Here is a 57,011-nt window from a genome sequence, read left to right as displayed (position 1 = left end):
ATCGTGGCGAGGCGTGCATAGGCATCGGGCCGGTGCGTCCTGGTCCACGGCAGCTTGGAGGCGGTGTAACCGGCCAGGATCGGGTTGCCCGCCAGCGCGATGGTGCGCGCCGCGCCGCCAACCGCGTCCATGATCTGCATGCACTCGGCCGAGGTGCTGGTGTCGCACCACAGCTTGGCCGGTGCCAGCACCTCGCCTGCCGCATCGACCGGGACGAAGCCGTGCTGCTGGCCCGACACCGCCAGCGCGGCGAGGCGCGAGCGCAGCGCAGGATCGATCGCCTGAAAGCAGGCCTGCAGGGCCGCGACCCAGTCGGCCGGCCACTGTTCGCGGCTGCCGTCGGCGGCGGCATCCAGGCTCAGCGGCGCGCTGCTGCTGGTCACGACACTGCGCCCGACCGGGTCGTAGACCACGACCTTCAGGCTCTGCGTCCCCGCATCGATTCCGGCCACCAGCTCCCTTTCTTCCACGTCGTCTCCGCCTTCTAGTTAGCGCTATCATTTTTGAGCGACAGCAATGTGCTGCTACGCCAGGGAAACGCTCCGCTGCCAGACGTCGGGCGCCGCCTTGCAATAGCGCTCGATGAACTCCGCCTGCGATGGCATCGCCGCACTCGCCTGCTGCAGCGGCTGGCGGATCCGCAGCAACAGCGTGCGCAGGTCCGCGTCGTCGATGGCGGCGGCCAGCGGGTGCGGCGGTCCCGGCTGGATGCCCTGCCCCAGCAATACGCTGGTCCACGAATCCACGCGGAACAGTTCGCCGGGGTCCTGCCAGGCGTGCGCCCGTTCGCGCCAGGCGCGCAGCCGTAGCGCGAGCGACTCGGGCAGTGCCATCTCACGGCAGGCCTTCCACATCGGCTCGTCGCGCTGGGTGGCGTGGTAGTGCAGGATGATGAAATCGCGTACGTGCTCCATCTCCTGGCGGCTGACCGTGTTGTACAGCTCCACCAGCGTCGGGCCGATGCCCTCGTGTGGGAACAACTGGATCAGGCGCACCACGGCGCTGATGGTCAGGTGGATGCTGGTCGATTCCAGCGGCTCGATGAAGCCGCTGGCCAGACCCAGCGCCACCACATTCTTGTTCCACGCCTGCAACCGCCGCCCGCTGCGGAACGGCACCAGCCAGGGATCGCGCAGCGGCGGGCCGTCGACATCGCGCAGCAACTTGGCGTGCGCCTCGTCGTCGGACATGTGGCGGCTGGAGAACACCAGCCCGCAGCCGACCCGGTGCTGCAGCGCGATATGCCAGCGCCACCCGGCCTCGTGCGCGATGGCGCGGGTATACGGCACCGGCGGCGCGACCGCCTCGGTCTGCACCGCGACGGCGCGATCGCTGGGCAACCATTCGTGCCAGTCCTCGTAGCCGGTGTGCAGGGTCTGCTCGGTCAGCAGACCACGGAACCCGGTGCAGTCGATGAACAGATCGCCTTCGATGACTTGCCCGTCTTCCAGCAGCAGCGACGCGACGGAGCCGTCGTGCGCGTGCTGCCGCACTTCGCGAATCTGGCCTTCCACTCGGCGCAGGCCGTGCGCTTCGGCCTTCTTGCGCAGGAATTTCGCGTAGAGCGCGGCATCGAAGTGGTAGGCGTAGTTGACCTGCGGCTGGGTGTCCAGCGAGAACCGGTCCGCACGCGAGGCGACGCTTTCCAGGCAGAAATCGCCCAGGTCCGACGGCATGCCCCGGCGCAGGCTGTCCAGCCAGAAGTGATGGAACGGCGTGGCCCAGGTGCCCTGCCCGATCGAGCCGAACGGATGGATGAAGCGATCGCCGGGGCGGCGCCAATGCTCGAACGAGATCGACAGCTTGAACGTGCCGGCCACGGCGCGCAGGAACTCCTGCTCGTCGATCTGCAGGAAGCGGTGGAAGGTGCGGATCGGCGGCACCGTCGACTCGCCGACGCCCACCGTGCCGATCTGCTCGGACTCCACCAGGGTGATGTCCAGGCGATCGCGGAACTGGTGGGCCAGCGCGCAGCCGGCGAGCCAGCCTGCGGTGCCGCCGCCGGCGATGACGACCTTGCGGATGCGTCCGTCCGTTGTGGTGGCGAGGTTCAAGACGATGCTCCCATCAGCGGTTGAGCCGCGCCAGCAACTGCGCGCGCGTGCGGCGCGCCCGTGCCTCGTCAAACGGCGCCAGCTCGCCCCGGGCGGCCTCGGGCAGGTGCTGGCCTGCACGTTCGCCGGGACCGAACACGTAGTAGTCGAAGAGCTTCGCCCAGGCCTGCTTCTCGCGCGCCGGCAGATCGCGCAGCGCCCACATCGCGTGCTGCAGCGCCGTCAGCGGCGAAGGCAGGAAGGCCGGCGCACTGCGCCACCAGTAGTTCACCAGCACGTTGAACGGCGCCAGGCTACGCACGTGGTGCCACCACATGCTCGGGATGAACAGCGCATCGCCCGGCTCCAACTCGACGTGCTGCGCGCTGGCGAGGGCATCGCGGAAGCGCGGATAACGCGCGAAGTCGGGGCGATCAACATCCACCACGCTGACCACCTGGCCGCCCGGCGTCGGTTCCAGCGGACCCGGATACAGGTTGTCGATCTGCTCCGGCGGAAACAGGGTGAAGCGACGCCGGCCCACGGCACAGCAGGCCAGGTTGTCCGGCGTGTCGAAATGGCAGGAGGCGGTGACCCGGTTGCCGATCCAGATGCTCGCCGGCGCATCGATGCCCTGCCCGGCCAGGCCGGCGTCGTTGGCCTGCGCGAACCCCGGCAGCGCCCGATCGATCGGCAACGACGCGACATAGTAGGTGGGCGGCCGCGGATCCTCGAGGGTATCCGCGATCGCATCCAGCACCTGCGTCAGCGGTCCGCGCCGGACCTCGAAATTCAACTGGGTGAAATCGGCGTTGTAGAACGGGCGTCCCTCGATCTCGGGTTCGCCGAAGGAATACGGAACGGGCACGCCCGCATCGAAACCGCGCAGGTAGGCCAGTGCGTCCTCCGTGGAGCGCAAGCCGGCCTGGACCAGTCCCCAGTCGCGCGCGATGCCGCGCAACACCACCGGCTCCCCCGCCGCTGCCAGCGCCTGCAATGGCAGGGCCGTGGGCTGCACGCCCTCCAGTGTCCGCATGGCCCCGCCGTCCGCCACGCTCAGTTCCTGCCCGCCGCGCCGGCGGCATCCTGCAAGCGCAGGCGTCGCTGTTTCTCGGCGATCAGGCGGCGCATGTTGTGCAGCGAAGCCAGCATCAGGTACGCGCCTTCCAGGTAGCCGGCGCGGTTGAGCGCGGCCAGGTCGGACCCGTCCAGCCCGGCCAGGCGGTCGCGATCGATCGCATGCAGGCCGTTGACGCCGACCCGATGCTGCGCATCGAGCTGCACGTCGAGCGCGACGGGCTGGATCAACCCCTGTGCATCGAGCGCGGCGAACATGTCCGCGCCGAACGCATGGCCCTCGTGGATGCCGCGCAGCACCCCGGCGATGTGGTCGAGATAGGGCGTGTTGCCGCCCTGCGGCAGGAACACCGGCTCGCCCTGCATCGCGGTCACCCGCGGATGCTCCATGTCCACGTGCAGGACCGCTTCCTGGCTGAGCACGCCATCGATCCGCTGCTCCTGGAACCCGATGAGGAACGGCCCCTTGGCCGCCGCCCCGGGCAGATAGGACGCCGTCCAGCGCCGCTCGTGCAGGAACAGATTCTCGTGCTGTTCGAACCCCAGCAGCGCCACGGACTGCCATGCGCCGGTCGCCGGGTCCTTGCGCAGGAAGATCGGATACTCGCGCTGCAACTCGGCGAACTCGCTCGGGTAGGCCGGCAGCATGCCCACCGCGTCGCCGAACTCGGGGCCGAAGTCGGTGGCCACGCGCAGGTCGCGGTGGGCGATGTTGTTGAGCATTTCGTAACGCGGCATGGTAGTTGCGCACTCCCGGTGAAGCCTTGCACGGGACACCGCCGCAATCGCGGCGGCGCCCGTGACGACATGCGAAGAGATCCTCTCCGCCTTCTTCAGAACTTGTAGCGCACCCCCAGCATATACCGCGGACTCTGGTCGGCCAGCTTCACGATCATCTGCGAGGTCCGCGAACGCCAGCGCACGTCCTCGCCGGTCAGGTTGATCGCTTCCAGGCCGAACGACCAGTTGTCGTTCAACGTGTAGTTCACGCTGAGGTCCCACTGCTCGTACGGTTCCACATAGTACGGATTGCGGCTGGTGCCCTGGTTGGCCAGGATCAGGTACTGGTCGCGCCAGTTCCAGGCCAGGCGCACCGACCAGCCGTATTTTTCGTACATCAGCACCGCATTGGCGGTATCGCTCAGGCCGGTGAGCGCGAACTGGTCGATGCTCGGGTCGCCGCCATTGTCGTAACCGACGTCGCCTTTGACGATGGTGTAGTTGGCGAGGATGCCGAACCCGGTGTCGCCGAGGAAGTACTGGCCACCGAGCTCCCAGCCATGCAGCTTGGCCTGGTTCTGGTTGATCGGGCGGTTGACGTTGAACTCGTACAACGGATCGTCGGCCTCGCCGTAGAGATCGTAGGCCGCTTCGGTCGCCAGCACCTGCGCGCCGGTGCCGTTGTAGGCGGCCAGGCCGGCCGGGTTGTTGCGCAGCAGGGCAAGCGCAGTGAACAGCGACGTATCGTTGGCCGAGCAGGCCGCCGCGTTGGCCGGGCCGACTTGGGCGAGGCAGGCACCACTGGTGAGGAAGGCCAGGGCCGACCTCGCGTCCGGACCCGAGGTCGGATCGCGCAGGCCGTACAGCGTCTCCTGTACGACGGTATTGCCGACGAAGTTGTTGACGGACTTGTTCCAGTACGTCACCGACAGATAGCTCGCATCGGCGAAGTACCACTCCAGCGCCAGGTCGAGATTGTCGGACTCCAACGGCTTCAACGAGGGGTTCTGCGCGGTGCCGCTGGCCCGCGAGGACGGATCGATCAGCACCGAACCGAATGGCTGCTGTGCCCCGGGACCGGCATAGAGGTTGCCGATCGGCGCGCGCGCGATGCTCTTGCCGAACGAGACGCGCCCCTTCAGCGTCTCGCTGAGATCGATGCTGAAGTCGAGGTTGGGCAGGATGTAGCTGTAGCTGGTCTTTTCGCTGAACGGTTGCTGCGCGTTGGACAGCACCACGCGGAAGTCGTTGTTGGACTGCCACTCGATCGCTTCGGGCGTGGCGATGACCGAGGTCGACACCACGTCGGTGGTTTCGTAGCGCACGCCCAGCCGGGTATTGGTGCGCATGCCGGCCAGCTCGCCATCCAGTTCGACCTGGAAATACGCCGAGCGGGTCTTCTCTTCCACGAAGTTGTCGGCGGCGCGCTGCGGGCTGACGCCCAGGCCGACGCCGTACTGGCTGGCCGCCCATTCCGCGAGCCGGCCCGCGTCGCCCCGCCATGCGGGCCAGCTGCTGCCGCCGTAGTCATGGAACAGGCCGATGATGTTGACCGGCTGCATCAGGTTCATCAGGCCGCCGGCGGTATCCCGGTCGACATTGGCCACGCCCCAGTCGCCCAGGGTGGAATACGCCTCGGCCGCCTGGATGCGATGGGTGGTGGACTTGTTGCTGTCCACACCGAACTGGAAGCGGCCCTGGTCGAAGCTCCACTCGCCATCCACGCGGGCCTGCTTGATCTGGCTGATCTGGCTCTGCGAGTTGACCCGCAGCACCTGCGAACCGATCTCGCCCGGCACGAAGCCCGGGTTGACCATGCCATTGGCCTTGGCCGCGGCGGCGGCGTCGCTCGGATACCAGACCTGGGTGCCGATCGGCAGGCCGTTGTTGAAGTTCAGTTCCTGCACCCAGGAGCCGCCACAGTGCGGACCGGTGGTGCAGTTGTTGGTGCCGGCGATGCTCATGAAGATGGAACCGCCGCCGGTCAGCGGATCGTTCGGGCGGCTCTCGTTCTTCGAGTCGTGCGCGTCGAAACTGAGCTTGAGCCGGTCGGTCACGTTCCACACCGCGTTCAGACCGAGCGAGCCGAGCTTGTACTTCTGCATGCTGCGCTGCTGCTCGAGGCCGAAATCCTTGGTGCCGGCGATTTCGCGGATGTAGGTCGGCACGGCCACCGCACCGCTGGTATCGAAGGTGACGTCGGTGTAGTTGCTGTTCTGCAGCCACATGCCCTGCTCGCCACGATTCTCGGTGATCTCGTTGGTCGAATAGGTGTAGTCCAGGGTCAGGGTCAGGCTGTCGGTGGGCGCGAACTGCAGCACCGCCTGGCCGTTGACGCGCTCGCGTTCGAACTCGGAGAACGCATAGCGCAGGTCGTTCGGGCGGGCGTACAGCGCACCGACCTGCGGCGCATTGACCACGGTCGGGTTGCCGGGCATCGAGCCGGTCCACGGCTGCACGTTCCAGTAGTTCTCGGTGGCCTGCACCGAGCCGCCCTTGCGCTTCTGGTAGCTCGCGCTCACGCCGACGCCGAAGGTCTTGTCCGGATTGCTGTAGCTGAAGATGCCCGACAGTTCCGGGGTGATGTCGTTATCGAACGGCTGGCTGCGGTCGGAGACCGCCTTGGCGCCGGCACTGGCGACGATGCCCTGATGGTCGAACGGGCGCGCGGTCAGGATGTTGATGGTGGCGCCGATGCCACCGCTGGGCATGTTGGCCTGGCTGGTCTTGTAGACCTCGATGCCGTTGATCGCCTCGGCCGCAAGTTGGGCGAAGTTGAAGGCGCGGGTACCGCCGTCGACGCCGCCGATGGCGACCTGCCCGGCGGCACCGAACGCATCGGCGCCCGGCATCTGCCGTCCGTTGAGCGTCACCATGTTGAACTGCGGGCCAAAGCCGCGCGCGGTGACCTGCGCGCCTTCGCCATCGCGCCGCTCGATGGAGATACCGGTGATGCGCTGCAGCGACTCGGCCAGGTTGGTGTCGGGGAACTTGCCGATGTCCTCGGCACTGATGGCATCCACCACGCCCGCGGCGTCGCGCTTGATGTCCATCGCCTGGCTCAGGCTGTTGCGCAGGCCAGTGACCTGGACGGTGTCCAGTTGCGTCGGGCTGCTCTGGGCCTGCTGCTGCGCGGCAGGCGCCGGCGTCGACGCGTCCTGTGCGAAGGCGGGATTGATGACCAGGACGCCACCGACGAAGGTGAACATGGCCGTGGATTTGAACTTCGCCAGTGCGCGGCTCATGGACGAGCCCTCAGGTCTGGCGTGCGACGAAACATAGAAGCACTCATGACTCTCCCCTCTGACATGCGATCGATGGATGTACCGCCCCTCCCCCAAGAGGCACGCACGGGCGATGCCCGTCTTCCACGCCGAACATCGCAGCGCGCTGAGCGTTCGCTGCGATTCAAAACTCCGTTTCAGGATTGCCAGACGACGCGCGATAAAGGCTCCCCCCGAGCCCGACTGCCGCTGATTGATAGCGCTATCATCGCGTCGACCGCAGACTACGCACCTGGGATATCGCTTGTCATCATGCGTCGCAACAAAGGACCGCATTCCTTGAAGAGCACCTCCAAAACGATGCGTCGAAGAGGGAACGCCATCACCATCGACGACGTCGCGGCGCATGCGGGCGTCTCGCCCATGACCGTCTCGCGCGTCACCCATGGTCACGCCGGCGTGCGCGAAAGCACCCGCGAGCGGGTGATGCGCAGCGTGCGCGCACTGGATTACCGGCCCAACCCGGCCGCCAGCGCGCTCGCCGCAGCGCAGCACACCTGCATTGCGTTGATCTACACCAATCCCAGCTCCAGTTATCTGCGCGAACTGCTGGTCGGCGCGCTGCGCGGGTCCACGCGCGTGGCCGCGCAACTGGTGATCGCCACCTGGGATGGACTGGGTCCGCGGGCGCGTCGCGCCGCCGCGCGCACGCTTTGCAACAGCGTGGCGGGGGTGATCCTGCCGGCGCCGTTGTGCGAATCGAAGGCGATCGTCGCGGTGTTCGTCGACGCCGGGATTCCCGTCGTCTCGATCGCGTCCGGTCGGTTCAGCGACAGGATCTCCTGCGTGCGCATCGACGACCGCCGTGCCAGCCATGACATGGTGTCGCACCTGATCGCGCACGGGCACACCCGCATCGGCTACATCACCGGCGACCCGAACCAGACGGCCAGTGCGCACCGCTGGCAGGGCTACCGGGATGCGCTGGCCGAGGCAGGCATCGGCTACGACGCCGCGCTGGTGCAGCCGGGCGACTTCACCTATCGCGCCGGACTGGAGGCGGCCGAACGGTTGTTGGCGCTGCAGCAGCGCCCCAGCGCGATCTTCGCGAGCAACGACGACATGGCCTCGGCGGTGGTGTCGGTGGCGCATCGCCGTCGTCTGAAGGTGCCGGAGGATCTGTCGGTGGTGGGATTCGACGACACGTCGGCGTCGACGATGGTGTGGCCGGAGCTGACCACGATCCATCAACCGGTGGCGGACATGACCGACACGGCCATCGATCTGCTGCTGCGGGAGATCCGGCAGGCCGCTGGCGCGGCGCGCGTCAGCGTCAATCACGTGGTGCCGCACCGCTTGGTCACGCGCGACTCCGTCTCGCGGCCGCTGGTGGTTCGCGCGCCATAGGGCGAACCATGAGGCCGGCACACTTGCGGCGCTATCGGTGTGGTTGCAGGTGTCGCTTTGGCTTTGGCTTTGGCTATTGCTTTGGCTTTGGCTTTGGCTTTGGCTATTGCTGTGGCTGTGGCTATTGCTGTGGCTGTGGCTGTTGCTGTGGCTGTGGCTGTTGCCGTTGCTCTGGCTTTTGACTTACCGGGTTCCCTTCCGAAGCGGCGAACCAGGCGGGAAAAACCCGAAGGGCGGCGCACATGGATGTGCGCCGTCCGCGGCAGGGGCAGGATGCCCCTTCCGCGGATCCCGTCTGGTTCGCGGACCCGGAGCGCGCAGCGCGGAGGGCGCGTAGGCAGGGCGCGCTTTCTTTTGGTTACCTTTTCTTTGCGCGAGCAAAGAAAAGTAACTCGCCCGAAAGGGCGAAAGCCTTTGCTGTTGCTTCAAGCTTGAGTGTCAGACGAGAAGAGTTGTAGGAGCGGCTTCAGCCGCGACAGACACGGCTGATCGCCTCGGTCGCGGCTGAAGCCGCTCCTACAATTCAGCAATGGCGGCAGCATCTTCAAGAGCAAAGCTTTCGCCTTGCGGCGAGTTACTTTTCTTTGCTTGTGCAAAGAAAAGTAACCAAAAGAAAGCACACCCTGCCTCGCGCCCTCCGCGCTAACGCGCTCCGGGTCCGCGTCCACCCCGGGGATTCGCGGAAGGGGCATCCTGCCCCTGCCGCGAACGGCGCACATCCATGTGCGCCGCCCCTTCGGGGTTTTTCCCCGGGCCGGCCGCCGCTTCGGAAGGGAACCCGGTAAGTCAAAAGCCAAAACCACGGCAAAAGCACGAGCAACAGCAACAGCAACAGCAGCGGCAGCGGCAGCGGCAGCGGCAAGGATCAGCTTGCGTGAGTTCCGAACAAGCACCCACGACACAACACCCATACCGCCGCCCACACGTCACCAGCGCATACACAGCCCATCATCCACAGCATCAGCCGAGTTGCCGGCAAGCGAGCCGCATCAGCCCGCGCCATCCACCTCGCAACTGCGCTACCGTTCACCCACGGCGCGTCGATTGCGCCATGCCGCCCCCGGAGATCCCCATGCCCCTGCTCCATCGGTCCCCTGCCACGCCGCTGCATGCCGGCCGCCGTCGCACCTGGCGCATCGGCCTAGCCATGCTGTGCGCCCTGATCGCCGCGCCCGGGATGGCCGCCGACACCGGTGCCGTGCCCGCGGTGCAGCGCGCGCAACAGCTGATCCTGGTGCTGGCGCCGGATTGGGACAGCCCGCAGGGCACGTTGCAGGCGTTCGAGCGCGACGCGCAAGGCTGGCGCGCGCATGGCAAGGCCTTCGACGTGAGCCTCGGCCGCCATGGCAGCGCCTGGGGCCTGGGCCTGCATCCGGCGCAGGAGGACGGCCCGCAGAAGCGCGAAGGCGATGGCCGCAGCCCGGCCGGGGTGTTCACCATCGGCGAGGCCTTCGGCTATGCACCGCGCATCGACAGCGCCATGCCCTATCAGGCGATGCAGCAGAGCAACTACTGCATCGATGTGCCGGACTCGCCGCTGTACAACCGCATCGTCGATGCCAAGGACGTCGGCAGCGCCGCGGTGGCCGGGTCCACCGAACCCATGCGCCTCGACTTGCAACACGAAGGCGACCAGCGCTACCGCGAAGGCTTCGTGATCCAGCACAACGCGCAGGCCACACCGGGTGCCGGCAGCTGCATCTTCGCCCACCTGTGGCGCGCGCCCGGCGCACCCACCGCCGGCTGCACCGCGATGCAGCAGGCCGACATGCAGCGGCTGCTGGCCTGGCTGCGGCCGTCGGCCGCGCCGCTGTTCGTGCTGCTGCCGCGCAGTGACTACAAACGCCTGCAAGCCGACTGGGCATTGCCGGCCGTGGAGCCGGCACCGTGAGCGAGGCGCCGCAACCCGGGCTGGTGCGTGCGGTCAGCCGCTGGCAGATCGTCGGGCTGTCGATCAACGACGTGATCGGCAGCGGCATCTATCTGCTGCCCGCGGCCACCGCCGCCCTGCTCGGGCCGCTGAGCCTGTGGGCAGTGCTGCTGGCCGGTGTGGCGGTGGCGCTGCTGGTGCTGTGCTACGCGCAGGCGGCCAGCTACTTCGACGAACCCGGCGGCAGCTATCTCTACGCGCGCGAGGCGTTCGGCCGCTTCGCCGGCTTCGAGATCGGCTGGATGATCTGGCTGACCCGGATCAGTTCGGCGGCGGCGCTGAGCAACGGCCTGGCAGATGCGGTGGTGCGCTTCTGGCCGGCCGCGTCCGGAGGCGGCGCGCGCCTGGGCATCGTGGTCGGCTCGCTCGGCCTGCTCACTGCGATCAACGTGATCGGGGTGAAGTCGGCCGCGCGCACCGGCGTGGCGCTGGTGATCGGCAAGCTGGTGCCGCTGCTGCTGTTCGTGGCCATCGGCGTGTTCTACGTGGACTGGTCGTGGGCATTCTCCGGCAAGACCCCTGACCCACGCGATGTCGGCAACCTCGGCGAGGCGGCGTTGCTGCTGCTGTTCGCCTACGCCGGCTTCGAGAACATCCCGGCCGCCGCCGGCGAATACCGCAATCCGCGCCGCGACGTGCCGTTCGCGCTGATCACCATGATCGTCACCGTCACCCTGATCTATGCCGCGGTGCAGGTGGTGGCGCAGGGCACCCTGCCCAACGTGGCGCAATCGGCGACGCCGCTGGCCGATGCCGCCAGCGGCTTCGGCGGCGAGGCGCTGGCGCTGATCCTCACCGTGGGCGCCACCATCTCCATCCTCGGCACCACCAGCAACACGGTGATGCTGGGGCCGCGCTTCCTGTTCGCGCTGGCCAAGGACGGCTATGGCCCGGCGTTTCTGGCACGGGTGCATCCGCGCTTCCGCACGCCGGCCGCGGCGATCCTGCTGCAGGGCGTGCTGTCGCTGGCGTTGGCGCTGTCCGGCTCGTTCGTGCAACTGGCGCTGCTGTCGATGGTCACCCGCCTGTTCGCCTACATCGGCACCGCCGCCGCGGTGCTGGTGCTGGCACGGCGCTACCGCGACCGTCCCGGCGCGCTGCGGCTGCCGGGCGGGCCGCTGATTCCGTTGGCGGCACTGTTGCTGGCGTTGGCGCTGCTGCTCAGCGCCAGTTGGCAGAACCTGGCCGCCGCGGGCGTGGCGTTGCTGGTCGGCGCGCTGTTCTATCGGTTCCCGCGCAAGGACGCGGCATGAACGCCTTCACGCCGCCTTGCGCGCAGGTCACGCGCGGATAACCGCGGCGCCCGGACGCTGGATGCCCGCCAGCAAGGGTCGCCCGCCATGAAACGACGCCGCGTCTACAGCGCTCCGGATCTGCCCACCGCCACCCGTGCGCTGCAGGCCGCGCGCAGCGCCGGCCTCGACAACGACGACCTGTCGCTGGTTGCGCGCGGCGACATCGAGCTGGAGGCCATCCCCGACGACCGCAAGGAAGGCAAGACCGATACCGTGCCGGCCGCCGCACGTGGTGCCTTGGGCGGCGGCGCGGCCGGGCTGCTGGCCGGGCTGGCGGCGATCGCGGTGCCGCCGCTCGGCATTACCCTGGCCGGTGCCGGGGTGATGGCGATCGCCGGGGCATTGGTCGGCAGTTGGTCCTCGGCCCTGGTCGGGTCCACCGTGCCGGATCCGGTGCGGCGCAATTTCGAAGAGGAAATCGAAGCCGGCCGCATCCTGGTAGTGATCGAAGGCGAACCCGAACAGTTGGACGCCGCCGATGCGCCGTTGCGCGCGGCCGGCACGACGGCCTTGCCTTACGAAGCGGCGGCTGCCGCGCACTGACACCACGCCAGCAGTTGGGCGCATTGCGCGAGAGTTCGCTATTGCCGCTGGATTGCTTGCGCGGCCTGAGGGCACCCGAGACGACCGCCACCGCGCCGTCGTCGACGGGCGTGCCGCCTATCAGGCCCGCGTCAGCGTCCGCATGCGCACCAACAGACCCGCGGCGTACACCAGCCCATAGGCAATCAGTGCCGCGGCGATGCTCATGGTCAGGGGACTGGCGTTCTGCAGGGTTTCCGCGCTGCCGCCGGAGAAGGCGCCGCTGGCCCAGCGCCAAGCAAGACGCCCGAGCAACAGCACGCTCAACGCGGCGCCGATCCACGGATTGGGCGTATACCAGCGCGCGCCGTCCTGCAGCTCGATGCGCGTGTGGTGCAGGGCGAAGGCACCCAGCGCGGCGCCGCCCAGCGCGCCCAGCCCCATGCCCAGACGCACGGCGGGCAGCTGCGCGGCCAGCCAGGTCAGCAAGGCCGCAACCAGCAGCAGGAAGCCCAAGCGCACGCCGGTACGTCGCGGCTGCCAGGGCTGGCGGCCGAAATAGCGGCGGATGCGCCGGTAGTACAGCCAGCCGACGCCGGCCGTGGCCAGGTACGGGGTCAACAAGGCGATGCCGTTGGCGGCCATGGGGTCTGCCGGAAGGGAGGGGCGTAGCGGCGGATCGTAAGCCACCCGGGGCATCGGCGCAGCCTGCCAGAAGGCATGAATGTTTCATATCGCGATCACGCCGCGCAGGGGTCGGTTTAACGCCCGCATGGCTAGCGTGGAGCGCATTCATCGCAACGGAGAACCACGATGAGCGTTCCGTATCAGATTCCCGGCCGCGCCCCGAATGACGAGGACCGCAGCACCATCTCGCAATACTGGCGCGATCGCTTCGCCGACGAGCCCTACTACAGCGAGGGCGAGCGGTTCGAGGATTACGAGCCCGCCTACCACGCCGGCCACGAGGCGCGCATTCGCGACTTCAACCGCGCCTACGAGCAGGTGGAAGCGGAACTGCACCGCGATTGGGACAACAACAAGGGTTCACAGACGCTAAGTTGGAGCAAGGCGCGCCACGCGGTGCGACGTGCCTGGGAACGGGCGGGCAACGGCGAATGACGCAGGTTTTTCGCGTTGTCTGGTGAGCGCAGGAAAGGCATCGTATGAGCGGCTTCAGCCGCGACCGGCGGGTGGCATCGACCATCAGGCCGTCGCGGCTAAAGCCGCCCCCACGACGCTGTCGTGGGATGCAAAGCCAGCATCTGGGAATATGGCGACGAATTGCGACCTAGCTTGAATTGCTCCGGCTTGTCAGCACATCGGCGGCGAGCAGCACATGGCCCGCAAAAAAGGGCGAGCGGCCTCCCATCCAACACGGCGCTTAACTATTAGAACTTGTAGGAGCGGCTTTAGCCGCGACAGGCGTTCTCGGGAAGGCCTGTCGCGGCTAAAGCCGCTCCTACGACGCATGGGCGTCGCGTTTTTGTTGCACTCGCGCACCCATCCAGTCTCTCGTAAACGACTTCCGGAACAGAGGGCCGTCAGCCGCACGATTGCCTACGAGAGATCGAACAGGCGTGTTGCTTTCTGGGCGACGTCTCCACGCCCATCCACACCGCGTTGGATCGCACCATCGTCAACCGCGCGCCAATGCCGCCCGCCCGGCAGCGGCGCAACCGCCGCTGCCGGGCGCGCTCCTCAGCTCTCCAGCGGCTGCAACTTCAGCAACCGTCCACCCGCGCCATCCTCCAGCAGCCACAGGGCGCCGTCCGGCCCCTGCTCCACTTCGCGGATGCGCTTGCCCATGTCGTAGCGCGCCGCCTCGCGTGCGCGCTCGCCATTGAACTCGATCCGCACCAGCGACTGCGAGGACAGGCCGCCGATGAAGCCATTGCCGCGCCACTGCGGGAAGCGGCTGCCGTTGTAGATGACGAAGCCGGCCGGCGAGATCACCGGCGTCCAGCTCACCTTGGGCGCGGCGAATTCCGGGCGCGTGCTGTGGTCGGGGATCGGGCGGCCGTCGTAGTGGTCGCCATTGGACACGATCGGGTAGCCGTAGTTGGCGCCGCGCTGGATCAGGTTCAATTCGTCGCCGCCGGCCGGGCCCATCTCGTGTTCCCACAGCCGGCCGTTGGCGTCGAAGGCCAGGCCGAGCACGTTGCGGTGGCCCAAGGACCACACCTGCGCGGCAACGCCGCCGCGGTTGGCGAAGGGGTTGTCGGCCGGCACGCTGCCGTCGTCGTTGAGGCGCACGATCTTGCCCAGGTTGCCGCTCATGTCCTGCGCCGGATCGAACTTCTGCCGCTCGCTGGAACTGATCCACAGCTTGCCGTCCGGGCCGAACGCCAGCCGGTGGCCGAAGTGGCCGTTGCCGGACACCTTGGGCTGCTGCCGCCAGATCACCTGCTGCTGCGACAGGGTGCCGCCGCCGTTGTTGTCCAGGGTCAGCTTGGCGCGCATCACCGCCGCGCCGCGGGTGTCGCCGCTGCCGGGTTCGGCGTAGCTCAGGTAGACCCAGCCGTTCTTGGCGAAGCCCGGATGCGGCAGCACGTCGCCCAGGCCGCCCTGGCCGCCATAGGCCACCGCCGGGACGCCGCTCACCGCGCCGGTGTGGCCGCTGACCGGGTCGATGCGCTTGAGCGTGCCGCCCTTCTCGCTGACCAGGGCGGTGCCATCGGGCAGGAAGCTCATCGCCCACGGTTCGTTGAAGGTGGCGACCGGCGTCGCCGAGAACGGCCAGTCGCCGCGCCGCTCGGCGGCTTTGTCGGCGGGCGCGGCATGTGCCGCAGATATCGCTAGGCCCATGGCCAGCGCGCAAGCCAAACCCAGGGGAGTACGTTGCATGACGTGCACCTATCGGTTGGGGTCGAATCCCGAACCTAGCAGACCCCGCGTGCACGGCAAGCATGCCGCGGCCAAGGGCGTGGCCGCGGTCACGTCACGGCGACGGGTCCGGTAGACACGTCGCGTATTCACCTCCATCGACCGGCGGCGGCAGGCCTTGCCGCACTGCCGCGCCCCGGCGATCAGGCCTGCGGCAACAGCTCGAACGTGACCGGCTCGCCGCTGGCCGAGGACGCGCACACCCACAGGTCGAACAGGCCCGGCTCGGCCGCGCACTGCCCGTCGCGGCCGGTGAAGGCCAGTGCGTGGCGGTCGAGGGTGAAGCGGACCTCCATGCCCTCGCCCGGCGCCAGCCGCACCTTGCGGAACCCCTTCAGCTCGCGCACCGGGCGTACCCGGCTGGCGACGCGGTCGTGGATGTACAACTGCACCACTTCCTCGCCCTCGCGCTCCCCGACGTTGTCGATGCGCGTGGTCACGGTCAGGGTGTCGTCCCAGCCGACCTGGGTGCGGTCGAGTTGCGGCGTGCCGTAGGCGAACTGCGTGTAGCCGAGGCCATGGCCGAACGGATACAGCGGCGCGTTCGGCACCTCGCGCCAGCGCGACTTGAACTCGCTCATCGTCGGCAGTTCCGGCCGGCCGGTGCGCGGGTGGTTGTAGAAGTACGGCTGCTGCCCGGCGTCGAGCGGGAAACTCACCGGCAGGCGCGCGGACGGGTTGTAGTCGCCGAACAGCACGTCGGCCACCGCCGGGCCGGTCTGCGTGCCCAGGTACCAGGTCACCGCGATCGCCGCGGCGTCGCGCACCGCGCCCTGCAGCGCCAGCGCGCGGCCGTTGCGCAGCAGCACCACCAGCGGCGTGCCGGTGGCGGCCACCGCCTCGGCCAGCGCCTGCTGCGCCGGCGGCAGCACGATCTGCGTGCGCGACTGCGCCTCGCCGCTGTAGCGCTGCGGCTCGCCCAGCGCCAGCACCACCACGTCGGCGGCGCGCGCGGCGGCCACGGCCGCCTCGATGCCGCCGTCCAGCGGCGCTTCCAGCGCGCAGCCCGGCACCACGGTCAGCGCCTGCGCGTCGTCCAGCGCGGCGCGCACGCCGGCTTCCAGGGTCACGTAGCGGGTCTTGTCGCCGAACAAGGTCCAGCAGCCTTCGATGTTGTCGCGGTCCTGCACGAACGGGCCGATCAGCGCGATCTTCTGCCCCTGCTTGCGCAGCGGCAGCACCGGGCCGTCGTTCTTCAGCAGCACGATCGAACGCCGCGCCGCGTCGCGCGCCAGCGCATCGTGCGCGGCGATGTGCGACGGGTCTGCCTCGCGCGCCGGATCCAGCGAACGGTACGGATCGTCGAGCAGGCCGATCGCCTCCTTCAGTTCCAGCACGCGGCGCACCGACGCATCCAGCAGCGCCATCGGCACCTCGCCGTCCTCCACCAGCGACGGCAGGTGCGCGGCGTAGAAGCCGCTCTGCATGCTCATGTCCATGCCGGCCAGGAACGCTTTCTTGGTGGCGTCGCGCTCGTCGGCGGCATAGCCGTGCGCGATCAGCTCCATGTCGGCGGTGTAGTCGGAGATCACCACGCCGGGGAATTTCCATTCGCCGCGCAGGATCTCGGTCAGCAGTTCGTGGTTGGCGCTGGCCGGCACGCCGTTGATGTCGTTGAAGGAGGTCATCACGCTCAGCGCGCCGGCGCCGAGGGCGGCCTGGAACGGCGGCAGGTGCACGTCGCGCAAGGTCTGCGGGGCGATGTCGACGCTGGCGTACTCCATGCCGGCGGCGACCGCGCCGTAGGCGGCGAAGTGCTTGGGCGTGGCCAGCAATGCATCGTCGGCACGCAGGTCCGGCCCGTGGAAGCCGCGCACGCGTGCGGCGGCGAAAGCGCAGCCCAGCACCACGTCCTCGCCGGCGCCCTCGGCGCCGCGGCCCCAGCGCTGGTCGCGGGCGATGTCCACCGCCGGCGCGTAGGTCCAGTGGATGCCGGCGGCGGTGGCCTCGACCGCAGTGGCGCGCGCGGTGCGCTCGGCCAGCTCCGGCTCGAAGCTGGCGGCCTCGCCCAGCGGGATCGGGAACACCGTGCGCATGCCGTGGATCACGTCCGCGGCCAGGATCACCGGGATCCCCAGCCGGCTCTCCTCCAGCGCCACCTGCTGGATGCGCCGCCCCAGCTCCGCGCCGACGCCGTTGAACAGCGAGCCGACCCGGCCGGCGCGCACCTGCTGCAGCACCTCGTCGGCATTGCGGACGTTGGCTTCCGGATTCACGTCGGGGGCGAACGGGCGCACCATGTCGGCGAAAACGCCGAGCTGGCCGACCTTCTCCTCGACGGTCATGCGGGCGATGAGCGATTCGATACGATCCGAAGCCATGGGGTCCTTTGAGAAAACGTTTACATAGCCGCCAATTCTAGCTCTGCGGCCAGTCGATGGGGCAAGTTCCGGCGCCGGAATCGCCTATTCAGAAAACTGTCTACGGACCGGGGCCGGCCAGGCCGCCGCGCACCATACGCCTGCGGACGTACGCCGCCTAGGGGTAGGCGACGGCGGGACTCGGCAGGGGTGCCCGGCGCACCAGGCGCCGCGCCGCGACCGCCAGCCACAGGCAAGGCGGTGCCTGCGGCCGCTCAGGAACTGAAGTAGGCCTCGGCGATGGCGCTGTGCAGGTGGCCGAGATGGGTCTGGATCTCGTCCATGAACCCGGCCGGGTTGTGCTGGGCCAGGTAGGCCGGGTCGGCATTGCGCACCAACCCGCTGATGCGCATCAGTGCGCGCTCCACCGGCGGCCGCGGCGGCATGGTCGGCAGGATGTGCTGGGCGCGCACCAGGCAGAACTGCACGCTGCGCGGGAAGTCGTTGTTCTGCAGCAGGAACCGCAGCGCCTGCTCGCCGGTGACGCGCTGGCGCACGTGCCGGCGGTACATCTGGTAGGCGGCCTGCGCGCGCAGCACGCTCATCCACTGCATGGCCTGGTAGGCCTCGCGGTCGTCTGCCTTGCGCGGGGTGATCAGGCCCGAGGCGCCGGCATCGATGATGCGCGTGGTCATGTCGGCCTGCTCGATCGCCGTGCCCAGGCGCAGGAACTGGAAACCGATGTCGCGGCTGACGTTGGCGGTCAGCAGCCCGGACACCTTCAGGCAGGCATCGGTCACGTGACCCAGGAACTCCATGCGGTAACGGCGGCCGACGCTGCGCTCGCCGTTGGCGTCGATGTACAGGTGCAGGTCGTTGACCGCCTCCCAGATCTCCTGCGGCAGGGTGTCGCGGATGCTGCGCAGCAGTTCGCGGGCGTAGCGCACCGAGCTGCGCAGCGAGGACGGATTGCGCTCGTCCAGCAGCAGGAAGCGCACCACGTCGGCGTCGCCGACGTCGTCGCCGGCATTGGGGAACCACAGCGCGAAGATCTCGCCGGCGCCGACCGTGTCGATCATCGGCCGCCAGGCGAAACGCACCGAGCGTGGCAGGTCCAGCTGCAGCAGGCTGCCCACCCCGACCAGCCGCGCGGTGGTCTCGGCGCGGCGCACGTAGCGGCTGAACCAGTAGAGGTTGTCGGCAACGCGCGAGAGCATCAGTCCAGTTCCTCGTCCAGGTCCACCACCCAGGTGTCCTTGGCGCCGCCGCCCTGCGAGGAATTGACCACCAGCGAGCCCTCCTCCATCGCCACCCGGGTCAGCCCGCCGGTGGTGACGTAGACGTCATCGCGGGACAGGATGAACGGGCGCAGGTCCAGGTGTCGCGGCGCCGGCCCGGCCTCGGTCACGATCGGCGCGGTGGACAGGCCCAGGGTCGGCTGCGCCATGTAGTTGCGCGGGTCGGCCAGGATCAGCTTGCGGAACTGCTCGCGCTGGCGCGTGGTCGAGCGCGGGCCGATCAGCATGCCGTAGCCGCCGGACTCGTTGGCCGGCTTCACCACCAGCTCGTCCAGGTGCTCGAGCACGTACTGGCGGTCGGTGTCGTCGTGGCACAGGTAGCTGGGCACGTTGGGCAGGATCGGCTCCTCGTCCAGGTAGTAGCGGATCATCTTCGGCACGTAGGCGAACACCACCTTGTCGTCGGCCACGCCGGCGCCCGGCGCGTTGGCCAGAGCGACCTTGCCGGCGCGCCAGCTGCGGATCAGCCCGGCCACGCCCAGCACCGAATCGGCGCGGAACGCCTCCGGATCCAGGAACAGGTCGTCGACCCGGCGGTAGATCACGTCGACCCGGCGCGGTCCGTACACCGTGCGCATGTAGGTGCAGTCGTCGTCGGCCACGAACAGGTCGTCGCCCTCGACCAATTCGATGCCCATCGCCTGCGCCAGGTAGGCGTGTTCGAAGTAGGCGCTGTTGAAGATGCCCGGGGTCAGCAGCGCGATCACCGGCTGGTCGCCGGGGCGAGGCGACAGCGCCGCCAGGGTGTCGTAGAGCTGCGCCGGGTAGTCGTCCACCGGCAGGATCGCGCTGGTCTCGAACAGTTCCGGGAACACCCGCTTGGCGACCATGCGGTTCTCGAGCATGTACGACACGCCGCTGGGGATGCGCAGGTTGTCCTCCAGCGCGTACAGCGCGCCGTCGGCGTCGCGCACCAGGTCCGAGCCGCACACGTGCGCCCACACCCCCAGCGCCGGGGTGATGCCCACGCACTGCGGGCGGAAGTTCACCGAGTGCTCCAGCAGCATCGCCGGGAACACCTTGTCCTTGACGATGCGCTGGGCGCCGTAGATGTCGCCGATGAACAGGTTGAGCGCGCGCATGCGCTGCTTCAGTCCGGCCTCGGTGCGCTGCCACTCGTGCAGCGGGATCACCCGCGGGATCAGGTCGAACGGCAGGGTGCGGTCGACGTTGCGGCCGTCGGAGTAGACGGTGAAGGTGATGCCCATGACCCGCGCGGCGACGTCGGCGGCGAGCTGGCGTTCGGACAATTCGCGTCCACTGAGGCTGGACAGGTACTCGATGACCCGGCGCGCGGCCGGACGTGGCTGCCCGTCGGACTGGATCAGCTCGTCGAAGGTGGCCGTGCGGTACTTGCTCCAGTCCATCGCGCCCCTTGTTGCTGCGGGCCGGCGGCGAGAGGCGCCGGCATGTTGTCCCGCAACATGCCCGCAGACGTGACGGCCGTCAAGCCGCCGGCGGCGGCACGACGTCCGGGGCGCGGCGGATGCGCGCGCTGTCCATGAACATCGCGTCGCTGGAGGCCTGGAACACGCGCAGGTCGAAATTGGGCAGGATTGCCAGCAGGTGGTCGAACAGGTCCGCCTGGATCTGCTCGTACATCGCCCAGCGGGTGTCGTTGGCGAAGCAGTACAGCTCCAGCGGCAGGCCGTTGGCGCCGGGTTCCAGTTGCCGCACCAGCAGGGTCATGTCCTGGCGCACGTGCGGGCTGGCGCGCAGGTAGTGCTCGACGTAGGCGCGGAAGGTGCCGAGATTGGTGATCCGGCGGCCATTGATCGGCGCCACCCCGCGCTCGGCCAGCGCCCCGTTCCACGCGTCGAGTTCGGTGCGCTTGCGGTCGATGTACTCGCGCAGCACGGTCAACTGCCGCATCTGCTCGATCTCGGCGGCGTCGAGGAAACGCACGCTGTGCTGGTCCAGGTACAGCGCGCGCTTGATCCGGCGCCCGCCGGCCTCGCTCATCCCGCGCCAGTTCTTGAACGAGTCGCTGATCAGCTTCTTGGTCGGGATGGTGGTGATGGTCTTGTCCCAGTTCTGGACCTTGACCGTATGCAGCGCGATGTCGATCACGTCGCCGTCGGCGTTCTGCTGCGGCATCTCGATCCAATCGCCGACGCGGACCATGTCGTTGGAACTGATGGTGACGCTGGCCACCAGCGACAGCAGCGTGTCCTGGAACACCAGGATCAGCACCGCCATCATCGCGCCCACGCCCGACAGCAGGATCACCGGCGACTTGTCGACCAGCACCGACACCATCAGCACCGCGGCGACCACGCCGAGCACGATCTTGAGCAACTGCATGTAGCCCTTGATCGGCTTGTTGTGCGCGTCCGGGCGCCGCTCGTAGACGTGGTTGAGCAGATCCAGCACGCGCGACGCCGCCAGCGCCACGGTCAGCACGATGAAGGCGGCGCAGACGTTGCGCACCACGCTGACCATCGCCACCGGCAGGTGCGGCACCGCGCCGATGCCCAGCGACAGCACCAACGCCGGGATCACGTTGGCCAGGCGCGGGATCACGCTCAGCTTCACCTCCTTGTCGCTGAGCACGGTGGCGCGCAGCGCACGTCGCAGCCCGCGCAGCAGGATGCGCTTGGTCACCCAGTTGGCCAGCCACGCCGCCAGCAGCAGCGCCACGATCACCATCGCGTCGTAGGCCCAGGGATACGGCGCCAGGGTGCGCTGCAGGTCGGCGAAGAAGCTTGCGCCGGGCGCCGCCGTCGGGGCGGCGCTGGCGAACGGCGGCAACGCCTGCACCGTCATGCGCGGCTGCGCTCGATGATGACCCCCACCGCCTGCGCCCCGCGCACCGCGCCCGGCTTGCTCAGCTTCAGCCGCAACCACTGCACGTCGAACTCGTCCAGCACCGCCGCCGCGCACCGCTCGGCCAGTGTCTCGACCAGGCCGTAGCCGGACTGCTCGACCAGTTCCACCAGGCGCTTGCTCACCGCCTTGTAGTTGAGCGTATCGGCGATGTCGTCGCTGGCCGCGGGCTTGCGGTTGTCGAAGCCCATTTCCAGATCGAAGCGCAGCGTCTGCCGGATCCGCCGCTCCCAATCGTAGATGCCGATCAGCGCGTCGATTTCCAGACCTTCGATGAAGACTTTATCCATTGGGAGCCGGGATTGGGGAATGGGGATTGGGGAATGGTAAGAGCGAAAGGCGAAAGCAAAGCAAAAGCAGAGGCAGGAGCGGAGCCGCTTTACGAATCCCCAATCCCCACTCCCGAATCCCGCGCCGCCGCCGCCGCAAGCGGCGGCAGCGTCGCCATGTCCCAGCGCGGCGTCACCTGCACCGCGGACGCGGCGTCGTGCAGCCCGGCCTGCAGGCGCAGGGCGCCGGCGAAGGCGATCATCGCGCCGTTGTCGGTGCACAGCGCTGGGCGCGGGAAGCAGGCACGGCCGCCGCGGGCCTGCGCCATCGCCTGCAGCTTGGCACGCAGGCGCAGGTTGGCGCCGACGCCGCCGGCGACAACGATGGTGTCGCTGCCGGCCGCCTCCAGCGCGCGCTCGCATTTGATCGCCAGCGTGTCCACCACCGCATCCTCGAAGCCGCGGGCGATGTCGGCGCGCACTGCGTCGGACTGGTCGCTGTCGCGCCAGGCCAGCAGCACCTGGGTCTTGAGGCCGGAGAAGCTGAAGTCCAGGCCGGGCCGGTCGGTCATCGGCCGGGCGAAGCGGAACCGCCCCGAGGTGCCCTGTGTGGCCAGCGCCGCGAGCTGCGGGCCGCCCGGATACGGCAGCCCCATCAGCTTGGCGGTCTTGTCGAAGGCCTCGCCGGCCGCATCGTCCAGGGTCTCGCCGAGCAGGCGATAGCGGCCGATGGCCTCCACCGCGATCAGCTGGGTGTGGCCGCCGGAGACCAGCAGCGCCACGAACGGCGGCGCCGGCGCGCCGTGCACCGGGTCCGGATCCTCCATCAGCGGCGCCAGCAGGTGGCCTTCCATGTGATGCACGCCGATCGCCGGCACCTCCAGCGCCCAGGCCAGGGCGCGGGCGACGCCGGCGCCGACCAGCAGCGCGCCGACCAGGCCCGGGCCGGCGGTGTAGGCCACCCCATCCAGGTCGCGCACCTGCAGGCCGGCCTCGGCCAGGGTCTGGCGGATCAGCGGCAGCAGCTTGCGGACGTGGTCGCGACTGGCCAGCTCCGGCACCACCCCGCCGTACTCGGCGTGCAGGGCGATCTGGCTGTACAGCGCGTGGGCGCGCAGCGCGGCGGCCCCGGAGCGGCTGGTGTCGTAGACGGCGACGCCGGTTTCGTCGCAACTGGATTCGATGCCGAGAACGTTCATGGGTGCATTGTGCGGCCGAATCGGCGGCAGGCCAAACGCGGTGCTTGCAGCCGCGGAAACTGTCGCTATAATGTGCGGCTCGCCGGGCGTGACCCGGTCACCATTGTGTCCCGGAGATTCCATGCCCAGCGTTAAAGTCCGCGAGAACGAGCCCTTCGAGTTTGCGCTCCGTCGCTTCAAGCGCACCTGCGAAAAGGCCGGCGTGCTGGCCGAAACCCGCAAGCGCGAGTTCTACGAAAAGCCGACCCAGGAACGCAAGCGCAAGGCCGCTGCCGCGGTGAAGCGCCAGCTGCGTCGCACCTCGCGCGACGTCACCAAGCGCCAGCGTCTGTACTGAGGATCGCGGCCTGCGGTAGCGGGGTGTGCCGGTTTCGGCATCCGCTACGGTAAGCCCACGAAGCCGGCACGCGCAAGCGTCGCCGGCTTTTTGTGCGTCTGCTGTTTTGACCCTGCACGCTGCCTCGCGCAGGGTCTCGGTCCCGTCCCTGTTCTCTCGGCGCCCCCGTGCCGCCTCGGCCATACGGCCTGCGCCAGCGCGCCTGCCTAGAATGCCCTTCCCCTTTTCTCTATCCCTGTGGAGCCCCTCATGACCCTCAAGCAGCAGCTCACCGACGACATGAAGGCCGCGATGAAGTCCGGCGACAAGCACAGCCTGGGCGTGATCCGGCTGATCAACGCCGCGATCAAGCAGAAGGAAGTGGACGAGCGCGTGGAGATGGACGACGCCGCGGTGATCGCGGTGATGGACAAGATGGTCAAGCAGCGCAAGGACTCGGTGACCCAGTACGAGGCCGCCGGCCGCGACGACCTGGCCCAGGTGGAGCGCGAGGAGATCGTGGTGATCGAGCGCTACCTGCCGAGCAAGATGGGCGAGGCCGAGATCGTCGCCGCGATCCAGGCGGCGAAGGCGCAGACCGGCGCCGCCAGCCCGGCCGACATGGGCAAGCTGATGGCCGTGCTCAAGCCGATGCTGGCCGGCAAGGCCGACATGGGCCAGGTCTCGGTGCTGGTCAAGCAGCAGTTGGCCGGCTGACGGACTGGCGGGCGGCGGGCTTCACCCGCCTTTCGATGCCGGGCTGCTACAACGCCCGGCAAGCCCGCGCCCTTCCTCCAGCGCGCAGTGCGGGACCGGCGTTGCGACGCCGCGCGCCGAAGGTCCCGCGCCCATGTCCCTGCCCCTGTCGTCCGATCGCCTGCACAAACATCTCGACCGCCTGCAGCAGAGCCTGCCGGCCGCGCTGGCGCGGCGCTTCGTCGAGATCGACGTGATGACCCAGGCGGCGTCGCTGTCGTTCTACGCGCTGCTGTCGCTGGCGCCGCTGCTGGTGCTGCTGCTGTGGCTCACCGCCTCGCTGTATCCGCAGGCGCAGGAGGCGCTGATCGCGCAGATCGGGCAACTGGCCGGGCACGGCGCGCGCGAAGTCGCGCAGACGGTGATCGACAACGCCAAGAACCAGCCCAACATCGGCTCGCTGGCCGGGCTGTGGAGCACCCTGCTGCTGTTCGTCGGCGCCACCGCGGTGTTCGCGCAGCTGCAGAATGCGCTGAACCTGATCTTCCGTACCGACAAGCAGCGCCTGGACGGCATCATGGCGTGGCTGAAGAAGCGGGTGTTCTCCTTCGGCGTGGTGCTGGGGCTGGGCTTCCTGCTGCTGATCTCGATGATCCTGACCACCGTGCTGCAGGTGGTGTTCGCGCGGATGCCCTCGCTGCTGCCGGCGGTCGGCTACGTCTCGACCCTGGCGATCTACGTGCTGGCCTTCGCCGTGCTCTACCACTACCTGCCCGACCGCCGGGTGCAATGGCGCCAGGCGGTCATCGGCGGCGCCATCACCGCCTGCCTGTTCGTGGCCGGGCGCTATGCGATCGGCCTGTACATCGCCACCGCCGCGCCCGGCAGCGCCTACGGCTCGATGGGCGCGCTGGTGATCCTGCTGGTGTGGATCTACTACGCCACCGTGGTGTTCTTCGTCGGCGCGCTGATCACCGCGGTGATCGACGAGCGCCTGCGCTCGCACAGCAAGCTCACCGCCGCCGGGATCGACCCGCGCAGCGCCACGCAGGCGCCACCGACGCCGTGATCGCACGGCGCTGAACCGCGCAGGCCGCGCCTCGAGCGTGACGGCACAGGCGCATGGCATCCTATGCGGATGGCCCGCATCCCCGACGCATTCATCGACGACCTGCTCGCCCGCACCGACATCGTCGAGGTGATCGGCACGCGCGTGCCGCTGAAGCGCCAGGGCAAGGAATACGCGGCGCGCTGCCCGTTCCACGACGAGCGCTCGGCGTCGTTCACGGTGTCGCCGACCAAGCAGTTCTACCACTGCTTCGGCTGCGGCGCGCACGGCACCGCGATCAGCTTCCTGATGAACTACGACCGCCTCGAATTCCTCGACGCGGTCGACGAGCTGGCCAAGCGCGCCGGCATGGAAATCCCGCGCGACGCTCAACAGCGCGGCGCGGCGCAGGCCGCCGGCGACGACCACCGCGACCTGTACTCGGCACTGGAAGCGGCAGCCAAGTTCTTCCAGCGCCAGTTCGACGGCAGCGAGAAGGCACGCGCCTACCTGGACGGGCGCGGCGTGGACGCCGAGAACCGCGCGCGCTTCCAGATCGGCTACGCCCCGGACGGCTACGGCGCGCTCAAGGACGCACTGGGCACCGACGAGCGCCGGCTCAAGCTGCTGGACCGTGCCGGGCTGTTCTCCAAGAACGACCGCGGCCACGTCTACGACAAGTTCCGCGACCGGGTGATGTTCCCGATCTTCGACCGCCGTGGCCGGGTCATCGCCTTCGGCGGCCGCGTGCTCGACAAGGACGACGGCCCCAAGTACCTGAACTCGCCGGAGACCGCGCTGTTCCACAAGGGCCGCGAACTGTACGGCCTGTGGCAGGTGCGCCAGGCCAACCAGAAGATCGAGCGGCTGATCGTGGTCGAGGGCTACATGGACGTGGTCTCGCTGTTCCAGTTCGGCGTCACCCAGGCGGTGGCGACGCTGGGTACCGCGACCACGCCGGACCATGCCGAACTGCTGTTCCGCAACGCGCCGGACGTGTTCTTCTGCTTTGACGGCGACGCCGCCGGCCGCCGCGCCGGCTGGAAGGCGCTGGAATCGGTGCTGCCGCGGATGAAGGACGGGCGCCAGGCGTTCTTCCTGTTCCTGCCCGACGGCGAGGACCCGGACACCATCGTGCGCAAGGAAGGCGCCGCGGCCTTCGACGCGCGGCTGGTCCAGGCCACGCCGCTGTCGCAGTTCTTCTTCGACGAACTCTCGCGCGAGATCAACCTCGGCACGCTCGACGGCAAGGCGCGCCTGGCCGAACGCGCGCGGCCGATGCTGGCGCAGATCCCCGACGGCGCCTTCGGCGACCTGATGCGCCAACGCCTGGCCGAACTCACCGGCATCGGTGCCGCCGCACCGGCCGCGGCCACAGCAGCGGCAAGCCGGCCGGCACCGCGCGCACCGCGCCCGGCGCACAAGCGCAGCCTGGTCCGCGAGGCGATCGTGCGCCTGCTGCAGGCACCGTCGCTCGCGCTGGACCTGCCGCCGCCCTACCCTTTCGCCGGCCTGCGCCTACCCGGCATCGAACTGATGATCGAACTGCTGCAGATCGTGCATGCGCGCCCGGAAATCACCACCGGCGCCCTGCTCGAACACTTTCACGAACGCGAGGAACTGGCCGCGCTGCAGAAGCTGGCGGTGCAGGAGATCGCCGGCGAGACCGCCAGCTGGCGCCAGGAACTGCACGACGTGGTCGTGCAGCTGGAAAAGCAGACGCTGCAGCAGCGCCTGGAAGAATTGACCGCCAAACAGCGCGCGCAAGGGCTGGACGAAACCGACAAGTACGAACAGCGCGAACTGCTCAAAGTGCTCGGGTCATTGCGCTGAGTCCAGCGGCGGGACACGCGGCCCGCCGCTGGATGCCGGCAGGCCTCGGTCGACGATGGCGGTCGCACCTGGCGATCGCCATCGTCTTCTACGCACGTAGTACGCCTTTGCGTTGCCTGCCTGGGCGGCGCGGTGCCTAGGACTGCGCCGTCGACGCGCGCACGTCCGCATCGAGCCGGGTCAGCAGCGCATACAGCTCCGCATCCGTGTCCACGTCTGCCGTCTGCCGCTCCTGCGCCGGCGGCACCACCGGGATCAAGCGGTTCGCGATCAAGGCGGAATACGCGGTCGTGTGTTGGTTTTTCGCCTGTTCCAGGAACTGGAAGGCGCTGGTCGGAATGCCTGCCAACGTGCCGACGAGCTCCTGGTTGGCGATCTGGGTGTACGCGATCCCGGAAGAGAGCGACTTTTTCTTCGCCTTGTCCACGGCAAGATCGATCGTCACGAACGACTTGTTGTCGTAGATCGTCTTGATCTGCTCCAGCATCGCCGTATTCCACGCGTGCGGCACCACGTCGTACGAATTCCACAGGTCGCGATTCCACACCTGGTAGGTGTTGCCAGCGGTCGGCGGCAACGTCGATTTGCACAGCCCCGCGAAGGCGGCGTTGCCCGGCGTTGCGCCCGCCGTGGGATAGCAGTACACCGCCTTGCAGGCGTCCAACCGGTGAGTGCTCTTGAACCAGGTGGCCATGGTCGGCGACAGGGCGCCGCCCAGGCTATGACCGGCGAAAATGACGCTTGCGCCACTGCTCGCCACCTTTTTCAGGTACGCGTCCAGCGTGACGCCTGGCGACACGCCGGAGGGCGGACTCACCATGTTGAGCAGATGCCAGACGCCCAGCGCCGTCCCCATCGAGATGACCGTGCTCTTCTCCGTCGGATTCATCAGTGCAACCGGGGGCGTACTCGCCGTGGGATCGTAGGTCGCGAAGTCGACCACGCTGGCGACGTCGAAGTCCTCCATCATCCAGTCATAGGAAGAAAGCGGATTGGTCGCAGCGATCGCCACGACATACACGTCCCCGGCCAGGTCGCCGACATTGCTCGCCTTGGCCACGAACATGGCGTTGTCCGAGCGATCGGAGGTCTCCGCCTGCCAGACCTGCGGCCCCCACACCAATTCCCAGGTACCGATCGCCGCCTGCGCAGGTGGCGAGGCCAGCGTCGCCACCAGGACCTTCTGATACTCGGCCTGCAGTGCTTGCGCAGTGCCGGTCTGCGTGCTGACCCAGTTGGCCAGCGTCGAAAGCGCGAAAACGGTCTGATACTGATCGTATGGCATGTGCAAGCTCCTAGTCCGTGGCAGTGCCTGGAGAAGCAGGAAGCGCAAGCGCGCGACGCGCACCTGCGTGCCCGGCGCGCTCCCCATCGGCCGGGTGGCCGCAATCTAGCAAGCCGCCGATGCACGCATTCGACCGAAACGGCCAGCACCGCAACATGTCTGCGAGTTGTCTACGCCGTGCGTCCGGATTCGCGTGCGGGCGCCATGCTTTCTAAAATGCACCACTCCCCCGCTCGACCTTCCCCCGATGATCAAGTCCTGGCTCGCGCGCCTGCGCATCGAACCGTTCACCCTGGCGCTGCTATGCACGGTACTGCTGGCCTCGCTGCTGCCGGTGCAGGGACGCGCGGCGTCGGTGATGGACGTGGTCACCGATCTGGCGATCGCCGCGCTGTTCTTCCTGCATGGTGCGCGACTGTCGCGCGAGGCCATCGTCGCCGGCGCGCTGCACTGGCGGCTGCACCTGACCATCTTCGCCGCCACCTTCATCCTGTTCCCGCTGCTGGGCCTGCTGTTCAAGCCGCTGTCGCACTGGCTGCTGACCCCGGACCTGTACATCGGCGTGCTGTTCCTGTGCACGCTGCCGTCCACGGTGCAATCGTCGATCGCCTTCACCTCGATGGCCGGCGGCAACGTGCCGGCGGCCGTGTGCAGCGCCTCGCTGTCGAGCCTGCTCGGGGTGTTCCTGACGCCGCTGCTGATGGGCGTGCTGGCCGACGCGCAGAGCGCCATGTCCAATCCGTTGGAGGCGATGGGCAAGATCATGCTGCAACTGCTGGTGCCATTCGTCGCCGGCCACCTGCTGCAGCGCTGGATCGGCGGTTGGGTCGAGCGCCGCCGTGCAGTGCTGCGCTACACCGACCAGAGCACCATCCTGCTGGTGGTGTACACCGCATTCAGCGCGGCGGTGGTCGAAGGCCTGTGGCACAAGACGCCGCTGCCGGCGCTGCTCGGCGTCGCCGCGGTCGGCGCGGTGCTGCTGGCGCTGGCGATGACGTTGATCACCTTCGGCGCGCGGCGCCTGGGGTTTTCGCGCGAAGACGAGATCCCGATCGTGTTCTGCGGCTCCAAGAAGAGCCTGGCCACCGGCGTGCCGATGGCCAAGGTGTTGTTCGCCAGCGGCAGTCTCGGCGCGATCGTGTTGCCGGTGATGATCTACCACCAGATCCAGCTGATCGTCTGCGCCGTGATCGCGCAACGCTACGCGCGCGCGGCGAAAGCAGACGCAAGGCCCTAGCGAGCGGCGGGCGGCAGCCGCGCGGTGCGTCGGGCGAGCCGATGTTCCGCGGCAGCACCGCCGCAACACCGGTACGAGCGGCATATGCAGATGCCCAGCCGGCATATGCAACCGCGGCGGGGGCTGCGTACAGTGGACGGCCGGCGCGGCCGGTGCCGTGCTTCCTTCCCCATCCGGTGCCCCCATGAGCCGCATGTTTCGCCGTTCCGCGACGATCTCCGCCAGCCTGGCCGCGCTCCTGGCGCTGAGTGCCTGCCAGAAACTGCCCGCGCCTGCCGCGCCCAAGGCCGCCACGCCGGCACCTGCCGCCGACAGCGCCGGCATCGCCTGGCGCGAGGGCGACGTCGACGATGCCTTCGCCGAAGCGCGCGAACACGACAAGCCGGTGCTGCTGTACTGGGGCGCCGCCTGGTGCCCACCGTGCAACCGGCTCAAGGCCACGCTGTTCAAGGATCCGGCGTTCATCGCCCGCACCCGTGCCTTCGTCGCGGTACACCTGGACGGCGATTCGGAAGGGGCGCAGGCCTGGGGCGAACGCTTCGGCATCAAGGGCTATCCGACCATCATCGTGTTGCGCCCGGACCGCAGCGAGATCACCCGCCTGGCCGGCGACAGCGACACCCAGCGCCTGGCCGAGGCCCTGCGCGTGGCCGCGACCCGCACCACCACCTCGGCGCAATTGCTGCAGCAGGCGCTGAAGGCGCCGGCCACGCTCGATGCCGACGACTGGACCCTGCTCGGCGAATACGGCTGGGCCGTGGATGCGGCGCAGTTGGTCGAGCCGGGTCAGGCGCACGACGTGCTGACGCGCCTGGCCGCCGCGGCGCCACAGCCGGCCTTGCAGCGCCGTTTCGCGTTGCTGGCGTTGGCCGCGCAGGATCCGGCCAAGGCCGCCAGCGTAGACGCCAAGCACCGCGCCGCCGATCGCGACCTGCTGCGGGCGGTGCTGGCCGATCCGGCCGAGGTGCGCGCCAACCGCAGCACGCTGACCTATGCGGCGCGCGAGCTGGTGCAGGCCGCGGCCAGCGACGCCGCCGAGCGCAGCGCACTGTCGGGCGCGCTGACCCATGCGCTGGACCAGGTCTACGCCGACAGCAGCCTGCCGATCAGCGACCGCCTGGACACCGCCGCCGCGGACATCGCTCTGGCACGGTTGGCGCAAGGCCAGCCGGCCGATACCGGCGATGGCCCGCATCCGCCGCTGCCGCCCGCAGTGGTCGCCAAGGTGCAGCAGCGCGTGCAATGGGCCGAGCAAGCAGCCAAGACCGACTACGAACGCCAGTCCACGATCAGCACCGCCGCCGCGTTGCTCGACGCCGCCGGCGACAGCGCCGGCGCCGAACAACTGCTGCTGGCCGAGCTCCAGCGCAGCAAGACGCCGTACTACTACATGCCGGAACTGGCCGGCTTGGCCGAGGCGCGCGGCGACAGGCAAACGGCGCTGTTCTGGCTGAAGAAAGCCTACGAGAGTGCCGAAGGCCCCGCCACGCGCGTGCAGTGGGGCGTGCTCTACGTCGATGGGCTGATCCGGCTACAGCCGGACAATACGGCCGCGATCGAGGCGGCCGCCAGCCAGGTGATCGGCGAACTGGCCGGCCAGCCGGACGGCTATCACCAGCGCACCCGGCAGCGCTTCGACACTCTGGCCAAGACCCTGCAGGCCTGGAGCAAGGGCCACGATGGCAGCGCGGTGCTCGCGCGGCTGCAGCAGAAGATGCAGCAAAGCTGCGGCAGCCAGGCACGCGACGGCTGCCAGCATTGGCTGGGGTGAGGGCGTAAGGCGTGTAATGCGCGCCGGCCCTGCAGCGGGCCAGCGGCAACCGCCGGCCCGCTGCACGGCCGCCACTCTTTAGAGAGATCCGGTCCGCGCGGCGTCGCAGCGCGGTTGGGCCCGCGCCGCACGACACACCGATTGCGCGCCTCGCGCAGCGGCGCGCAACCACGCGCCGTGCGCTCGACGGGCTCCCGATCAGGCCGCCACGCGAACCGGCGCCGCCGACTGAGCACCGGCCTGGCCACCGGCGCGGCGGCCACTGCCGGTGTGCGCGTTGAGGCCCTGCGCCTGCCCTTCCAACGCGCGCGCGGCCTCGGCCATCTTTTCGACCAACGCCGCGTTCTGCTGCGTGGCGGTGTCCATCTGCACCACGATCTGGTTGACCTGGCCGATGCCCGCGCTCTGTTCGCGGCTGGCGCCGGCGATGTCGGTCATGATCCGCTGCACCTCGCGCACCGAGCCGAGCAGTTCTTCCATGGTGGCGCCGGCACGCGCGACCAGCGCCGAACCGCGATCGACCTGCTCGCTGGAACCGGCGATCAGGCCACGCACTTCCTTGGCCGCATCGGCGCAGCGCTGGGCCAGGCTGCGCACCTCGGTGGCGACCACGGCGAAGCCGCGGCCCTGCTCGCCGGCACGTGCCGCTTCCACCGCCGCGTTCAGCGCGAGGATGTTGGTCTGGAAGGCGATGCCGTCGATGACGCTGATGATGTCGGCGATCTTGCGCGACGCGCTCTCGATGCCGGCCATGGTCTGCACCACGTCGCGCACCACGTCGCCACCGCGCTGGGCGACGTCGGTGGCGCCATCGACCAGCCGGTTGGCGTGGCCGACGTGCTCGACGTTGCGCTGCACGGTGCCGGTGATCTCTTCCATCGAACTGGCCGCCTCTTCCAGCGCCGCGGCCTGCTGCTCGGTGCGCCGGGCCAGGTCGCTGTTGTCGTCGACCATTTCCGCCGCCGCCGTCTGCAGGGTGTGCGCGGCTTCGCCGAGTTGGCGCGCAGCATGGATGTCCAGCAACGCGCCGACCGCGCGCAGCGGGGTGCCGTCGGCGGCGCGCTTGGTCAGGCCGCGCGCGCGGAACCAGCGGTACTCGCCGTTCTTCAAGCGCAGCCGGTACTCGATGTCGAAGCCGGTGCGGCCGGTGCGGTCGTTGAGGTGCGCGGCGAAGGCGTTGAGCGCGAACTGCGCGTCCTCCGGATGCAGGCGCGAGGACCAGCTGTCGAGCACGTTGGGGAACTCTGCCTCGGAAGCGAAGCCCAGCAGCGAACGGAACTGCGCCGACCACCAGAACTCGTTGGACGGGTTGATCGGATCGCCGGCGATCACGCTCATGTCCCACAGGCCGTCGTTGAGCATGTCCGCGCCCAGCTCGAAGCGGGTCAGGACCACGTCCAGGAACGCCTCGCGCTCGCGCCGCTCGGTGATGTCGGTGAGCGCGCCGGCCACCCGCAGCGGCGAGCCCTGGGCGTCGCGCTGGGTGGTGCCGAGCGCGCGGAACCAGCGGTACTGGCCATTCTTCAGCTGCAGCCGGTACTCCACGTCGTAGGGGGTCTGCCCGCTGCGGTCAGCCAGGTGCGCGGCGAACGCGTCCAGCGTGGCCTGCTTGTCTTCCGGGTGCAGGCGCGAGGCCCAGCTGTCGAGCACGTTGGGGAAGTCGAGCTCGGAGGCGAAGCCCAGCATCGCGCGGAACTGCGACGACCACCAGAATTCGTTGGCCGGGTTGATCGGGTCGCCGGCGATCACGCCCATGTCCCACAGGCCGTCGGTGGTGCCGGCGGTGACCAGGTCGAAACGGCCACGCAGATAGTCCAGGTCGGTGCGAGCGCTGTCGGCCTGCGCACGGGCGCGGTCACGGTCGGCCTCGGCCTCGCGCAGGCGCTCGGTCAGTGCCTGCAGCTTCGCCGCGTCTTGCTTGCTCTTGCCCCACATACGTGTCTCCGCGGCTTTGCCGATTTTGGTCGTTCGCACGGTAACGACCGCGACCGGCAACACTTGAGCGGGGGGCTGAACGCGTGGTTCAGGCGATCCAGTGATCGACCAGCAGGAACGCGAACAGCGCCATCAGGTACACGATGGAATAGCCGAACATGCGCATCGAGAACATCTCGTCCGGCGGGTCGAGCATGCGCCAGGCGTACCAGAGGAACACCGCGTCCAGCACCAGGGTGCCGCCGAGGTAGAACACCCCGCTCATGCCCACCGCCACCGGCAGCAGCGTCACCACCACCAGCAGCACCGTGTACACCAGGATCTGCCGGCGGGTGTGCGCCACGCCGTGGGTGACCGGCAGCATCGGGATCGAGGCCTTGGCGTAGTCGGCGCGGCGGAAGATCGCCAGCGCCCAGAAGTGCGGCGGCGTCCACACGAAGATGATCAGCACCAGCAGCGAAGCGTAGGCCCAGTCCCACTGGCCCTGCATGCCGGTGATCGCGGCCCAGCCCAGCAGCGGCGGCGCGGCGCCGGCCAGGCCGCCGATGACGATGTTCTGCGGCGTGGTGCGCTTGAGGAACACGGTGTAGATCACCGCGTAGCCGATCAGCGAGGCGAAGGTCAGCACCGCGGTGATCCCGTTGACCCACACCACCAGCACCGTCATCGACAGCGCGGTGAGCAGGGTGGCGAACAGCAGCACCTGCCACGGCAACACCTTGCCCACCACCAGCGGGCGCCAGGAGGTGCGCGCCATCTGCGCGTCGATGCGCGCGTCCAGCAACTGGTTGATCGCCGCCGCCGCCGAGGCCGCCAGCCAGATGCCGAAGAAACCGAGCAGGCCGGTGCGCACCTGCGCCCAGGTCGGCAGCCCCGGGATCGCCAGGCACATGCCGACCAGCGCGGTGAACACGATCAGCGCGACCACCTTGGGCTTGGTCAGGTCCCAGTAGTCGCGCCAGTGGACGCGGTGCGTGCTCATTGCGGCGCCCGCAAGCGCGCCAGCAACGACACCAGCACGAACAGCAGCGCCACCGCGCCGGCGTTGTGCAGGACCGCCACCGGCAGGGGCAGCGCCAGCTTGACGTTGAGGATGCCCAGGCACACTTGCGCCACCAGCAGCAGCGCCAGCGCCGCGGCCCAGCCACGCATGCCCGGCGTGCGGCTCAGCCGCCAGCTCAGCCACAGCAGGTACGCGGCCACCACCATCGCCATCATCCGGTGCGCCATCTGGATGGCGATGCGCGCCGCGCCGTCGAGCACGCCGCCTTCGTAATCCACGCCGATGCCGCGCCACAGGGTGAAGCCCTCGCGGAAATCGTGCGGCGGCCACCACTGGCTGACGCAGCGCGGGAAGTTGTCGGCCGACCAACTGCCGCCGCCGCAGGCCAGCGCCGCGTAGTTGGCGCTGACCCAGCCGCCCAGCGCGATCTGCAGCACCAGCACCGTCACGCCCAGGCGCAGCAGCCATTTCAGCCGCGGCGCATCGGCCAGGGTGATCGGCAGGTGGGTGGCGCGCCAGGCCATCCACACCAGCAGCGAGAACATCAGCAAGCCGCCCAGCAGGTGCCCCATCACCACGATCGGCTTGAGCAGCAGGGTGACCGTCCACATGCCCAGCAAGGCCTGGAAGATCACCACCGACAGGGTCAGCACCGCGGCACGGGCCAGGTCGTCGTTGGACCAGCGCAGCGCCGCCAGCAGCAGGATGGCCTCGCCGCCGACCGCGACCAGCATCGCCAGCCCCGGCCAGCCGGACATGTACAGCGGGATCGACAACGCGACCAGCGCCGCCGCCGTGACGATCTGGGCAATGCCGAGCCGGCGCCGCCGCGCCGCCAGCAGCGACAGCACCAGCACCTCCACGCCCAGCGCGCCGGCCAGGAAGCGGTGGATCTGCTCGCGCCAGGCCTTGTGCGTCTCCAGCGGCCGGATCTTGCTGGCGGCGTGGGTGTCGGCTTCGGCGCTGGTCTGCGGCCAGGTGATGCGCCCGTAGCAGGTCGGCCAGTCCGGGCAGCTCATGCCCGCATCGGACAGGCGCACGAACGAACCGAACATGATGGTGCTGGCGGTGAACAGCGCCGCCAGCCAGGCCATGCGGTGGAAATGCCGGAACAGCGCCGGGCGCGCGAACAGGGTCATAGGGAGCGGCTCACAGGAGTTTCAGCAGCTTCGCCAGGTCCGCGCGCAGCCCGGCCGGGTCGAACCCGGGGGCATAGCGCAGCACCACGAAACCGTTCGGATCGATGACGTAGACCGGCACCCCGGCCGCATCGCGCACGCGCGGCAGCGCTGCCAGCAGCGCCGGATCCGCACGCAGCGCCTGCACCTGCGGCAGGGCCTGGGCGGCCGGCGGCGGCGTACCGATCCACAGGATCTGCACGTGATCGGCATCGTGGCCGAACAGTTGCCAGACCTTGTCCAGATCGCGCGCCAGCGCATCGCAGGCGCTGCCGCAGTCCGCCGGCGGCGCCAGCGCGATGCGCCACAGCCGCCGCTGCGGCTCCCAGGCGTAGACGCGGCCATCGGCCAGCCGCGGCTGCAGCGCGCGCAGGTCGGCCGGCGGCTGCAGCAGTTCGCCGTGGTTGCGACTGGCGGCCGGCTGCCAGCCGGAAAAGCGCAACGCGCCGGCGACCAGCATCGAGCCGAAGAACAGGACGAACAGCACGATCAGCGGCCAGCGGCCGCGTGCGGCCGCCGGGCGCGGGGCCGGGGTGGGAGCATTCATGCCGGGGATTTTCTCATGCGCGCGCGCTCAGCGCCCGCCCCTTCCCCTGCGCGTACGCCAGCTGAGCAGGGCCGCGGTGACCAGCACCGCCAGCGCCAGGCCGAACCATTGCACTGCGTAACCCAAGTGGCGCTCGGGCGGCAGCGTGTTCGGCAGCAGGTCCAGGTCGCGCGGATAGCCCAGCGGCAGGGCCGGATCCAGGCGCAGCACCTGCGACAAAATGTCGCGGCGGCCGAGTGCCTCGCCGATCGCTCCCGGCTCGATGCGCATCGCCAGCCAGCGCTGCGGCGACGGCGCCGCGACCAGCGCCGGGCCCAGAGTCAATCCATGCGACGGTGGAGGCCCGAGCAGGCCGACCAGCATGTAGCGGCCCCGCAGCGGCGCCGGCGCCGGCAGCGCGCGGTCGGCCGGCAGCGGCAACCAGCCCAGTTCCACCAGCAGCGGCGCCGCGGCGCCGTCGGCCAGGAACGGCTGGTACACCTTCACCCCGCTGCGGCCCTGCCGCAACTGGTTGTCGAGCAGGATCTGCCCGGGCAGGAAGCGGCCGGCGCCATGCACCCAGCGCAACTGTCCCGGCGGCGTCGCCCGCAGCGCATCGGCCAGCGTCTGCGGACGATCGCGCACATGCGCCGCCTGCGCCAGCAGCGCCTGCTTCTCGTGCATGCGCTGCAGTTGCCAGCGGCCGAGCATGCAGAAGCACGCCGCCACCGCCAGCGCGACGCTCCAGCCCAGCCACAACGGCATGCGTCGGCGCGTGCCCACGCGCGAGGCCGCGGCGAGGGTCATAATGCGGACACACCATGTGCCGAGACGCCCATGAACGACTCGCTGAAGACTTTGCTGATCGTCGCGTTCCTGCTGCTCATCCTGTGGAACCTGGGCGCCGGCCTGTACTACCTGTTGGTGGACCGCGGCCAGAGCAAGCGCACGCTAAACGCGTTGACCTGGCGCATCGGCCTATCGGTGTGCCTGATCCTGCTGGTGATCCTGGGCATCTATACCGGAGTGATCAAGCCTCATGGGCTCGGGCGGTAGACGTTGCTTTCGGGATTCGGGATTCGGGATTCGGGATGGCAGCATGCTTCGGCGTAGTCACGATGCCGCAAGCGATCCGTAAAAACACTGATCCCTTGTAGGAGCGGCTTCAGCCGCGACGCCTTACCGATGACGGGTCGCGGCTGAAGCCGCTCCTACGACACGCCGCCGCCAGGGACGCCGGCACGCGCGGAAACCCACGAATCCCCAATCCCAACTCCCCAATCCCCGCCCTCAAAGCACATACACGAACAGGAACAGCGCCAGCCACACCACGTCGACGAAGTGCCAGTACCACGCCGCCGCTTCGAAGGCGAAGTGGTTGTCGCGGCTGAAGTGCCCACGGCTGATCCGCAGCAGCATCACCAGCAGCATGATCGTGCCCAACAGCACGTGCGCGCCGTGGAAGCCGGTGAGCATGAAGAACGTCGAGCCGTAGATGCCCGAACCCAGGGTCAGGTTGAGCTCCTTGTAGGCGTGCATGTACTCCTCGGCCTGGAAGTACAGGAAGGTGCAGCCCAGCGCCACGGTCAGCGCCTGGAACACCATCAGCCGGGTGCGCTGGCCGGCCTTGAGCGCGTGGTGGGCGATGGTCAGGGTCACGCCGGAACTGAGCAGGATCAGCGTGTTGATCAGCGGCAGGCCCCACGCCGGGATGGTCTGGAACTGGCCGCCGATACCGCCCGGGCCGTTGGTCGGCCAGGCGGCGGAGTAGCCGTCCCACAGCAGCGCGTTGGTCATCACCCCGTCGCCCTCGCCGCCCAGCCACGGCAGGATGAAGGTGCGGGTGTAGAACAGCGCGCCGAAGAAGGCGCCGAAGAACATCACCTCGGAGAAGATGAACCACACCATGCCCATGCGGAACGACACGTCGACCTGGCGGTTGTAGTGCCCGGCGATCGATTCGCGGATCACGTCGCCGAACCACATGAACAGCGTCGCCACCAGCATCGCGATGCCGGTGAAGAAGGTCCACTTGCCCCACGACGCGTCGTTGAGCCAACTGGCCACGCCGATCATGGTCACGAACATCGCGATCGAGCCGATGAACGGCCAGCGGCTCTGGCTGGGCACGTAGTAGGCGTTGGCGGTGGCGTCGGTGCTGGGCTGGGCCATGGCAGGCATTCCGGTCGGGTCAAGGAGCCGCGCGCGCGGAACCGGCCAGTTTCGGCGATCCCAGTTCCGCGCTCAGCGCATCGTTCTTGTAGAAGGTGTAGGACAGAGTGATGGTGCTGATGTCGCTGGGCAGATTGGGGTCGACGATGAAGCGCACCGGCATGTCGCGTTTCTCGCCGGCCTGCAGGGTCTGCGCGGTGAAGCAGAAGCACTCGGTCTTGGTGAAGTAGCCGGAGGCGCGCGCCGGTGCCACCGACGGCACCGCACTGCCGACGATGGCCTGCGCGCCGTCGTTGTGCGCGTAGTACAGCGCCTCGTTGAGTTCGCCCGGCACCACCTGCATGGTCAGTTGCTCCGGATGGAACGACCACGGCAGCTTGGAGTTCACGCCGCCGTCGAACTGCACGGTGACTGTGCGCTTGCCCGCCAGCGGCTTGCCCGCCTGCGGGCCTTCGCCAGGGCCGCGCTCCAGGCGCACGCCGAATACCTTCTCGCAGGCGATGCGGTACAGCGGCACCAGCGAGAAGGTCAGCAGGAACACTGCCAGCGCCACGCCGACCAGCTTGAACAGCCCGGCACTGCTGTGCACCTGCGGCGCTGGCGCGTTCATCGGCCCAGCACCCCCGAGAGGATGAAGCCGACATAGATCGCCAACGCCACCACGCCGACCACCAGCGCGGTGCGCGCCGCACGCTTGCGGCGCAGGACGAGGTCGTCGAGCGGCGGTTGCGCGGTCATCAGTGGCTGATGTCGTCGTGGGCCAGGTCGCCGGGCTTGAGCACCGGCGGCAGGGTGAAGGTGTGCGCCGGCGCCGGCGACGGCACCGTCCACTCCAGGCCGCGCGCGCCTTCCCAGGAGCGCGCTTCGGCGCGTGCGCCGTTGCGCAGCGACGCCAGCAGGATGCCGGCCATCAGGAACGGGGTGACGAACATGCCGAACGCACCGATCGAACTGACCAGATTCCAGTCGGCGAACACCACGTTGTAATCGGGGATGCGCCGCGGCATGCCGGCCAGGCCGAGGAAGTGCTGCGGGAAGAACAGCAGGTTGACGAACAGCATCGTCCACCAGAAATGGAACTTGGCCCACGCCTCGTTGTACATGCGCCCGGTCCACTTCGGCCACCAGTAGTACACCGCCGCGATCAGCGCGAACACCGCGCCGGTGACCAGCACGTAGTGGAAGTGCGCGACCACGAAATAGGTGTCGTGGTACTGGAAGTCGGCCGGCACGATCGCCAGCATCAGCCCGGAGAAACCGCCGATGGTGAACAGGATGACGAAGGCGATGGACCACAGCATCGGCGACTCGAAGGTCATCGAGCCCTGCCACATGGTGCTGACCCAGTTGAATACCTTCACCCCGGTGGGGATGGAGATCAGCATGGTGGCGAACATGAAGTAGATCTCGCCGCCCAGCGGCATGCCCACGGTGAACATGTGGTGCGCCCAGACGATGAAGCTCAGGAACGCGATCGCCGCGATCGCGTAGACCATCGCCTGGTAGCCGAACAGCGGCTTGCGGCTGAAGGTCGGGATGATTTCGCTGATCACGCCGAACGCCGGCAGGATCATGATGTAGACCTCGGGATGCCCGAAGAACCAGAAAATGTGCTGGTACATCACCGGGTCGCCGCCGCCAGCGGCGTTGAAGAACGAGGTGCCGAAGAACTTGTCGGTGAGCAGCATGGTCACCGCGCCGGCCAGCACCGGCATCACCGCGATCAGCAGGAACGCGGTGATCAGCCAGGCCCAGCAGAAGATCGGCATCTTCAGCAGGTCGATGCCCGGCGCGCGCATGTTGAGCACGGTGGCGATGATGTTGATCGCGCCCATGATCGAGCTGATGCCGGCGACGTGGATGGCGAACACCGAGAAGGCGACGTTGTAGCCACCCTGCAGCATCAGCGGCGGATACATGGTCCAGCCGCCGGCCGGCGCACCGCCGGGCAGGAACAGCGTCAGCAGCAGCAGGGTGAAGGCCACCGGCAGCAGCCAGAACGACCAGTTGTTCATGCGCGGCAGCGCCATGTCCGGCGCGCCGATCTGCAGCGGGATCATCCAGTTGGCCAGGCCGACGAAGGCCGGCATCACCCCGCCGAAGATCATCACCAGCGCGTGTACGGTGGTCATCTGGTTGAAGAATTCGGGCTTGACGAACTGCAGGCCCGGCTGCGCCAGTTCGGCGCGGATCACCACACTCATCGCCGCACCGATGACGAACATGGTGAAGCTGAAGAGCAGGTACAGCGTGCCGATGTCCTTGTGGTTGGTGGAGAAGAACCAACGCTCGACGAAGCTCTGCTGATGCCCGTGCTCGTCGTGGTGATCGACTGCCGAATGGGCCATGGCGGCTACCTCAGAAAAGGAATGCTGGAGATCAGGCGGCTTGCACGATCAGGTGCGAGTCGGAACGAGGACGCCACAGGCGCGCCTGTGGCGGGGCCGCCGGCGCCTGGGCGTCGGCCGGCGCGGCAGCAGGGTCGGCGGAGGCCGGCGCAGCCGCCGGGGCCGCCGCTGGCGTGGCCGGCGCAGGCGCGGCGGCGGGCGCCGGCTTGCGCGATGCCAGCCACTTCTGGAAGTCCTGCTTGCTCACCGCCTCGACCACGATCGGCATGAAGCCGTGGTCCTTGCCGCACAGTTCGGCGCACTGGCCGCGGTACACCCCGGGGGTGTCGATGCTGGTCCAGGCCTCGTTGATGATCCCGGGAATCGCGTCCTGCTTCCAGCCCAGCGCCGGCACCCACCAGGCGTGGATGACGTCGTCGGCGGTGATGACGAAACGCACCTTGGTGTTCACCGGCAGCACCAGCCGGTTGTCCACGTCCAGCAGGTAGTGCGGATCGTGCTCGGCCGTGGGCACCGCACCGCTTTGCCGCAGCCGGTCGGAACTGCGCGCCAGGCGGCTGGTGAACGAGACGTTCTCGCCCAGGTATTCGTAGCGCCACATCCACTGGTAGCCGGTGACCTTTACCGTCATCTCGGCATCGCGGGTGTCGTACATCGCGATCAGCTTGGCGGTGGCCGGCCACGCCATCACGATCAGGATCAGCACCGGGATCACCGTCCACACGATCTCGGCCTTGGTGTTGTGGCTGAACTGCGCCGGCACCGCGCCCTTGGACTTGCGGAACTTGAAGATGGCGTAGGCCATCGCACCGAACACCAGCACGCCGATGACCACGCAGACCCACAACGCGACCATGTGCGCGTCGTAGGCGTTGCGCGCGCTCTGGGTGACGCCCCTGCCCATGTTGAGCTGCCACGGCTTGGGATCGGCCGATTGCGCCCACGCCAGCGGTGCGGCCATCGCCGCTGCCAACGCCACCCCGCCCCTGACCGCCTGTTGCACCCACCCGCCGCGTTGCTTCATTGCCTAGACCCCTTGGAGCGTCATCGGTTGCGGCCGGTCACGGCCGCGAGCAAGCCTTCCAGGGTCTGCGCCAGTTGCCGGCGTTCGTCGGGGCCGAGGAATTCGCCAACCCGGACCTGCTTGCCGCTGGATGCCAGCACCACCCTGTCGTCGCCTTCGATCCGCAACCGCACCCAATGCGGATGGGCGCGGAACGCCGGCGTTCCTGCATTCGGACGGGTCACTTCCACGCAGGCCGGACCCACCCGGATATCCTCTTCGCGCTCGCCGCCGCGCCACGACCAATGCAGCGCGAGCGCCACCACGATGCTGTGCAACAGGGCGAACGCAGGCGCGAACACATTGCCGGCGAGCCACCCCAGCCCAGCCACGGCCCACATCGCCCCGGCCAGTGCGAGGAACAACAGAACGAATTGCCGGGCATTCAACGCCCGCGGCGGTCGCAGCCGCAGCTGCGTACCCGACCCCTCCGGAGAAAACGGAAACATTTCGATCATGTCGAACCGCGCTTCCGAACCGCTCGCGCCCGAGCCGCGAGCACGCCTGGATGGTAGCCCCCGGCCTGCGCGGCGGCAAGCGCGCGTTCACCATAAAAAATGCTGCAGCGCAACCAGATTTGTGTTCAGCCTCGGCGCTCCCAGCGTCGCCTGGGCGATGCCGGCAATCCCCTGCGCGTGCAGGCGCTGACATAAAATAGCGGGCTCTGTCCCTGGCCTTTCCCGCATGAACGCTCTGCCTGGCGCCGGCTCTGTTCCGGCGATGCCGTCCGCGTCTCCTTCGCCCTTGCTGTCCCCCGAACTCCCGCCCGCGCCGCAGGCCCTGCGCGCGGCGATCACCGCCGCCTGGCTCAAGGACGAAGCCGAACACGTGCGCGAACTGCTCGAGCAGGCGCGCCTGCCCGCGGCCGACCAAGCCAAGGTGCAGGCGCTGGCCGCCGACCTGGTCACCCGCGTGCGCGCACGCGCCCAGGACCAGGGCGCGATCGAAGCCTTCATGCGCCAGTACGACCTCGGCAGCGAGGAAGGCGTGCTGCTGATGTGCGTGGCCGAAGCGCTGCTGCGCATCCCCGACCAGGACACCGCCGACAAGCTGATCCGCGACAAGCTCGGCGATGCGGACTGGAAGAAGCACATGGGCGAGAGCGACTCGATTCTCGTCAATGCCTCGACCTGGGGCCTGATGCTCACCGGCAAACTGGTGCAGATCAACGACCTCACCCGCGCCGACGTGTCCGGCGCGTTCAAGCGCCTGATCGGCCGCGTCGGCGAGCCGGTGATCCGCCTGGCCGTGCGCCAGGCGATGAAGATCATGGGCCACCAGTTCGTGATGGGCCGGACCATCGGCGAGGCACTGACCCGCTCGAGGAAGGGCGACAACGCCAACTACCGCTATTCGTTCGACATGCTCGGCGAAGGCGCGCTGACCATGAAGGACGCGCAGCGCTACCTCGATGCCTACCGCCAGGCGATCCACGCCATCGGCAAGCATTTCGCCGCGCAGCGCCAGCAGGGCGGCGGCAAGGACGCGGTGTTCGCCGCGCCCAGCATCTCGATCAAGCTCTCGGCGCTCTATCCGCGCTACGAGCATGCCAAGCGCGCGCGGGTGATGGCCGAGCTGGTGCCGGGCGTGCTGGAACTGGCGCAACTGGCCAAGTCCTACGGCATCGGCTACACGGTCGACGCCGAAGAAGCCGACCGCCTGGAACTGTCGCTGGACATCATCGAGGCCACCTTCTCCGATCCCTCGCTGGACGGTTGGGAAGGCTACGGCCTGGCGGTGCAGGCCTACCAGAAGCGCACCCCGTACACGATCGACTTCCTCGCCGACCTGGCGCGCCGCGTCGGCCGCCGCATCCCGGTGCGCCTGGTCAAGGGCGCCTACTGGGACGCGGAGATCAAACGTGCGCAGGTCGAGGGCCATCCGGGCTACCCGGTGTTCACCCGCAAGCAGAACACCGACGTGTCCTACCTGGCCTGCGCCAAGCGCCTGTTCGCGCACAGCGATGCGCTGTATCCGATGTTCGCCACCCACAACGCGCAGACCATCGCCGCGGTGCGCGCCATCGCCGGCGGCCGCGACTACGAGCACCAGAAGCTGCACGGCATGGGCGACGACCTCTACGCCGAAGTGATCCCCGCCGATCGCCTCGGCGTGCCCTGCCGCGTGTACGCGCCAGTGGGCTCGCACGAGGACCTGCTGCCCTACCTGGTGCGGCGCCTGCTGGAGAACGGCGCCAACTCCAGCTTCGTCAACCGCATCACCGACGAAGACGTGGCCATCGAAGAGCTGATCCGCGATCCGGTCGAAGCCGTGTCCGCGTTCGCCTCCATCCCGCATCCGAAGATTCCGCTGCCGGTCGATCTGCTGCGCAGCCAGAACCACAACAGGAAGAACTCCATGGGCGCCAACCTCGCCAACGACAACGATCTGCGCGCGCTGGCCGACCAGCTCAACACCGCGCTCAAGCCCTGGCACGCCGCGCCACTGGTGCCCGGCGCGGTGATCGCCGGCGACGCGCTGCCGGTCGCCAACCCGGCCGACCATCGCCAGGTCGTCGGCCACTGGAAGCCGGCCGATGCCGCCACCGTGGAGAAGGCGCTGAGCAATGCCGCAGCCGCCTACCCGGCCTGGAACCGCACCCCGGCGGCCAGCCGCGCCACCATCCTCGAGCACGCCGCCGACCTGCTGGAAGCGCGCATGCCCGAGTTCATGGCGCTGTGCGTCAAGGAAGCCGGCAAGACCCTGCCCGACGGCGTCGCAGAAGTGCGCGAAGCGGTGGATTTCCTGCGCTACTACGCCGGCCAGGCGCGCGCGCAGTTCGGCGCGCCCGAGCGCCTGCCCGGGCCGACCGGCGAATCCAACGAACTGCAGCTGCACGGCCGCGGCGTGTTCGTCTGCATCAGCCCGTGGAATTTCCCGCTCGCCATCTTCCTCGGCCAGGTCGCCGCGGCGCTGGCCGCCGGCAACAGCGTCATCGCCAAGCCGGCCGAGCAGACCAACCTGGTCGGCCATGCCGCAGTGAAGCTGCTGCACGAAGCCGGCGTGCCGGAGGCGGTGGTGCAGTTCCTGCCCGGCGACGGCGCCACCGTCGGCGCCGCGCTGACCCGCGATCCGCGCGTGGCCGGCGTCGCCTTCACCGGCTCCACCGACACCGCGCGCGCGATCAACCGCGCGCTGGCCGCGCGCGATGCCGCCATCGGCGTGCTGATCGCCGAGACCGGCGGCCAGAACGCCTTCATTGCCGACTCCTCGTCGCTGCCGGAAGCAGTGGTCAAGGACGCGATCTCCAGCGCCTTCATCTCCGCCGGCCAGCGCTGCTCGGCCGCGCGCGTGCTGTTCGTGCAGGACGACATCGCCGACAAGGTGATGACCATGCTGGCCGGCGCCATGGCCGAACTGAAGGTCGGCGATCCCGGCCTGCTGTCCACCGACGTCGGCCCGGTGATCGACGCCGACGCACTGCAACTCCTCACCGATCACGCCGCACGCATGGACCGCGAAGCGCGCGCGATCGCCGTGGCCGCCACCGACGACGCCACCGCACACGGCAGCTTCTTCGCCCCGCGCGCCTACGAACTGCAGTCGCTGGCGCAGTTGCAGCGCGAGATCTTCGGGCCGGTGCTGCACGTGATCCGCTGGAAGGCCGACCAGCTCGACGCGGTGATCGACCAGATCAACGCCACCGGCTACGGCCTGACCCTGGGCGTGCATTCGCGCATCGACGAGACCATCGAGCGCATCGCCTCGCGCGTGGCGGTGGGCAACGTCTACGTCAACCGCAACCAGATTGGCGCGGTGGTCGGCGTGCAGCCGTTCGGCGGCCAGGGCCTGTCCGGCACCGGCCCCAAGGCCGGCGGCCCGCACTATCTGCTGCGCTTCGCCACCGAGAAGGTGGTGACGGTCAACACCACCGCTGCCGGTGGCAACGCCTCGCTGCTGACCCTGGGCGACTGACCGGCCCGCCTCGGCGCAGTGTTCCGCCCGGAACCTGCGCTGAGCGCTCAGTCTGCCGCAGCGCGCGCCGCCGACCGGCACAAAAAAAGCCCCGCCGAAGCGGGGCTTTTTCGTGGACTGCGAAGCGCCTGCGATCAGAACTTGTAGTTGACCGAGGCCGCCAGCACGTTGCCGCTCACGTCGTAGTCGCCGACCAGGGTATTGCCGGTGGCGCTGGTGGTGGCGACGCTCGGGTCGCTGGTGAACAGGTGGGTGTAGCCGAAGCTGTACTCGGCCTGCTCGGACGGCTTCCAGGTCAGACCCAGCGAGACCCACTTGCGGCTCGCGTCCGGCACGCGCACGTCGCGGTGCTGGTCGGTGGTCGGGGTCTGGTCGTAGGCCAGGCCGCCACGCAGGGTCAGCGTGTCGCTCATGCGGTAGTCGGCGCCCAGCGACACGAAGGTGGTGTCGCGGTACGAGAAGTCCAGCACGCTGTCGGGCTGGTTGGAGGCGAAGTCGACGGTGACCTTGTCGAACTTGCTCCAGGCGGTGCGGGTGACGTCGGCCATCACCGTCCACTGCTCGTTGATGTCGTGGGTGAAGCTGGCGGTGGCGCTGGCCGGCAGCTTGACCGTGGCGCGGCCCTTGGTGTCGACGAAGGTCCCCGGCGCGGCGAAGGCCAGCACGGTGGCGGCATTGCCCGGCACGGTGAAGTCGGCGTCGCCGTCGGTGATCTTGTGCTCGACCTGCGAGCGGTAGCTGAAGCCGATGTGGGTGTGCTCGTCGACGCTGAACAGGCCGCCCAGGGTGAAGCCGACCGCGGTGTTGTCGCCCTTGATGCGCGAGAACCCATCGGCGCTGCCCGGCGCGAAGCCCGGCACGCGGCGCGCGGCCAGGACGCTGCCGAAGTCGATGGCGTTGCTCAGATCGATGTCCAGACGCTCGGCGAACACCGACGCGCCGAACGACACGTACGGGTTGACGTCGTAGGAAAACGCGAAGTTCAGGTCGATCGCCTGCAGCTCGGTCTTCACGCCGTTGTAGCGGCCGACCCAGTCGCGGTCGTATTCGGTCTTGAAGCCGAACGGCACGGTCAGCGAGGTGCCGAAGTGCATGTTGTTGTTTTCGCCGAACGGCATGTGGAAGTACGCGGCCGGAACCGGCGCGATCATGCCGGCGTCGCCGCCGTTGCCGCCGGACATCGGCGCACCGTTGGCGTAGGTACCGCTGCCGCTGAACTTGGCGGAGAACTGGATGGCGCTGACGTCGGCCTGGAACACCTTGCCGTCGAGCTGGCGCATGCCGGCCGGGTTCACGGCGATGATCGAGGCATCGCCGGGGGCGCTGCCGGAGCCGGCAAACGCGCGGCCCAGGCCCTTGGCGCTGTTCTCCTTGAGCTGGAACGCGGCGCCGTGCGCCTGGCCCATGGCCAGCGCGCCGACGATGCCGACGGCCAGAGCGGTAAAACGGACGAACTGGGTTGCGTTTTGCATGGCTAGTTTTTCTCCGGAAGACGAAGTGTCTGTGTTCGCGCCTGCGCAAACCTGGACCGAGCAGGCCAAGGAATGCGCGCCGGAGTCCCCTCCCGACATACGACGCCGTATGCGAGTATACCCCGCACCGTTAACTAAACAATAACGACATGATGCGTTCAGCTTCGTGTGGAGTCGGCGTGCGTTCAGCCGGATGAAGCCGTTATCGTGGCGTCCCTGGCTGTCCCCGGTTCCCCCCTCCCTCGCATGTTCGTTTCCATCCCTTCCCGCGAGCGCACCACGTTGCGCTGGGCCACCCCGCTGCTGTTCGCGGCAATGTGGCTGGCCTTCCTGTGGTCGATCAGCCGCCCCGACGAGGCGCGCGCGACCCTGTGGCTGGACTGGGGCGCGCTCTCGGCCGGGGTCGGCAGCCCGCGCGACTGGCTGGCCACGGTGCAGGACGGCAGCGTGCTGCGCCTGTTCACCGCGCTGTTCCTGCACGCCGACTGGTCGCACCTGCTCGGCAACCTGGTGTTCCTGCTGATCTTCGGCCTGCCTGCCGAGCGCGTGCTGGGACCGTGGCGGTTCCTGCTGCTGTTCCTGGGCGGCGGCGCGATCTCCAACCTGGCCGCGGTGTTCGCGATCGGCACCCCGGACCGGGTCATCATCGGCGCCAGCGGCGCGGTCTCGGCGCTGATCGGCACCTACCTGGCGCTGTTCCCGCGGGCCAAGCTCGGCGTGGTGCTGCCGCTGGGGCTGTTCCTGGAGTTCGTGCGCGCCCCGGCCTCGCTGCTGATCGGTACCTGGGCGGCGCTGCAGGTGGTGTTCGCCTACATCGGCCCGGCGTTCGGCATGGTGGCGTGGTCGGCGCATCTGGCCGGCTTCGCCTTCGGTATGGTCTACGGGCTGTACGTGCGCGCGGCGATCGCACGGCGGCTGCGCAAGCGCAAGGGTTTCTGAGCCGCCTGCGACAACGGCGCCCGTATACTGCGCGCATGTTCAAGCACCTGTACAAAGTGACCTTCCTCAACCACGGCAAGGTCTACGAGCTGTATTGCCAGCACGTCGGCAGCAGCCACCTGTGGGGCTTCACCGAGATCGGCACGCTGGTGTTCGACGTGCACGACGGGCTGGTGATCGATCCCACCGAGGAACGTCTGCGCGAGGAGTTCGGCGCCACCAGGACGCTGCACCTGCCGATGCAGAGCATCGTGCGCATCGAAGAGGTGGAGAAGAAAGGCCCGTCGGCGATCCGCGATGCGACTACCGGCGAGAAGGTGGTCACGCCGTTCCCGATGCCCGGCAAGCCACGCTGAACCGATGCGCATCCTGATCGCCGACGACTATCAGGATGCGGTGCGCCACCTGCCCTGCTTCGCACGGCTGCAGGCGCACGACGTACAGGTGCTGACCGCGCTGGCGCCCGACCGCCAGACCCTGGTCCACCACGCAGCCGAGGCCGAGGCGCTGGTACTGATCCGCGAGCGCACCCGCATCGACGCCGCACTGCTGGCGCAACTGCCCAAGCTGCGCCTGATCAGCCAGACCGGGCGGATCGGCGAGCATATCGACCTGGCCGCCTGCACCGCGCGCGGCGTGGCCGTGGCCGAAGGCGTCGGCTCGCCGGTGGCGCCGGCGGAACTGACCTGGGCACTGCTGATGGCCGCCAGCCGGCGCTTGCCGGCCTACCGCGATGCGCTGCTGGGCGGGCACTGGCAGGCCACCGGCGATGCGTACCTGGGCCGCAGCCTGGAGGGCCTGACCCTGGGCATTTGGAGCTACGGCAAGATCGGCCGCCGCGTTGCCGCCTATGGTCGCGCGTTCGGCATGCGCGTGCAGGTGTGGGGCAGCGAGGACAGTTGCACGCAGGCGCGCGCCGACGGCTTTACGGTCGCCGCCAGCCGCGAAGCGCTGTTCGCCGAAAGCGACATGCTCAGCCTGCATCGCCGCCTGGTCGCGGCCACCCGCCACCAGATCGGATTGGACGACCTGCTGCGAATGAAACCCGATGCGCTGCTGGTCAATACCAGCCGCGCCGAACTGCTCGCCCCCGGCGCGCTGCTGGCGGCGCTGGAGGCCGGCCGTCCCGGGCAGGCGGCACTGGACGTGTTCGAGCAGGAGCCGGTACTGGATCCGCAGCATCCGCTGCTGCGGCATCCGCGGGTGCTGGCGACGCCGCACCTGGGTTATGTCGAACAAAGCAGCTACGACCTGTATTTCGGCGCCGCCTTCGACAACGTGCTGGCCTTCGCCGCCGGCACGCCGCAACGCCTGGCCAATCCCGAGGTCCTCACCGTCGCCGACTGAGCGGCTGGCCACCGCGCGGCGGCCAAGCCGCACGCGATGGCGGTGGGGCGGGCCGCGGCCAGCTCAGGGGCCGGAGGCGGGCGCAGGCTCGGTCTTGTCGGACTCGGTCTTTGCAGGTTCGGACTTGGCGGGCTCGGGCTTGGCCGGTTCCGCCGCCGGCTGCTTCGCCGGGGCGGCCTTCGGCGCCGCGCCCGCCGGCTTGTGCGCCGGCTTGGCCTTGCCCTTGCCGGCCGGTGCCGCCGCAGCCGCCCGCGCCACGGCGCCGGGCTGCTTCAGTTCGGCCAGCGCCTGCGCGATCGGGCCATCGCCCGGCAGCACGTCGCCGGCGCGGTAGCCTTCCTCGCCCTCGTCGTCGCCATGCAGGTGGCCCGGCAGGGTCGCTTCGCTGTAGTCGGCGATCGCCGCCGGCTTGTCGGCATCGTCCGCGCTGGCCTCCGGGTGCAGCACCACGTCGGGCACGATGCCGCTGGCCTGGATCGACTTGCCGCTGGGGGTGTAGTACCGCGCTGTGGTCAGCTTGACCGAATCGCCGTTGTCCAGCGGCAGCACGGTCTGCACCGAGCCCTTGCCGAAGGTGCGGCTGCCGACGATGCGCGCGCGCTTGTTGTCACGCAGCGCACCGGCCAGCACTTCCGAGGCGCTGGCCGAACCGGCGTCCACCAGCACCACCATGGGCGCGCCGTTGAGCAGGTCGCCAGGGGTAGCGTCGAACTTGGAATCGCTGACCGAGATGCGTCCGCGGGTGCTGACGATGGTGCCCTTGTCGAGTACGTCGTCGGCGACCTGCACCGCCGCAGTCAACAGCCCGCCCGGGTTGCTGCGCAGATCCAGCACCAGCCCGCGCAGCTTGCCGCCGGCCTGCGCCTGCAACTGCTGCAACTGCTTGTGGAAATCGGCGCCAGTGTCGGCCTGGAAGGTGCTGATGCGGATGTAGCCATAACCCGGTTCGAGCATGCGGCTGCGCACGCTGGCCACGCGGATGGTCTGCCGGGTCAGGGTCACGTCGAACGGCTTGGCCACCTTGTCGCGGGCGATGGTCAGCACGACCTTGCTGCCCGACTCGCCGCGCAGCGGCTCCATCGCCTTGACCGCGCTGATCGGCTTGCCGTCGATGGCGATGATGATGTCGCCCGAGCGCAGGCCGGCGCGCGCGGCCGGCGTGTCGTCGATCGGCGACACCACCTTGAGCGTGTTGTCCGGCAACTGCAGCAGCTCCACGCCGATGCCGTCGTAGGCGCCGCTGGTCTGCTCGTCGAAGGCTTCGGCGTCTTCCTTGCTGAAATACGTGCTGTGCGGATCCAGGTCCAGCAGCAGGCCGCGGATGGCGGACTGCATCAGCTTCTTGTCGTCGACCGGATCGACGTAGGCTTCCTTCACCGCGTTGTAGACCGCGACGTAGCGGCGGATCTCGTCCAGCGGCACCTTGGCACTGGCCGATTCGGTGGAATCCGGATCGTCGGCGCTGGCCGCTGGGGCCGTGGGCGTCTGCGTCTCGGCGCGTTGCGCCATCGACGGCAACGGCGCCAGAGCGAGCAACAGGGCTGCGGACAGGACTACGCGCATGAAGCACTCCGATTGGGGAAGGCCCGCACCGTGCACGGCGCGATTGCCCGGATTATGCGCGAAGCCGAGCTAAATTCGCGTTGAACGCGCGCGGCCGGCGCCGCTCAGCGGCGCTGCAGCCACGACGACGGATCCACCGGCTGGCCGTTGCGGCGCAGTTCGAAGTACAGCGCCGGGCGCCCCTGGCCACCGGAATTGCCGACCTTGGCCACCGCATCGCCGCGCTTGACCTTGGCACCGGCGTCGCGCAGCAAGGTGTCGTTGTGCGCGTACAGGCTCATGTAGCCGTTACCGTGGTCCACGATCAGGATCATGCCGTAGCCGGTCATCCAGTCGGAGAACACCACGGTGCCATCGGCGACCGCGGTGACGGTGCTGCCGGCCGGCGCGGCGATCAGCACGCCGCTGCTGGTGCGCCCGTCGGGCAGCCGGCCGCCGTAGCGCGCGATCAGGTCGCCCGACAACGGCCAGCCCAGGCCGCCGACCTTCAGCGGCGGCGCCGAGGCGACCACCTTGGGCGGCACCTTGCCGCCGCCACGCCCGGCCTTCGCCGCAGCCTTGGCCTGCGCCGCCTGTTCGGCCGCCTCGCGCTTGGCCGCGGCGCGACGCTCGGCTTCCGCGCGGGCCGCGGCGGCACGCAGGTTGGCGAGCAGGCTTTCCAGCGCCTTGGCGTCCTGGCCCAGTGCCTTCTCGCGTTCGCTGCGATCCTGGTAGCGCTGGTCCAGTTCCGAGACCACGCTGGCGCGCTGCTTGCGGTCGCGCTGCAGCGCCTGGGCCTGTTCCTGTTGGCGGCGCTGGGCCTCGCTCAATTGCTGCTTCTGTTCGACGACCTCGCGCTGCACCTGCTCCAGCGCCTGCAGTTCGTGGGTCAGCGTGGCGATGCGCTGCGCGCGTTCGCGCTGCAGATAGCGGTGATAGGCCAGCAGACGGTTGGCATCGGCCACGCGGTCCTGCGCCAGCAGCAGCTTCAGCGGCGCATTGCCACCGATGGCATAGGCCGCACGCAGCAGCTGCGCCAATTCGGCGCGCTGGCGGGTCAAGCCGCTGCGCAGGCCATCGCGCTTGCGTTCGAGTTCGGCCAGGGTCTGCTGATGCCGCTGCAGCGCCTGTTGCGTCTGCGCCAGGCTGCGGCCGGTGGCGGCGACCTTTTCGTCGGCGTCGCGCAGTTGGCGGGCGGCGTCGCCGCGCTTGCCTTCCAGTTGCCGCCGCTCCTCGGCCACGCTCTTCAACTCGCCGCGCACCTTCTCCAGGCGCTTCTCGGTCTCGCGCGGATTCTGCGCCGCGGCCAACCCGGCGGTCAGCAGCCACGCCGCGGCCAGCAGGCTGCGCACCAGCCCGCGCCAGTGTCCGGGCGCAGGCCGCTCGACCGCGCGGGGCGCGGCGGAACGCAACGGGACATGGGCGGCTGCGGGCAAGAGGAGGTCCAGTGACTTCAGGCAGGTGTGGATTGTAGCGAAGCGTGTTGTGATCGCCCCACGATTGATTGCTGCCGCGTCGCCGGCGCCCGGGAGGTGAGGGATGAAACGCATGCATCTGGCAGTTGTGCTGGCCCTGGTCCTGTCGGGCGGTCCAGCGTTCGCGGGCGAGGGCATCAGCAAGGTCAACGGCAGCATCACCGCCGACGCCGGCAAGCAGTACGGGGATCTGGAGACCGTCAACGGCAGCATCAACGTCCAGGCCGGCGCCCAGGTGGGCAGCGTGGAAACGGTCAATGGCAGCGTCAAGGTCGCCGACGGTGCGCAGACCAAGGGGCTGTCCACGGTCAACGGCGGCATCACCATCGCCGAGCGCGCGCAGGTCGCCGGCTCCATCGAGACCGTCAACGGCGGCATCTTCGTCGACCGCGGCGGCCGCGTCGGCGGCGGCATCGAGAGCGTCAACGGCAGCATCGGCCTGGTCGCCACGCAACTGGACAACGGCATCGAGACGGTCAACGGCGACATCACCGTCGGCCACGATTCGCATGTCGGTGGCGGCATCTCGATCAACAAGCCCAGCTTCAGCATGTCGTTCAAGCCGACACGCAAGCCGCGGGTCATCGTCGGCCCGCGTGCGGTGATCGACGGTCCGCTGCGCTTCGAACGCGAAGTCACCCTGTACGTGCACCGCAGTGCCAAGACCGGGCCGATCACCGGCGCCGCCGCACTGCCCTTCGACGGCGACACCGCGCCGAACAACTGAGCCTCAGCGCGCCGCCGCGCCCACCCGGGCGCACGCGGCTTGCCTATAGAATCCAGGGTTCCCTCGCCATCAGGAGCCCTCATGACCCGCAAGCTCGTGCTGTGCCTGGCCGCGGCGGCGGCGCTGACCGCGTGCAAACGCGAAGCGCCGGCCGCCGACGCCGCGCCGCCGGCCGCTGCGCCCGCGCCCACTGCGGCGCCCGCGCATGCGTTTTCCACTGGGATCGCAGCAGCGGACTTCGCCGAACTGGTCAAGACGCTGTCCTCCGACGCCTTCGAAGGTCGTGGTCCCGGAACGCCGGGCGAGGACAAGACCGTGGCCTACATCCGTGACCAGATGCAGCGCATCGGCCTGCAGCCTGGAAACGGCGACAGCTGGTTCCAGGACGTGGCGATGACCGAGACCACCGCGGCGCCCGGCACCACGCTCACCATCGCCCACGACGGCGCAGCGCGGCAACTGGCCTTCGGCAGCGACATGGTGGTGGGCACGCGCACCGGCCAGCCCGAGGTCAAGCTCGATGGCAGCGACATGGTCTTCGTCGGCTACGGCGTGGACGCGCCGGAACAGAAGTGGAACGACTACGCCGGCCAGGACTGGAAGGGCAAGACCGTGGTGATGTTCGTCAACGACCCCGGCTTCCACACCGGCGACGGCAGCCTGTTCGAAGGCAAGCGCATGACCTACTACGGGCGTTGGACCTACAAGTTCGAGGAAGCCGCGCGCAAGGGCGCCGCTGCCGCGTTGATCGTGCACGACACGCCCGGCGCCAGCTATGGCTGGGACGTGGTCAAGAACTCCTGGTCCGGCGCGCAGTACGATCTGCCGGCGAAGGACGATCCGGAGCCGCGCATCCCGGTGCAGGGCTGGATCACCGCCGAGGCGGCCAAGCAGCTGTTCGCCGACGCCGGCCTGGATCTGGCCCAGGCGTACAAGGACGCCAGCAAGCGCGGCTTCAAGCCGGTCCCGCTGAAGGCCAAGCTCTCGGTGGACCTGAAGAGCACCATCGCCGAGAAGACCTCGCGCAACGTGGTCGGCGTGCTGCCCGGCAGCAACCGTGCCGACGAAGCGGTGCTGTACATGGCGCACTGGGATCACCTGGGCAAGCACGACGGCGAACCGGGCGACAACATCTACAACGGCGCAGTCGACAACGCCACGGGTGTGGCCGGCATCCTGGAAATCGCCGAGGCGTTCACGCATCAGCAGCCCAAGCCGGAGCGCTCGGTGGTATTCCTGGCGGTGACGCTGGAGGAGTCGGGGCTGCTCGGTTCCAAGTACTACGTGGCGCACCCGACCTTCCCGCTGAACAAGATCGCCGGCGTCATCAACCTGGATGCGATGCCGGTGGCCGGGCGCGCCAAGGACCTGGTGGTCAACGGGTTCGGCAGCTCGCAGTTGGAAGACCTGCTCAAGCCGATCGCCGCCGCGCAAGGCCGCGTGCTGCACGCCGAGGACGCGCCGCAGAGCGGGTTCTACTTCCGTTCCGATCACTTCAACTTCGCCAAGGCCGGCGTGCCGGCGCTGTACATCGACGGCGGCGAAGACCTTGTCGACGGCGGCATCGAGGCCGGACGCCGTGCCGCGGCGGAGTACGCCAAGCGCTACCACACGCCGGCCGACGAGTACGATCCGGCGACCTGGAAGCTCGACGGCGTGATGGACGACCTGCAGGCGGTGTATGGCGTCGGCAAGGAATTGGCCGCCGGCGACAGCTGGCCGAACTGGTACTCGGACAATCCGTTCAAGGCCGCACGCGACAAGATGATGGGCAGGCCGACGTCGCTGCCGGCAGCGGAGCCTGCTGCCGGCAAGTAGGTGACCGTACATCCTCCGGTTCCATGGCAACGGCGCTTCGGCGCCGTTGTCGTATTGAGCCTCAGTCGTGAGGCGTGAGGCGGCGTGCGGCGTGCGGCGTGCGCGGCACGATGACGTGCTTTCCCATCGTCGCTGTCCCGGCTTCCGTCAACCTCATTCCAACAGCGCGTTGCGGTGCACTGTTGTGCAAGCCTCTTCAAGGCGTTCGAATCCCGATAGCAGGCGCACCCGTAGGAGCGGCTTCAGCCGCGACAGGAGTTACCGGCAAAGCCCATCGCGGCTGAAGCCGCTCCTACAGCGGCGGATAGCGCATCGGTCGCTTGGATGTCCGCGGGTCTCATCGATGTGCAACGCGCAATCGTAGGCTGCCGGCCGGTCTGTCGGTAGCGTAGCGACTCGGACTGGTACTTTTTTACGACCTTTTTCGATCGCGACAGTCCACATTCGCGGCCGTCACGGAGCAGCGCCCCTAACACGCGTGGCTCCCTCTGCGTCCATACACTGCGCTGCCTAACGGCTGCCTCGATCATCCGGTGCCTGATGACGGCATCCCTAAGATGCGCGATCTGTCACTTGGAGGCGATAGATCCACTACCCTTTCGGCAGATCAAGATTTCGGCGGCATGCTCCCAATAAAAAAGCCCGGGCATGCTCCTGCCCGGGCTTCCATGGTCGCGCGATAACGCGGGATTTGTCCGCGGTAGCCAGCCACTACCGCTGACAACCTCTTCAGGCCGCCTGCTTGGTCTGCGCCAGGCTGGTCATGTCGATGACGAAGCGGTACTTCACGTCGCCCTTGAGCATGCGCTCGTAGGCCTCGTTGATCTGCGCCATCTCGATCGTCTCGATGTCGGACACGATGCCGTGCTTGGCGCAGAAATCCAGCATCTCCTGGGTCTCGCGGATGCCACCGATCAGCGAACCGGCCAGCTGGCGCCGCTTCATGATCAGATTGAAAACCGCCGGCGACGGATGCGGCTCGGCGGGCGCGCCGACCAGGGTCATGGTGCCGTCGCGCTTGAGCAGGGTCAGGAACGCATCCAGATCGTGCGGTGCCGCCACGGTGTTGAGGATGAAATCGAAACTGTTGGTGTGCGCTGCCATCTCCTCGGCGTTCTTCGACACCACCACCTCGTTCGCGCCCAGGCGCAGCGCGTCCTCGCGCTTGCCGGCCGAGGTCGTGAACAGCACCACGTGCGCGCCCATGGCGTGAGCGATCTTCACGCCCATATGGCCAAGACCGCCCAGGCCGACGATGCCGACCTTTTTGCCCGGCCCCACCTTCCAATGGTTCAGCGGCGAATAGGTGGTGATGCCGGCGCACAACAGCGGCGCCACCGCCGCCAGCTTGTCGGCATCGTGGCGGATATGCAGCGTGTACTTCTCGTCGACCACGATGTGATCGGAATAGCCGCCATAGGTGTTCTCGCCACCGAACATCGGACCGTTGTAGGTACCGACGAACCCGCTCTCGCAGTACTGCTCTTCGCCATCGGCGCAGGAAGTGCAATGGCGGCAGCTGTCGACCATGCAGCCGACACCGGCCAGGTCGCCGACCTTGAAGGCACCGACCTGATCGCCCACCGCGGTGACGCGGCCGACGATTTCATGGCCCGGCACCGACGGGTACTGGGTGTTGTGCCACTCATTGCGGGCGGTGTGCAGATCGGAGTGGCAGACGCCACAGTAGAGAATCTCGATGCTGACATCATGCGCGCCGAGCGCACGGCGCTCGAAGGTGAAGGGGGTCAGCGGCTGATCGGATGCCTGGGCGGCGTATCCATTGGCTTGGCTCATGGGGAAGGCCTCGTGGTGGGTGAAGGGGCCGAAAGGCGATGCGCGAGTCAGGCAAAGATGCCGACGCGGTCGCCGAAATCGGAAAAAAGTCTAAGCGCCATGGCATGAAAGGCACGCATCGCCATATGGAACGGTGCGATGCGCTCGCTCAAAACTCGGCGCAGACGCGATAGTTGTGGACTGGCGCACGTGTTCAGCTGAACGTCGATGCACTTCACTGATGGCATGCAGACGATGGCGAGGATGCATCGGCGAAGCCCACTTCCGGGCGGACCGCAGTGATCGATGAGAAGCGCGACATGGAAGACGATGGAGCGAGTGCAACTCTCTCGAAAGCAATCGCACTGCCCTTACATGTTTCGCGGCTTTTGGTGCAAAGCCCATGCTGCAGGTCCACTCACGAAGCCTGTCACGTGATCGGCACGCCATACGCAACGGAGGGCGCGGTGCCGCTGCTGGTGCTTGCTGCGGCCTACGATCCGGCGCTCGCGCGCCTGGCGCAGCAGTTGGGTCACGGGACGCCGTCCTGGCGGTTTGGGGATCAGCCTGCTGACCGGCGGGCCGCGGTAGCGCAGTGCCGCA

General features: G+C 68.6%; 48 protein-coding genes (1 of these 48 running past the window's edge). 18 read left to right on the top strand and 30 right to left on the bottom strand.

Features of this window, described 5'->3' with window-relative positions; all coding sequences use genetic code 11:
• The 5 genes from xylB to GGR71_RS14055 all read right to left on the bottom strand — a co-directional run.
• On the bottom strand, positions 1–470 hold the 5' portion of the coding sequence (gene xylB, locus GGR71_RS14075) for a xylulokinase (RefSeq protein WP_160957787.1). It extends 1,033 nt beyond the left edge of the window; only the first 470 of its 1,503 coding nucleotides appear in the window; it begins with the start codon at positions 468–470; its stop codon lies beyond the left edge, outside the window.
• 54 nt (positions 471–524) lie between these two features.
• Positions 525–2,054 (bottom strand): tryptophan halogenase family protein, encoded by a 1,530-nt coding sequence (locus tag GGR71_RS14070; protein WP_160957790.1) that lies wholly within the window; start codon positions 2,052–2,054, stop codon positions 525–527.
• 13 nt (positions 2,055–2,067) lie between these two features.
• Positions 2,068–3,069, bottom strand: coding sequence for a cupin-like domain-containing protein (locus GGR71_RS14065; RefSeq protein WP_160957793.1), 1,002 nt, complete (start codon positions 3,067–3,069; stop codon positions 2,068–2,070).
• Between the two features lie 20 nt (positions 3,070–3,089).
• Positions 3,090–3,848: a SapC family protein gene (locus GGR71_RS14060; RefSeq protein WP_160957796.1), complete on the bottom strand. Its 759-nt coding sequence runs from the start codon at positions 3,846–3,848 to the stop codon at positions 3,090–3,092.
• Between the two features lie 95 nt (positions 3,849–3,943).
• On the bottom strand, positions 3,944–7,075 hold the full coding sequence (locus GGR71_RS14055) for a TonB-dependent receptor (protein ID WP_160957799.1): 3,132 nt from the start codon (positions 7,073–7,075) through the stop codon (positions 3,944–3,946).
• Positions 7,076–7,393: 318 nt separating this feature from the next.
• Here GGR71_RS14055 and GGR71_RS14050 point away from each other — a divergent pair, with 318 nt between their 5' ends.
• The 4 genes from GGR71_RS14050 (at position 7,394) to GGR71_RS14035 (ending at position 12,229) form a co-directional block, all read left to right on the top strand.
• Entirely contained in the window at positions 7,394–8,461 is a 1,068-nt protein-coding gene (locus GGR71_RS14050) for a LacI family DNA-binding transcriptional regulator (protein ID WP_456362628.1), read from the top strand.
• A gap of 1,147 nt (positions 8,462–9,608) precedes the next feature.
• Positions 9,609–10,352 carry a L,D-transpeptidase family protein gene (locus tag GGR71_RS14045; protein WP_237474262.1) on the top strand — a complete coding sequence of 248 codons (744 nt, stop codon included), beginning with the start codon at positions 9,609–9,611 and terminating at the stop codon, positions 10,350–10,352.
• Complete coding sequence (locus GGR71_RS14040) at positions 10,349–11,644, top strand: amino acid permease (RefSeq protein WP_160957804.1); 1,296 nt, start codon at positions 10,349–10,351, stop codon at positions 11,642–11,644. Before GGR71_RS14045 ends, GGR71_RS14040 begins: the two co-directional genes overlap by 4 nt.
• An 87-nt stretch (positions 11,645–11,731) precedes the next feature.
• The gene (locus tag GGR71_RS14035; RefSeq protein ID WP_048489591.1) at positions 11,732–12,229 is read left to right on the top strand and encodes a hypothetical protein; all 498 of its coding nucleotides are present in this window, start codon (positions 11,732–11,734) and stop codon (positions 12,227–12,229) included.
• A 120-nt stretch (positions 12,230–12,349) separates the two neighbouring features.
• Here GGR71_RS14035 and GGR71_RS14030 read toward each other — a convergent pair whose 3' ends face one another.
• A complete protein-coding gene (locus tag GGR71_RS14030) occupies positions 12,350–12,853 on the bottom strand; it encodes a hypothetical protein (RefSeq protein WP_160957806.1) in 504 nt (167 codons plus the stop codon).
• A 168-nt stretch (positions 12,854–13,021) separates the two neighbouring features.
• Here GGR71_RS14030 and GGR71_RS14025 point away from each other — a divergent pair, with 168 nt between their 5' ends.
• A complete protein-coding gene (locus GGR71_RS14025; RefSeq protein WP_160957808.1) occupies positions 13,022–13,330 on the top strand; it encodes a hypothetical protein in 309 nt (102 codons plus the stop codon).
• Between the two features lie 579 nt (positions 13,331–13,909).
• Here the strand turns inward: GGR71_RS14025 and GGR71_RS14020 are convergent.
• The 7 genes from GGR71_RS14020 to tsaD form a co-directional block, all read right to left on the bottom strand.
• Complete coding sequence (locus GGR71_RS14020; RefSeq protein ID WP_160957811.1) at positions 13,910–15,055, bottom strand: PQQ-dependent sugar dehydrogenase; 1,146 nt, start codon at positions 15,053–15,055, stop codon at positions 13,910–13,912.
• Between the two features lie 182 nt (positions 15,056–15,237).
• Entirely contained in the window at positions 15,238–17,415 is a 2,178-nt protein-coding gene (locus GGR71_RS14015; RefSeq protein WP_160957813.1) for a glycoside hydrolase family 3 N-terminal domain-containing protein, read from the bottom strand.
• 254 nt (positions 17,416–17,669) lie between these two features.
• Positions 17,670–18,611, bottom strand: a complete 942-nt coding sequence (locus GGR71_RS14010; protein ID WP_160957816.1) for an alpha-E domain-containing protein — start codon at positions 18,609–18,611, stop codon at positions 17,670–17,672.
• On the bottom strand, positions 18,611–20,059 hold the full coding sequence (locus tag GGR71_RS14005) for a circularly permuted type 2 ATP-grasp protein (RefSeq protein ID WP_160957818.1): 1,449 nt from the start codon (positions 20,057–20,059) through the stop codon (positions 18,611–18,613). The genes GGR71_RS14010 and GGR71_RS14005 overlap by 1 nt, the downstream gene beginning before the upstream one ends.
• A 79-nt stretch (positions 20,060–20,138) precedes the next feature.
• Positions 20,139–21,458, bottom strand: coding sequence for a mechanosensitive ion channel family protein (locus GGR71_RS14000; RefSeq protein ID WP_160957821.1), 1,320 nt, complete (start codon positions 21,456–21,458; stop codon positions 20,139–20,141).
• Complete coding sequence (folB, locus tag GGR71_RS13995; protein WP_160957823.1) at positions 21,455–21,808, bottom strand: dihydroneopterin aldolase; 354 nt, start codon at positions 21,806–21,808, stop codon at positions 21,455–21,457. Before folB ends, GGR71_RS14000 begins: the two co-directional genes overlap by 4 nt.
• 89 nt (positions 21,809–21,897) lie before the next feature.
• Positions 21,898–22,986: a tRNA (adenosine(37)-N6)-threonylcarbamoyltransferase complex transferase subunit TsaD gene (gene tsaD, locus GGR71_RS13990; protein ID WP_160957825.1), complete on the bottom strand. Its 1,089-nt coding sequence runs from the start codon at positions 22,984–22,986 to the stop codon at positions 21,898–21,900.
• A gap of 121 nt (positions 22,987–23,107) precedes the next feature.
• Between tsaD and rpsU the strand changes: the two genes are divergently transcribed.
• From rpsU to dnaG, 4 genes are all read left to right on the top strand, one after another.
• Positions 23,108–23,323, top strand: a complete 216-nt coding sequence (gene rpsU / locus GGR71_RS13985) for a 30S ribosomal protein S21 (RefSeq protein WP_003465342.1) — start codon at positions 23,108–23,110, stop codon at positions 23,321–23,323.
• A 249-nt stretch (positions 23,324–23,572) separates the two neighbouring features.
• A complete protein-coding gene (locus tag GGR71_RS13980) occupies positions 23,573–24,019 on the top strand; it encodes a GatB/YqeY domain-containing protein (protein WP_048489581.1) in 447 nt (148 codons plus the stop codon).
• Between the two features lie 133 nt (positions 24,020–24,152).
• A complete protein-coding gene (locus tag GGR71_RS13975; RefSeq protein WP_160957827.1) occupies positions 24,153–25,067 on the top strand; it encodes a YihY/virulence factor BrkB family protein in 915 nt (304 codons plus the stop codon).
• Between the two features lie 69 nt (positions 25,068–25,136).
• Complete coding sequence (gene dnaG, locus GGR71_RS13970; protein ID WP_160957830.1) at positions 25,137–26,879, top strand: DNA primase; 1,743 nt, start codon at positions 25,137–25,139, stop codon at positions 26,877–26,879.
• A 136-nt stretch (positions 26,880–27,015) separates the two neighbouring features.
• Here the strand turns inward: dnaG and GGR71_RS13965 are convergent, their stop codons facing one another.
• Positions 27,016–28,164 carry a lipase family protein gene (locus GGR71_RS13965; protein WP_160957833.1) on the bottom strand — a complete coding sequence of 383 codons (1,149 nt, stop codon included), beginning with the start codon at positions 28,162–28,164 and terminating at the stop codon, positions 27,016–27,018.
• Positions 28,165–28,411: 247 nt separating this feature from the next.
• Here GGR71_RS13965 and GGR71_RS13960 point away from each other — a divergent pair, with 247 nt between their 5' ends.
• Positions 28,412–29,401 carry a bile acid:sodium symporter family protein gene (locus GGR71_RS13960; RefSeq protein WP_160957836.1) on the top strand — a complete coding sequence of 330 codons (990 nt, stop codon included), beginning with the start codon at positions 28,412–28,414 and terminating at the stop codon, positions 29,399–29,401.
• A 184-nt stretch (positions 29,402–29,585) separates the two neighbouring features.
• The gene (locus GGR71_RS13955) at positions 29,586–31,172 is read left to right on the top strand and encodes a thioredoxin family protein (RefSeq protein WP_160957838.1); all 1,587 of its coding nucleotides are present in this window, start codon (positions 29,586–29,588) and stop codon (positions 31,170–31,172) included.
• Positions 31,173–31,370: 198 nt separating this feature from the next.
• On the opposite strand, the gene GGR71_RS13950 is transcribed toward GGR71_RS13955, so the two are convergent.
• The 5 genes from GGR71_RS13950 to GGR71_RS13930 form a co-directional block, all read right to left on the bottom strand.
• The gene (locus GGR71_RS13950) at positions 31,371–33,107 is read right to left on the bottom strand and encodes a methyl-accepting chemotaxis protein (protein ID WP_160957841.1); all 1,737 of its coding nucleotides are present in this window, start codon (positions 33,105–33,107) and stop codon (positions 31,371–31,373) included.
• An 88-nt stretch (positions 33,108–33,195) separates the two neighbouring features.
• On the bottom strand, positions 33,196–34,089 hold the full coding sequence (gene cyoE / locus GGR71_RS13945; protein WP_160957844.1) for a heme o synthase: 894 nt from the start codon (positions 34,087–34,089) through the stop codon (positions 33,196–33,198).
• On the bottom strand, positions 34,086–35,249 hold the full coding sequence (locus GGR71_RS13940) for a COX15/CtaA family protein (protein WP_160957846.1): 1,164 nt from the start codon (positions 35,247–35,249) through the stop codon (positions 34,086–34,088). Before GGR71_RS13940 ends, cyoE begins: the two co-directional genes overlap by 4 nt.
• 10 nt (positions 35,250–35,259) lie before the next feature.
• Positions 35,260–35,835, bottom strand: coding sequence for a hypothetical protein (locus GGR71_RS13935; protein WP_160957849.1), 576 nt, complete (start codon positions 35,833–35,835; stop codon positions 35,260–35,262).
• Positions 35,836–35,862: 27 nt separating this feature from the next.
• Positions 35,863–36,621: an SURF1 family protein gene (locus tag GGR71_RS13930; RefSeq protein ID WP_184452060.1), complete on the bottom strand. Its 759-nt coding sequence runs from the start codon at positions 36,619–36,621 to the stop codon at positions 35,863–35,865.
• A 30-nt stretch (positions 36,622–36,651) separates the two neighbouring features.
• Between GGR71_RS13930 and GGR71_RS13925 the strand changes: the two genes are divergently transcribed.
• Entirely contained in the window at positions 36,652–36,870 is a 219-nt protein-coding gene (locus GGR71_RS13925; protein WP_160957855.1) for a twin transmembrane helix small protein, read from the top strand.
• Between the two features lie 234 nt (positions 36,871–37,104).
• On the opposite strand, the gene GGR71_RS13920 is transcribed toward GGR71_RS13925, so the two are convergent.
• Genes GGR71_RS13920 through GGR71_RS13900 form a run of 6 tightly spaced genes read right to left on the bottom strand, consistent with a single transcriptional unit; the run spans position 37,105 to position 41,855 of the window.
• Positions 37,105–37,986: a cytochrome c oxidase subunit 3 gene (locus GGR71_RS13920; RefSeq protein ID WP_010341611.1), complete on the bottom strand. Its 882-nt coding sequence runs from the start codon at positions 37,984–37,986 to the stop codon at positions 37,105–37,107.
• 19 nt (positions 37,987–38,005) lie between these two features.
• Positions 38,006–38,596 carry a cytochrome c oxidase assembly protein gene (locus tag GGR71_RS13915; RefSeq protein ID WP_160957858.1) on the bottom strand — a complete coding sequence of 197 codons (591 nt, stop codon included), beginning with the start codon at positions 38,594–38,596 and terminating at the stop codon, positions 38,006–38,008.
• Positions 38,593–38,724, bottom strand: coding sequence for a hypothetical protein (locus GGR71_RS21095; protein WP_255347926.1), 132 nt, complete (start codon positions 38,722–38,724; stop codon positions 38,593–38,595). Before GGR71_RS21095 ends, GGR71_RS13915 begins: the two co-directional genes overlap by 4 nt.
• The gene (gene ctaD, locus GGR71_RS13910; RefSeq protein ID WP_160957861.1) at positions 38,724–40,334 is read right to left on the bottom strand and encodes a cytochrome c oxidase subunit I; all 1,611 of its coding nucleotides are present in this window, start codon (positions 40,332–40,334) and stop codon (positions 38,724–38,726) included. Before ctaD ends, GGR71_RS21095 begins: the two co-directional genes overlap by 1 nt.
• A 31-nt stretch (positions 40,335–40,365) precedes the next feature.
• Positions 40,366–41,358 (bottom strand): cytochrome c oxidase subunit II, encoded by a 993-nt coding sequence (gene coxB, locus GGR71_RS13905; protein WP_160957864.1) that lies wholly within the window; start codon positions 41,356–41,358, stop codon positions 40,366–40,368.
• Between the two features lie 20 nt (positions 41,359–41,378).
• The gene (locus tag GGR71_RS13900) at positions 41,379–41,855 is read right to left on the bottom strand and encodes a DUF2244 domain-containing protein (protein ID WP_029561818.1); all 477 of its coding nucleotides are present in this window, start codon (positions 41,853–41,855) and stop codon (positions 41,379–41,381) included.
• 262 nt (positions 41,856–42,117) lie between these two features.
• Here GGR71_RS13900 and putA point away from each other — a divergent pair, with 262 nt between their 5' ends.
• Entirely contained in the window at positions 42,118–45,312 is a 3,195-nt protein-coding gene (gene putA, locus GGR71_RS13895) for a bifunctional proline dehydrogenase/L-glutamate gamma-semialdehyde dehydrogenase PutA (protein WP_160957945.1), read from the top strand.
• A gap of 134 nt (positions 45,313–45,446) precedes the next feature.
• Here the strand turns inward: putA and GGR71_RS13890 are convergent, their stop codons facing one another.
• Positions 45,447–46,784 carry an outer membrane protein transport protein gene (locus tag GGR71_RS13890; RefSeq protein WP_048489567.1) on the bottom strand — a complete coding sequence of 446 codons (1,338 nt, stop codon included), beginning with the start codon at positions 46,782–46,784 and terminating at the stop codon, positions 45,447–45,449.
• 246 nt (positions 46,785–47,030) lie between these two features.
• Between GGR71_RS13890 and GGR71_RS13885 the strand changes: the two genes are divergently transcribed.
• The 3 genes from GGR71_RS13885 to GGR71_RS13875 are packed head-to-tail and all read left to right on the top strand — an operon-like array spanning position 47,031 to position 49,070.
• Positions 47,031–47,723, top strand: a complete 693-nt coding sequence (locus GGR71_RS13885) for a rhomboid family intramembrane serine protease (RefSeq protein WP_010340917.1) — start codon at positions 47,031–47,033, stop codon at positions 47,721–47,723.
• Positions 47,724–47,758: 35 nt separating this feature from the next.
• Positions 47,759–48,079, top strand: coding sequence for a DUF1820 family protein (locus tag GGR71_RS13880; RefSeq protein ID WP_160957867.1), 321 nt, complete (start codon positions 47,759–47,761; stop codon positions 48,077–48,079).
• Between the two features lie 4 nt (positions 48,080–48,083).
• Entirely contained in the window at positions 48,084–49,070 is a 987-nt protein-coding gene (locus GGR71_RS13875; RefSeq protein WP_160957869.1) for a D-2-hydroxyacid dehydrogenase family protein, read from the top strand.
• Between the two features lie 63 nt (positions 49,071–49,133).
• Here GGR71_RS13875 and GGR71_RS13870 read toward each other — a convergent pair whose 3' ends face one another.
• Together GGR71_RS13870 and GGR71_RS13865 are read right to left on the bottom strand one after the other, a co-directional pair.
• The gene (locus tag GGR71_RS13870; protein ID WP_160957872.1) at positions 49,134–50,633 is read right to left on the bottom strand and encodes a S41 family peptidase; all 1,500 of its coding nucleotides are present in this window, start codon (positions 50,631–50,633) and stop codon (positions 49,134–49,136) included.
• Between the two features lie 104 nt (positions 50,634–50,737).
• Positions 50,738–51,967, bottom strand: a complete 1,230-nt coding sequence (locus GGR71_RS13865) for a murein hydrolase activator EnvC family protein (RefSeq protein WP_202404827.1) — start codon at positions 51,965–51,967, stop codon at positions 50,738–50,740.
• 184 nt (positions 51,968–52,151) lie between these two features.
• Here GGR71_RS13865 and GGR71_RS13860 point away from each other — a divergent pair, with 184 nt between their 5' ends.
• Complete coding sequence (locus tag GGR71_RS13860) at positions 52,152–52,814, top strand: hypothetical protein (protein ID WP_160957874.1); 663 nt, start codon at positions 52,152–52,154, stop codon at positions 52,812–52,814.
• A gap of 81 nt (positions 52,815–52,895) precedes the next feature.
• Positions 52,896–54,632, top strand: coding sequence for a M28 family metallopeptidase (locus GGR71_RS13855; RefSeq protein WP_160957876.1), 1,737 nt, complete (start codon positions 52,896–52,898; stop codon positions 54,630–54,632).
• A gap of 729 nt (positions 54,633–55,361) precedes the next feature.
• On the opposite strand, the gene GGR71_RS13850 is transcribed toward GGR71_RS13855, so the two are convergent.
• Positions 55,362–56,429, bottom strand: coding sequence for an NAD(P)-dependent alcohol dehydrogenase (locus GGR71_RS13850; protein WP_160957879.1), 1,068 nt, complete (start codon positions 56,427–56,429; stop codon positions 55,362–55,364).
• A gap of 47 nt (positions 56,430–56,476) precedes the next feature.
• Positions 56,477–56,647 carry a hypothetical protein gene (locus GGR71_RS13845; RefSeq protein WP_184452058.1) on the bottom strand — a complete coding sequence of 57 codons (171 nt, stop codon included), beginning with the start codon at positions 56,645–56,647 and terminating at the stop codon, positions 56,477–56,479.
• Positions 56,648–57,011 lie beyond the last annotated feature (364 nt).

The organism is Xanthomonas sp. F1 (genome assembly GCF_014199855.1).
This window is presented reverse-complemented; position numbering and strand designations above follow the sequence as displayed.

Excerpts from the sequence above, each read along its gene's own strand:
- GGR71_RS14065 (WP_160957793.1), bottom strand. The coding sequence starts at position 3,069 with ATGCGGACACTGGAGGGCGTGCAGCCCACGGCCCTGCCATTGCAGGCG.
- GGR71_RS14060 (WP_160957796.1), bottom strand. The coding sequence starts at position 3,848 with ATGCCGCGTTACGAAATGCTCAACAACATCGCCCACCGCGACCTGCGC.
- GGR71_RS14055 (WP_160957799.1), bottom strand. The coding sequence starts at position 7,075 with ATGAGCCGCGCACTGGCGAAGTTCAAATCCACGGCCATGTTCACCTTC.
- GGR71_RS14045 (WP_237474262.1), top strand. The coding sequence starts at position 9,609 with ATGCTGTGCGCCCTGATCGCCGCGCCCGGGATGGCCGCCGACACCGGT.
- GGR71_RS14035 (WP_048489591.1), top strand. The coding sequence starts at position 11,732 with ATGAAACGACGCCGCGTCTACAGCGCTCCGGATCTGCCCACCGCCACC.
- GGR71_RS14030 (WP_160957806.1), bottom strand. The coding sequence starts at position 12,853 with ATGGCCGCCAACGGCATCGCCTTGTTGACCCCGTACCTGGCCACGGCC.
- GGR71_RS14025 (WP_160957808.1), top strand. The coding sequence starts at position 13,022 with ATGAGCGTTCCGTATCAGATTCCCGGCCGCGCCCCGAATGACGAGGAC.
- GGR71_RS14020 (WP_160957811.1), bottom strand. The coding sequence starts at position 15,055 with ATGCAACGTACTCCCCTGGGTTTGGCTTGCGCGCTGGCCATGGGCCTA.
- GGR71_RS14015 (WP_160957813.1), bottom strand. The coding sequence starts at position 17,415 with ATGGCTTCGGATCGTATCGAATCGCTCATCGCCCGCATGACCGTCGAG.
- GGR71_RS14010 (WP_160957816.1), bottom strand. The coding sequence starts at position 18,611 with ATGCTCTCGCGCGTTGCCGACAACCTCTACTGGTTCAGCCGCTACGTG.
- GGR71_RS14005 (WP_160957818.1), bottom strand. The coding sequence starts at position 20,059 with ATGGACTGGAGCAAGTACCGCACGGCCACCTTCGACGAGCTGATCCAG.
- GGR71_RS14000 (WP_160957821.1), bottom strand. The coding sequence starts at position 21,458 with ATGACGGTGCAGGCGTTGCCGCCGTTCGCCAGCGCCGCCCCGACGGCG.
- folB (WP_160957823.1), bottom strand. The coding sequence starts at position 21,808 with ATGGATAAAGTCTTCATCGAAGGTCTGGAAATCGACGCGCTGATCGGC.
- tsaD (WP_160957825.1), bottom strand. The coding sequence starts at position 22,986 with ATGAACGTTCTCGGCATCGAATCCAGTTGCGACGAAACCGGCGTCGCC.
- rpsU (WP_003465342.1), top strand. The coding sequence starts at position 23,108 with ATGCCCAGCGTTAAAGTCCGCGAGAACGAGCCCTTCGAGTTTGCGCTC.
- GGR71_RS13980 (WP_048489581.1), top strand. The coding sequence starts at position 23,573 with ATGACCCTCAAGCAGCAGCTCACCGACGACATGAAGGCCGCGATGAAG.
- GGR71_RS13975 (WP_160957827.1), top strand. The coding sequence starts at position 24,153 with ATGTCCCTGCCCCTGTCGTCCGATCGCCTGCACAAACATCTCGACCGC.
- dnaG (WP_160957830.1), top strand. The coding sequence starts at position 25,137 with ATGGCCCGCATCCCCGACGCATTCATCGACGACCTGCTCGCCCGCACC.
- GGR71_RS13965 (WP_160957833.1), bottom strand. The coding sequence starts at position 28,164 with ATGCCATACGATCAGTATCAGACCGTTTTCGCGCTTTCGACGCTGGCC.
- GGR71_RS13960 (WP_160957836.1), top strand. The coding sequence starts at position 28,412 with ATGATCAAGTCCTGGCTCGCGCGCCTGCGCATCGAACCGTTCACCCTG.
- GGR71_RS13955 (WP_160957838.1), top strand. The coding sequence starts at position 29,586 with ATGAGCCGCATGTTTCGCCGTTCCGCGACGATCTCCGCCAGCCTGGCC.
- GGR71_RS13950 (WP_160957841.1), bottom strand. The coding sequence starts at position 33,107 with ATGTGGGGCAAGAGCAAGCAAGACGCGGCGAAGCTGCAGGCACTGACC.
- cyoE (WP_160957844.1), bottom strand. The coding sequence starts at position 34,089 with ATGAGCACGCACCGCGTCCACTGGCGCGACTACTGGGACCTGACCAAG.
- GGR71_RS13940 (WP_160957846.1), bottom strand. The coding sequence starts at position 35,249 with ATGACCCTGTTCGCGCGCCCGGCGCTGTTCCGGCATTTCCACCGCATG.
- GGR71_RS13935 (WP_160957849.1), bottom strand. The coding sequence starts at position 35,835 with ATGAATGCTCCCACCCCGGCCCCGCGCCCGGCGGCCGCACGCGGCCGC.
- GGR71_RS13930 (WP_184452060.1), bottom strand. The coding sequence starts at position 36,621 with ATGACCCTCGCCGCGGCCTCGCGCGTGGGCACGCGCCGACGCATGCCG.
- GGR71_RS13925 (WP_160957855.1), top strand. The coding sequence starts at position 36,652 with ATGAACGACTCGCTGAAGACTTTGCTGATCGTCGCGTTCCTGCTGCTC.
- GGR71_RS13920 (WP_010341611.1), bottom strand. The coding sequence starts at position 37,986 with ATGGCCCAGCCCAGCACCGACGCCACCGCCAACGCCTACTACGTGCCC.
- GGR71_RS13915 (WP_160957858.1), bottom strand. The coding sequence starts at position 38,596 with ATGAACGCGCCAGCGCCGCAGGTGCACAGCAGTGCCGGGCTGTTCAAG.
- GGR71_RS21095 (WP_255347926.1), bottom strand. The coding sequence starts at position 38,724 with ATGACCGCGCAACCGCCGCTCGACGACCTCGTCCTGCGCCGCAAGCGT.
- ctaD (WP_160957861.1), bottom strand. The coding sequence starts at position 40,334 with ATGGCCCATTCGGCAGTCGATCACCACGACGAGCACGGGCATCAGCAG.
- coxB (WP_160957864.1), bottom strand. The coding sequence starts at position 41,358 with ATGAAGCAACGCGGCGGGTGGGTGCAACAGGCGGTCAGGGGCGGGGTG.
- GGR71_RS13900 (WP_029561818.1), bottom strand. The coding sequence starts at position 41,855 with ATGATCGAAATGTTTCCGTTTTCTCCGGAGGGGTCGGGTACGCAGCTG.
- putA (WP_160957945.1), top strand. The coding sequence starts at position 42,118 with ATGCCGTCCGCGTCTCCTTCGCCCTTGCTGTCCCCCGAACTCCCGCCC.
- GGR71_RS13890 (WP_048489567.1), bottom strand. The coding sequence starts at position 46,784 with ATGCAAAACGCAACCCAGTTCGTCCGTTTTACCGCTCTGGCCGTCGGC.
- GGR71_RS13885 (WP_010340917.1), top strand. The coding sequence starts at position 47,031 with ATGTTCGTTTCCATCCCTTCCCGCGAGCGCACCACGTTGCGCTGGGCC.
- GGR71_RS13880 (WP_160957867.1), top strand. The coding sequence starts at position 47,759 with ATGTTCAAGCACCTGTACAAAGTGACCTTCCTCAACCACGGCAAGGTC.
- GGR71_RS13875 (WP_160957869.1), top strand. The coding sequence starts at position 48,084 with ATGCGCATCCTGATCGCCGACGACTATCAGGATGCGGTGCGCCACCTG.
- GGR71_RS13870 (WP_160957872.1), bottom strand. The coding sequence starts at position 50,633 with ATGCGCGTAGTCCTGTCCGCAGCCCTGTTGCTCGCTCTGGCGCCGTTG.
- GGR71_RS13860 (WP_160957874.1), top strand. The coding sequence starts at position 52,152 with ATGAAACGCATGCATCTGGCAGTTGTGCTGGCCCTGGTCCTGTCGGGC.
- GGR71_RS13855 (WP_160957876.1), top strand. The coding sequence starts at position 52,896 with ATGACCCGCAAGCTCGTGCTGTGCCTGGCCGCGGCGGCGGCGCTGACC.
- GGR71_RS13850 (WP_160957879.1), bottom strand. The coding sequence starts at position 56,429 with ATGAGCCAAGCCAATGGATACGCCGCCCAGGCATCCGATCAGCCGCTG.